Annotated in this window: 54 protein-coding genes (1 of these 54 only partly in view); all 54 read right to left on the bottom strand. The window is 47.3% G+C overall.

The features are described 5' to 3' along the window. Positions 1-1,741: the 5' portion of an IPT/TIG domain-containing protein gene (locus OHJ21_RS30425; RefSeq protein ID WP_165789775.1), read on the bottom strand. 1,415 nt of this gene lie to the left of the window's left edge; only the first 1,741 of its 3,156 coding nucleotides appear in the window; its start codon is at positions 1,739-1,741; its stop codon lies off the left edge, out of view. Positions 1,742-1,769: 28 nt separating this feature from the next. After that, positions 1,770-2,093, bottom strand: coding sequence for a hypothetical protein (locus tag OHJ21_RS30420; protein WP_100540923.1), 324 nt, complete (start codon positions 2,091-2,093; stop codon positions 1,770-1,772). Then, complete coding sequence (gene fliS, locus OHJ21_RS30415) at positions 2,090-2,476, bottom strand: flagellar export chaperone FliS (RefSeq protein ID WP_243390980.1); 387 nt, start codon at positions 2,474-2,476, stop codon at positions 2,090-2,092. Before fliS ends, OHJ21_RS30420 begins: the two co-directional genes overlap by 4 nt. A gap of 32 nt (positions 2,477-2,508) precedes the next feature. After that, on the bottom strand, positions 2,509-3,969 hold the full coding sequence (fliD, locus tag OHJ21_RS30410) for a flagellar filament capping protein FliD (RefSeq protein ID WP_100540924.1): 1,461 nt from the start codon (positions 3,967-3,969) through the stop codon (positions 2,509-2,511). Between the two features lie 14 nt (positions 3,970-3,983). Then, positions 3,984-4,331, bottom strand: coding sequence for a flagellar protein FlaG (locus OHJ21_RS30405; protein ID WP_165789776.1), 348 nt, complete (start codon positions 4,329-4,331; stop codon positions 3,984-3,986). A gap of 70 nt (positions 4,332-4,401) precedes the next feature. Beyond that, positions 4,402-5,244: a flagellin N-terminal helical domain-containing protein gene (locus OHJ21_RS30400; protein ID WP_100540926.1), complete on the bottom strand. Its 843-nt coding sequence runs from the start codon at positions 5,242-5,244 to the stop codon at positions 4,402-4,404. A 161-nt stretch (positions 5,245-5,405) separates the two neighbouring features. After that, complete coding sequence (csrA, locus tag OHJ21_RS30395; protein ID WP_100540927.1) at positions 5,406-5,642, bottom strand: carbon storage regulator CsrA; 237 nt, start codon at positions 5,640-5,642, stop codon at positions 5,406-5,408. After that, positions 5,620-6,084, bottom strand: coding sequence for a flagellar assembly protein FliW (gene fliW, locus OHJ21_RS30390; protein ID WP_100540928.1), 465 nt, complete (start codon positions 6,082-6,084; stop codon positions 5,620-5,622). Before fliW ends, csrA begins: the two co-directional genes overlap by 23 nt. Positions 6,085-6,153: 69 nt before the next feature. Then, the gene (locus OHJ21_RS30385; protein WP_100540929.1) at positions 6,154-6,726 is read right to left on the bottom strand and encodes a DUF6470 family protein; all 573 of its coding nucleotides are present in this window, start codon (positions 6,724-6,726) and stop codon (positions 6,154-6,156) included. A 14-nt stretch (positions 6,727-6,740) separates the two neighbouring features. Continuing rightward, positions 6,741-7,634, bottom strand: a complete 894-nt coding sequence (gene flgL, locus OHJ21_RS30380; protein ID WP_100540930.1) for a flagellar hook-associated protein FlgL — start codon at positions 7,632-7,634, stop codon at positions 6,741-6,743. A 13-nt stretch (positions 7,635-7,647) separates the two neighbouring features. Then, the gene (gene flgK, locus OHJ21_RS30375; RefSeq protein WP_100540931.1) at positions 7,648-9,222 is read right to left on the bottom strand and encodes a flagellar hook-associated protein FlgK; all 1,575 of its coding nucleotides are present in this window, start codon (positions 9,220-9,222) and stop codon (positions 7,648-7,650) included. Positions 9,223-9,240: 18 nt separating this feature from the next. Then, positions 9,241-9,741, bottom strand: a complete 501-nt coding sequence (locus tag OHJ21_RS30370) for a flagellar protein FlgN (protein WP_100540932.1) — start codon at positions 9,739-9,741, stop codon at positions 9,241-9,243. Further along, positions 9,738-10,034, bottom strand: coding sequence for a flagellar biosynthesis anti-sigma factor FlgM (flgM, locus tag OHJ21_RS30365; protein ID WP_006213058.1), 297 nt, complete (start codon positions 10,032-10,034; stop codon positions 9,738-9,740). Before flgM ends, OHJ21_RS30370 begins: the two co-directional genes overlap by 4 nt. Positions 10,035-10,121: 87 nt before the next feature. Next, positions 10,122-10,532, bottom strand: a complete 411-nt coding sequence (locus tag OHJ21_RS30360) for a TIGR03826 family flagellar region protein (protein ID WP_100540933.1) — start codon at positions 10,530-10,532, stop codon at positions 10,122-10,124. A gap of 113 nt (positions 10,533-10,645) precedes the next feature. Further along, positions 10,646-11,353, bottom strand: a complete 708-nt coding sequence (locus OHJ21_RS30355) for a ComF family protein (RefSeq protein ID WP_486022050.1) — start codon at positions 11,351-11,353, stop codon at positions 10,646-10,648. Positions 11,354-11,595: 242 nt separating this feature from the next. Beyond that, positions 11,596-13,491: an ATP-dependent helicase ComFA gene (locus OHJ21_RS30350; protein ID WP_100540935.1), complete on the bottom strand. Its 1,896-nt coding sequence runs from the start codon at positions 13,489-13,491 to the stop codon at positions 11,596-11,598. Between the two features lie 416 nt (positions 13,492-13,907). After that, positions 13,908-14,330 (bottom strand): hypothetical protein, encoded by a 423-nt coding sequence (locus OHJ21_RS30345; RefSeq protein ID WP_100540936.1) that lies wholly within the window; start codon positions 14,328-14,330, stop codon positions 13,908-13,910. Positions 14,331-14,734: 404 nt separating this feature from the next. Next, the gene (locus OHJ21_RS30340) at positions 14,735-15,457 is read right to left on the bottom strand and encodes a response regulator (RefSeq protein ID WP_071219809.1); all 723 of its coding nucleotides are present in this window, start codon (positions 15,455-15,457) and stop codon (positions 14,735-14,737) included. 4 nt (positions 15,458-15,461) lie between these two features. Then, positions 15,462-16,616: a sensor histidine kinase gene (locus OHJ21_RS30335; protein ID WP_009594214.1), complete on the bottom strand. Its 1,155-nt coding sequence runs from the start codon at positions 16,614-16,616 to the stop codon at positions 15,462-15,464. 45 nt (positions 16,617-16,661) lie between these two features. Further along, positions 16,662-19,364, bottom strand: a complete 2,703-nt coding sequence (locus tag OHJ21_RS30330) for a phosphodiester glycosidase family protein (protein ID WP_100540937.1) — start codon at positions 19,362-19,364, stop codon at positions 16,662-16,664. A 455-nt stretch (positions 19,365-19,819) separates the two neighbouring features. Next, the gene (metK, locus tag OHJ21_RS30325; RefSeq protein WP_100540938.1) at positions 19,820-21,025 is read right to left on the bottom strand and encodes a methionine adenosyltransferase; all 1,206 of its coding nucleotides are present in this window, start codon (positions 21,023-21,025) and stop codon (positions 19,820-19,822) included. Positions 21,026-21,249: 224 nt separating this feature from the next. Further along, positions 21,250-21,537: an alpha/beta-type small acid-soluble spore protein gene (locus OHJ21_RS30320; protein WP_100540939.1), complete on the bottom strand. Its 288-nt coding sequence runs from the start codon at positions 21,535-21,537 to the stop codon at positions 21,250-21,252. Between the two features lie 187 nt (positions 21,538-21,724). Beyond that, positions 21,725-22,210, bottom strand: a complete 486-nt coding sequence (locus OHJ21_RS30315) for a hypothetical protein (protein ID WP_100540940.1) — start codon at positions 22,208-22,210, stop codon at positions 21,725-21,727. Positions 22,211-22,288: 78 nt separating this feature from the next. Then, complete coding sequence (locus tag OHJ21_RS30310; protein WP_100540941.1) at positions 22,289-25,249, bottom strand: Ig-like domain-containing domain; 2,961 nt, start codon at positions 25,247-25,249, stop codon at positions 22,289-22,291. Between the two features lie 368 nt (positions 25,250-25,617). Then, positions 25,618-25,962 (bottom strand): hypothetical protein, encoded by a 345-nt coding sequence (locus tag OHJ21_RS30305; RefSeq protein ID WP_100540942.1) that lies wholly within the window; start codon positions 25,960-25,962, stop codon positions 25,618-25,620. A gap of 252 nt (positions 25,963-26,214) precedes the next feature. Beyond that, entirely contained in the window at positions 26,215-29,853 is a 3,639-nt protein-coding gene (locus OHJ21_RS30300; RefSeq protein WP_486022046.1) for an S-layer homology domain-containing protein, read from the bottom strand. A 217-nt stretch (positions 29,854-30,070) separates the two neighbouring features. Then, positions 30,071-31,195 (bottom strand): glycosyltransferase family 4 protein, encoded by a 1,125-nt coding sequence (locus OHJ21_RS30295; protein ID WP_071219817.1) that lies wholly within the window; start codon positions 31,193-31,195, stop codon positions 30,071-30,073. A gap of 113 nt (positions 31,196-31,308) precedes the next feature. Beyond that, positions 31,309-32,067, bottom strand: a complete 759-nt coding sequence (locus OHJ21_RS30290) for a WecB/TagA/CpsF family glycosyltransferase (protein ID WP_486022044.1) — start codon at positions 32,065-32,067, stop codon at positions 31,309-31,311. 5 nt (positions 32,068-32,072) lie between these two features. Continuing rightward, positions 32,073-33,317, bottom strand: a complete 1,245-nt coding sequence (csaB, locus tag OHJ21_RS30285) for a polysaccharide pyruvyl transferase CsaB (RefSeq protein WP_100540945.1) — start codon at positions 33,315-33,317, stop codon at positions 32,073-32,075. Further along, a complete protein-coding gene (locus OHJ21_RS30280) occupies positions 33,293-35,311 on the bottom strand; it encodes a DUF5693 family protein (protein WP_100540946.1) in 2,019 nt (672 codons plus the stop codon). Before OHJ21_RS30280 ends, csaB begins: the two co-directional genes overlap by 25 nt. A 124-nt stretch (positions 35,312-35,435) precedes the next feature. Next, positions 35,436-37,154, bottom strand: a complete 1,719-nt coding sequence (locus OHJ21_RS30275) for a phospho-sugar mutase (protein WP_100540947.1) — start codon at positions 37,152-37,154, stop codon at positions 35,436-35,438. Between the two features lie 45 nt (positions 37,155-37,199). Then, the gene (gene fabZ, locus OHJ21_RS30270) at positions 37,200-37,631 is read right to left on the bottom strand and encodes a 3-hydroxyacyl-ACP dehydratase FabZ (protein WP_007133270.1); all 432 of its coding nucleotides are present in this window, start codon (positions 37,629-37,631) and stop codon (positions 37,200-37,202) included. 503 nt (positions 37,632-38,134) lie between these two features. Beyond that, the gene (locus OHJ21_RS30265) at positions 38,135-38,335 is read right to left on the bottom strand and encodes a DNA-directed RNA polymerase subunit beta (protein ID WP_009594210.1); all 201 of its coding nucleotides are present in this window, start codon (positions 38,333-38,335) and stop codon (positions 38,135-38,137) included. A 9-nt stretch (positions 38,336-38,344) separates the two neighbouring features. Next, positions 38,345-39,169, bottom strand: coding sequence for a flagellar hook-basal body protein (locus OHJ21_RS30260; protein ID WP_100540948.1), 825 nt, complete (start codon positions 39,167-39,169; stop codon positions 38,345-38,347). 57 nt (positions 39,170-39,226) lie between these two features. Beyond that, positions 39,227-40,108 carry a flagellar hook-basal body protein gene (locus tag OHJ21_RS30255; protein ID WP_100540949.1) on the bottom strand — a complete coding sequence of 294 codons (882 nt, stop codon included), beginning with the start codon at positions 40,106-40,108 and terminating at the stop codon, positions 39,227-39,229. 270 nt (positions 40,109-40,378) lie between these two features. Continuing rightward, positions 40,379-41,377: a rod shape-determining protein gene (gene mreB, locus OHJ21_RS30250; RefSeq protein WP_100541351.1), complete on the bottom strand. Its 999-nt coding sequence runs from the start codon at positions 41,375-41,377 to the stop codon at positions 40,379-40,381. Between the two features lie 196 nt (positions 41,378-41,573). Continuing rightward, positions 41,574-41,858, bottom strand: coding sequence for a sporulation transcriptional regulator SpoIIID (gene spoIIID, locus OHJ21_RS30245; RefSeq protein WP_009594246.1), 285 nt, complete (start codon positions 41,856-41,858; stop codon positions 41,574-41,576). A 263-nt stretch (positions 41,859-42,121) separates the two neighbouring features. Then, complete coding sequence (locus OHJ21_RS30240; protein WP_100540950.1) at positions 42,122-42,859, bottom strand: M23 family metallopeptidase; 738 nt, start codon at positions 42,857-42,859, stop codon at positions 42,122-42,124. 60 nt (positions 42,860-42,919) lie between these two features. Then, positions 42,920-43,912, bottom strand: coding sequence for a stage II sporulation protein D (spoIID, locus tag OHJ21_RS30235; protein WP_207797552.1), 993 nt, complete (start codon positions 43,910-43,912; stop codon positions 42,920-42,922). 903 nt (positions 43,913-44,815) lie between these two features. Beyond that, on the bottom strand, positions 44,816-46,162 hold the full coding sequence (gene murA / locus OHJ21_RS30230; RefSeq protein ID WP_165789777.1) for a UDP-N-acetylglucosamine 1-carboxyvinyltransferase: 1,347 nt from the start codon (positions 46,160-46,162) through the stop codon (positions 44,816-44,818). A gap of 498 nt (positions 46,163-46,660) precedes the next feature. Then, on the bottom strand, positions 46,661-46,915 hold the full coding sequence (locus OHJ21_RS30225; RefSeq protein ID WP_100540952.1) for a DUF1146 family protein: 255 nt from the start codon (positions 46,913-46,915) through the stop codon (positions 46,661-46,663). 333 nt (positions 46,916-47,248) lie between these two features. Then, positions 47,249-47,533 carry a hypothetical protein gene (locus tag OHJ21_RS30220; RefSeq protein WP_100540953.1) on the bottom strand — a complete coding sequence of 95 codons (285 nt, stop codon included), beginning with the start codon at positions 47,531-47,533 and terminating at the stop codon, positions 47,249-47,251. Positions 47,534-47,898: 365 nt separating this feature from the next. After that, positions 47,899-48,303 (bottom strand): F0F1 ATP synthase subunit epsilon, encoded by a 405-nt coding sequence (locus tag OHJ21_RS30215; protein ID WP_100540954.1) that lies wholly within the window; start codon positions 48,301-48,303, stop codon positions 47,899-47,901. A 99-nt stretch (positions 48,304-48,402) separates the two neighbouring features. Beyond that, a complete protein-coding gene (gene atpD, locus OHJ21_RS30210) occupies positions 48,403-49,803 on the bottom strand; it encodes a F0F1 ATP synthase subunit beta (RefSeq protein ID WP_100540955.1) in 1,401 nt (466 codons plus the stop codon). A 118-nt stretch (positions 49,804-49,921) separates the two neighbouring features. Then, entirely contained in the window at positions 49,922-50,782 is an 861-nt protein-coding gene (gene atpG / locus OHJ21_RS30205) for an ATP synthase F1 subunit gamma (RefSeq protein WP_100540956.1), read from the bottom strand. Between the two features lie 186 nt (positions 50,783-50,968). Continuing rightward, positions 50,969-52,483: a F0F1 ATP synthase subunit alpha gene (atpA, locus tag OHJ21_RS30200; RefSeq protein ID WP_100540957.1), complete on the bottom strand. Its 1,515-nt coding sequence runs from the start codon at positions 52,481-52,483 to the stop codon at positions 50,969-50,971. An 18-nt stretch (positions 52,484-52,501) separates the two neighbouring features. Beyond that, positions 52,502-53,047, bottom strand: coding sequence for a F0F1 ATP synthase subunit delta (locus tag OHJ21_RS30195; RefSeq protein ID WP_100540958.1), 546 nt, complete (start codon positions 53,045-53,047; stop codon positions 52,502-52,504). Continuing rightward, on the bottom strand, positions 53,044-53,532 hold the full coding sequence (atpF, locus tag OHJ21_RS30190) for a F0F1 ATP synthase subunit B (protein WP_100540959.1): 489 nt from the start codon (positions 53,530-53,532) through the stop codon (positions 53,044-53,046). The genes OHJ21_RS30195 and atpF overlap by 4 nt, the downstream gene beginning before the upstream one ends. A 95-nt stretch (positions 53,533-53,627) precedes the next feature. Then, on the bottom strand, positions 53,628-53,840 hold the full coding sequence (atpE, locus tag OHJ21_RS30185; RefSeq protein WP_007128780.1) for a F0F1 ATP synthase subunit C: 213 nt from the start codon (positions 53,838-53,840) through the stop codon (positions 53,628-53,630). Between the two features lie 105 nt (positions 53,841-53,945). Beyond that, positions 53,946-54,707 carry a F0F1 ATP synthase subunit A gene (atpB, locus tag OHJ21_RS30180; RefSeq protein ID WP_100540960.1) on the bottom strand — a complete coding sequence of 254 codons (762 nt, stop codon included), beginning with the start codon at positions 54,705-54,707 and terminating at the stop codon, positions 53,946-53,948. Between the two features lie 35 nt (positions 54,708-54,742). Then, positions 54,743-55,120 (bottom strand): ATP synthase subunit I, encoded by a 378-nt coding sequence (locus OHJ21_RS30175; protein WP_100540961.1) that lies wholly within the window; start codon positions 55,118-55,120, stop codon positions 54,743-54,745. Further along, positions 55,117-55,347, bottom strand: a complete 231-nt coding sequence (locus tag OHJ21_RS30170; protein WP_076323976.1) for an AtpZ/AtpI family protein — start codon at positions 55,345-55,347, stop codon at positions 55,117-55,119. Before OHJ21_RS30170 ends, OHJ21_RS30175 begins: the two co-directional genes overlap by 4 nt. 175 nt (positions 55,348-55,522) lie before the next feature. Continuing rightward, positions 55,523-56,680 carry a non-hydrolyzing UDP-N-acetylglucosamine 2-epimerase gene (gene wecB, locus OHJ21_RS30165; RefSeq protein ID WP_100540962.1) on the bottom strand — a complete coding sequence of 386 codons (1,158 nt, stop codon included), beginning with the start codon at positions 56,678-56,680 and terminating at the stop codon, positions 55,523-55,525. A 64-nt stretch (positions 56,681-56,744) separates the two neighbouring features. Further along, positions 56,745-57,374, bottom strand: a complete 630-nt coding sequence (upp, locus tag OHJ21_RS30160; protein ID WP_006213103.1) for a uracil phosphoribosyltransferase — start codon at positions 57,372-57,374, stop codon at positions 56,745-56,747. Positions 57,375-57,671 lie beyond the last annotated feature (297 nt).

The following is a 57,671-nucleotide window of genomic DNA, read 5'->3' as shown; positions in this document are numbered from 1 at the left end:
CTGTTCGGGATGGCGCTGTAACTAACATCTTCACGATACTAGAATATTTATAATCAGATCCCTCAATGTCACCAAAGAAAACCTTTGTACCAGGTTGAATCAAGGTACCATTGACTGCTATCGTCTCTCCACCTTTTGTGGATCCTTGGTTTGGAGTAATAGAAGTAACCGTCATCTTTGGGGGTTCGTTGTAAGTAAATGACTGTGGTAAGCTAGCACTTCTCCCATCGGGATTTTCAACTATGACATCGACAATTCCAGGTTCAACCCCAGCCGGAGTCACTGCAGAGAGATACCCACTATGGTTAAACGTAACCATTGGAGAATAGCTTTCGCCAAATTTCACTTTAGCATCTTTTAAGAAAGAACTGCCCCTAATCTGAACAGTTGTGTTGCCATCAAGCGGTCCATTATTAGGTGAAATCAATGTGATCACTGGGTCATCATAATACGTATAACTATCAATAGCAGTCTGTCCATCAGTATTAATAAGTTTCAGTTCTGCGATACCTTGATATCCTGGAGGAACAATTGCTTTAACCTCGTTTGGACTGATGTACTGTACCTGGGAAGAATAGGTTCCTGCAAATGAAACTTTAGGGTTGTCTCTAAAATGTTCTCCTCTGATGGTAATCATATCCCCACCAGTTACCTTACCCTCACTAGGTTCAACAGAAGTAATAACCGGAGTTGGATATGTCACCGTAACATTGGGATTAGGTATGATCGTTCTCTTGGATGCGCCAGCATAATCCTTATATGTAATTTCGGAGCCTGTTGCATTAACAGGGAGTACACCCACGCTACTTCCAGTTTTGTGTCTGATTTTATAGGAGAAAGATAGTGTATCTAACTTTAGCTCTAAAAATCTCCAAGTTAAAGTGTTACCCTCAATAGTTGGCCGAGGTATGTTATGATTATAGGAGTCTGGGACAATTTCAAAATTACTTGAAATCGTATCCTTAACAACAACATCATATGCACTAGCAAGTCCAATTTCCCTTACGATAGCTGCATATATTTCAGATAAGCCCACGGAGCCCAGGACAAAATGATGATGGTGTGAAGTTGTAGCCATGTCCATTAGGAGCTTATTAGGTCCACTCGTATCTGGATTATCATTAGCTCCAAGTAGGGCAATGGTATAGAAAACAATTCCTGCTTCTTTTGCTTCATTGGCTTTATCTAATGCATATTGATACGGATTGGACGATGGGATTGTAGCATCCCCATCAGTAAGAAGGACAATTACTGGTTGCGCACCTTCACGATGGTTTTGCAATATCTCCTTAGCCTTAACAATTGCATCGCCTGTAGCTGTACCTCCTCTGGCATTAATAGTAGAGATGTAACTCTTGGCTGCGGCGGGGTCAGCAGTTAAATCAAACTGATTTGATGAATCACTGTAATCAACTATTCCTACTCGATGTTTAGTGAAATCCATCAAATCGATAAATCCTTTTGCAGCACTCTTGGCGTGCTCCATTTTTTCTGTCCCCATACTACCCGATCTATCAATGATAAGTACAACGTCATTAGGCAACACCACATTAACTGGGGGAGTTCCCGTAATATCCAGTTTTACTTCAACTTCTTCCCCTTCCAGTATCTTTGTAGGAGATACCGTTTTTGTTACTGTTACGTAATTATCAGCTGCATATGTTTGTAATGGTTGAACAGCAATCCCAGTTACAAAAATAATCATAACAAGCAAACTGATGAACCAGCGCTTATGATTCATATAAGCCCTCCTAATCATTTAAAATATTTCATCCTTTTTGATCGATATAAAAAGCATCATAGTTATATCTAGAAGAAGTATAATCTACATTTTTCGAACGATTCATCGCTATCTTTTTTCGAGAAACTATGTCAGTTAACTTGATATTCATTTCATATACCTGAGAGCAAAGAGCCTTCCATTCTTCTGAATTATGGATTTCATCCGAAATATCCAGATGAGTTAGCTTTTGAAAAAGCATCTCTATCTGTTCCATGTCATCCATATAAGAACTTACAGTAAAACCGTTGATATGTTTCTCGTACAACTCTTTCAAATTTCTTAAAATTTCAAACGCAGTTTTCTCCCTCATTGGGCTGTCTCACTTTTAACTATCTGTAAAGCCTGTTTCCAAGTACTGACCATGCCCTTTGAAAACTCAATTACTTCATCAATGACTTCTATTTCTCTACCTACTATAAAGTCATTCACTCTTCTCAGATAGTAATCGTATAACCGGTATAATTGATTAGATAAATCATACTCCATATTGAGGGTAACCATGAGTTCCAAGATAATTGCTCGAGAACGATGTAAATTCTCTCTGCATTGATCGAGATCGTTATTTACAAATTGATGTTTAGATAGGTTTAATCTACGATACAATTCCTCATATAAAATAAGAGTAAGCTCACCTGGACTTGCAGTTTCCACCTTTACTTTCTGATATTGAAGTTGATAATTCTGCTTGATCATTGTTATTCTCCTCAATATATAAGCTTAATCAATTATCCCAGTTGTTGAGATAACCACGAACCTTGGCTGTTTAGCTGTTGAATTGCCTTTTCCATTGCTGTGAACTGCTTATAATAGCGTGTTTCTATTCTCTCAAGCCTATCATCCATCGATAAAATTTTTGAATTTAGATCCTTTAACAGATTACCATAATAACTATTATCAACGGCTTCACTATTAGTTCCGTTACCAATTTTTTTAGAAATCTTGGAACTTTGGGTTTGTAGCGTCTGATATATCCGGTCTGCAAAACCAGTTTGAGCGAAACGCTCTTTAGGATTCGATTTATCTGCAGTAGGTACTTGTGTAAATAAATTAACTATCTCTTCAGGGTGATCAATAATCGCTTGTTCTAATTTAGATTCATCTATCTTCAATTTACCAAGCTCGGTAACCCCGCCATCCAAAAAAGATTTAAAATCAATGCCTATATCGCTTAGTGATTTAAATGAACCGGTAGATTCAAGCCCTTGCGCCAAAGCATTTCTAAGCGAATAAATTGTCTCTTCAATAATGCTATCATTTCTCAACAAACCACTTTTGGCTTTTGACTCCCATAGTTCGATTTGCTTTTCGGTCATTCCTGATTTCTCTTCATCTGTTAATGGCTTGTAGTCCCTAAACAATGTTTCCGATGTCTTACTACGAAGTTTATCTATAGTATCATTATAAAGGTTCACAAAGTCCATTATCGTATTCTTAACAGCAGAGATATCTTTTGACACATTGACAACAACTGGGCTTGAAGATATTCCCTTGAGTGAAAGTGAAACCCCATCTAGTTCCAAGTTGTTATTTGAAATCGATATAGATTGTCCATTAACGAGAACTTCTGCATTATTCCCTTTATTTACAACTCCACTAGCAAAGCCTAATGCAGCTGTATCACCTGTCAACTCGATCTCTGATTTTTCCCCCATAGTCTCCGATACTAGTGTTATCCTATTGTTCTTAGTATCATAGCTTGCACGGACGCCCAACCCTGAATTGTTAATCTCATTTAGAACCGATTTTATTGTCTTCGATCCTAATTGAATATCCTTGTCAGTAGTTCCATTTGAGATCGTTATGGTTCCATTGGCTAGAATGGTTTCATCAAATTTCGTACCAACTGGCAATTCATCGCCGATCAATGTTGCAGATGTAGCAAGTTTATTAACTTGAACACTATAAGACGCTGCTTTTGCCCCGGATTGAACAGTAGCACTCACAACTGACTCATTACTTGATGATGCACTTAATTTGGAAAAATTAGTCGAAAATCTCAATTTATCTGCAGAATTCATTAACTGAGATAGTGTTTTATTTACATTGCGATACTCATCTCTTGACCAAATCAAAGATTGTTTCTTTTGATACAGTTTTTGTGCAGGCAATTTTTCAGCTCTCATTAAATCCGTTACGATTTTATCGATGTCCATACCTGATGCCATTCCACTTATCCTGATTGTCATCTCTAATGCACCCCCTATATCTTATAGTCAGTAAAAATGCCCGCAAGTTCACAGAGATTGTAAACTAAATCCACTAACTTTTCAGGTGGAATCTCTTTAAGTATCTCATGAGTATCTGAATTGATAACCTTAATCATCATTTGGTTTGTCCCTTCATGAAAAGAGACTTTCAATTCAGTATTGTTATCCTTTAATACCTTATTGGCTTTTGTTATTAACTCCTCAAATCCCTTTTCACTCATATGAATCCGGGTACGATCTTGATGTATAGGTGTAAGCAACGCTACCGATTCTACTCCTGCTGGCACTGGTACTCGATCCTGAATGAAAGGAAGTACAGAAACGTCATTACCTACTTTCATCATTCAGCTCTCCTTAGGATAAATATAGAAAAACCGGCCGGATTATCCGGCCGGCCTCATACGACTAAAATTATCTAAGCAGTTGCAAGATACCTTGTGGCTGTTGGTTAGCCTGTGCCAACATCGCAGTCGCAGCTTGAGTAAGGATGTTGTTCTTAGTGAAATCACTCATCTCTTTAGCCATATCTACATCACGGATACGAGATTCTGCTGCTTGAAGGTTCTCGGCTGTTGTACCCAAATTGTTAACCGTATGCTCCAGACGGTTCTGAACAGCACCAAGACCTGAACGAATTTCAGAAACTTCATCGATAGTCTTTTGAACTTTAGTCAAGTTCACTTTTACTTCATCATTCAATGTATCTGCGTCAGTGATCGTTGTAAGATCTTTCAAATCTTTAATTGTTAGGTCAGCAACCTGCGCAGATTTCAGAGTAAGAGTTATAGTGTCACCTTCGTTAGCTCCGACCTGGAACTCCAGATCTTTAGCATCAACAGCTGTCGTCAACAATTCTCTACCATTGAACTTAGTTTGAGTAGCAATACTATCGATTTGTTCAGTCAATTGCCCAATCTCATCCTGGATTTTCTTAGCATCCGAAGTAGTCAATGTTTCATTTGCTGCTTGGGTATACAGTTCACCCATACGTTGCAACATGGAATGAGTTTCATTAAGTGCACCTTCTGCCACTTGGATCATAGAAATACCATCCAGTGCGTTGCGGCTTGCTTGCTCTAAACCACGAACTTGGTTACGCATTTTTTCGGAGATTGCCAATCCAGCAGCATCATCAGCAGCACGGTTAATACGGTAACCGGAAGAGAGCTTTTCCAAGTTCTTAGCAGAACTATTATTGTTGAAAGTCAACTGACGCTGAGTGTTGTAAGAACTGATATTGTGGTTAATACGCATAATATAATTCCTCCTTGGAATGTGTTGGTGATTAGCATCCTTGCTTCACCCTATTTGTGATCGAGACATAGCATGCGGCCGTCACTGCCATGCCTTTCGACCCATATTATAGTTATCGGCATGATACTATATTTGTTTATAGCAAACTGAAATTTTTATTATTATTTTTTCAGCGGTGATGTAATCTTTTGTAGAATTGAATGAACATCATCATTAATTTCTATGGCCTCTTTGTTTTGGCGTTGTATCGCATCATAGATTTCTTCTCTGTATATCATAACATTAGACGGCGCTTCTAAGCCTATTCTAACCTGATCACCGCTAACTTCGATTACAGAAAGAACAATATTATCGTTAATAATAATTTTCTGTCCTTTACTTCTCGATAGGATCAACATGTTCACTCTCTCCTTTCACCTCAACTGCTAGTGAGTGTCGAGTGGAATATCTCCCATTATCTAAAACGACCTGTGCTGCCAGTTTATTTTGTTCGTTCATTAATAGCGGAGCCTTAAGGTTACATGTTATATCGTTTGCAGATCTTACCGTAACAATAACTCTAATACTAACATCCTTTTCGTTTTCAATCCCTAGAACATCAATCCAATGAGAATCAAGTTGAAATTCATAATCCGAGAAAAATAAAAATGGATCTACTATAACAAATGTCAAATCTTCGTCTTCTATAGATTGAAGATATTCAAACGGTCCTGATTCTTCTTGGAATAGTACATACCTTGATAAGTTAGAGAAGCCTAATATCGGTCTTGTAAAAGTTATGATTTGTTTCTCATAATCTATTAGCTTTACTTGACCAAATCTTTTTGTATTTACGATCATTTTATTACCTCCTAGTTCAAAAATAGCAATAGCTATAATGAACTTAAAGTTCATTATAGCTATGAATCGCTACACAACTGCGTCAAGTTGCTGCCCTGAAACTGACAAAAATATAAAATTCTGACTAATTAAATATGGATTAACCTTACCAGGATAATAATCAATAACCGGTCTATGAACTTCTGGTTGGAATGTCACTCCCCCTGGAATGTAATGCATTTGGATTTGTCCAGGTGTATAGGTAATATCAACGTTATCATACCCCGGCTCTCCAGCAATCTCAATTGGCCGTTCTTTAAATGCATTCTGTCGAGCAAGATCAGAAAATACATTGCCATTTTCATGGATAGCCATCATCCGGTCTCCATTTTGTGCTATCTCGGCTATGTTTTGCATAGAAATCTGTAAGGAGGCTTGTGCAATTCGATCTGTAACCTCCTCGAATCTCGCTTTACCTAAAGCAGACCAGGCTTTACGAGAGTCGATCTCGAGTTTCCCCTTCACACTTTCAATCTCGATTGAAACATGCTTCTGACTCATATTTAATGAAGGTCTTGGTTGTTCTATGCTTTGCTGACCTCTTGTCGTTTGAAGACCCAACTTTGAATACCCTTGTTGGATTTGAATCTGAGGAAACTGCATTTATACCCCCCGTCTCATCTTAAAAAATCAAGAAGACTTGGTCGTATTATACGTGCCATCGTATCCAAGGAAGCTTGATATATACTTTCAGAGGTTTTTAGATCAATGATTACTTTCGAAATGTCTGCATCCTCCACTTTAGATTGAAGATCCATATAATTTATATTCAGATCTCCAAGCCTACTTAATGTGAATTCCAATCGATTTTGTTTACCACCTATCTCTGATTGGGCTGTAATAACAGTTTCCAAATTATTCTGGAGGGACGGTATAGCCTTCTGAATTTCTGTAGTATCGTTTGCTAACAGCGCCTTTTTGAAATTATCTACCACTGCATATATACCCGATGGATCACCATAAGCACCAAATACTTGCTCCCCTAGCGTGTTTACAGATACGGTTATCCCTGCACCAACCTGATACTTAACCTCACCTTGGTCCAAAGTATAGGCTGTTTGTGACGGATCATCTGGAAATGGTTTTTGGTCGATTCGATCCCCATTAAAAATATACTTCCCTTTAAATTGAGAGTTACCGAGTGAAACAAGCTGTTCATATAATTCTTCGACTTCCTCAGCAATATTTTTACGGGCATCAGCTGGCACGGTATCAGTCCCACCTTGGACCGCAAGATCAGCCAACCGCTGTATAATCTGTGTTGTCTCGGTTAGAACCGTATCGCCATACTTAAGCCACGAGTCTGCATCCTCCGCATTTTGCTCAAACTGCGTTGTTGCAGTGATTTGGCCACGGTATTGGAGCGCACTGGCTACACCCACCGGATCGTCGGAAGGACGATTAATCCGGCGCTGGGTCATCATTTGTTCCTGGTATTTATCCAGTCTGCGATAGTTGCCTTGCAGGCCGCTCATCATGGAGCTAGTCATCATAGATTGAGTAATGCGCATGATTTATACCTCCCTATCTTCCGACGATGCCGGTACCATTGATTAATTTGTCCAACATCTCATCAATGGTAGTGACCACACGTGAGGATGCGCTATAAGCATGTTGGAAGCGGATCAGATCCGACATTTCTTCATCAAGTGATACACTGCTAATCGATAGACGGAGTGTATCTGCATGCTCAACCAACAACGTGCCGTTCTCCACCATCTTATTGGCATTGCTGCTGTCCGTACCCAATTTGGAAATAACAGACTGCAGGTATCCTTCAAAGTTCGTGATGTCCGTTACTGAACCACTGTTGTTATTCGGATTGAAGTTAAACGTACGTTCTGACAGTTGCGCAATCAGAAGCGCCATGCCGCCGTTCCCTTTCAGAACCACCTCGGAGGTCGTACCATTCGTCGGATCAGTCTTCATTTCTGTCCGCAGGGAAGCCCCGATGTTCTTCAGATCGGATTGGATCGTCTGGCTTAGTCTCATATTCCCAGCGGTAATTGGCCCGCCGTTAGCAGATACAAAGAAGTCGCCACCGGTGGTGGCCGGCTCATTGAGGGTATAACCCAGCTTATGTAATCCGTTGAGGCCATCAACCGTATGCTTCACATCCTGAGCAAGCTTGCGAGGATTATTTGCATCCATAACGGCATTCGGAATGTTCACGCCTGGCGGAAGAATCGTTCCAGCCGGCAGGGTCACTTCCACTTTGCCTGTAGCCAGTGTGTTCGCCATAATGTTTAACTGGGCGATATATCCTTGAACATGCACATCACGAGAGGTCACATAACCGGCGATCTCCCCGCCGGTCAATGCGCCGGCAATCGCATTCGTAATTGGCGTAAACGCCATATCATCAACCACGACCTGATTGCCAAACGTCACTTGATAAACGTCACCGGTCTCCGTTACATTTACGTTCCCTAGCAATGATAACTGATCAACGAGTAAATCCCGCTTATCGCGCAAATCGTTTGCGTTATCGCCAAGCCCTTCGATCCGCTTAATACTCTGAGTCAACTCCGCTACTTGCTCAATATAGTTGTTAGCTTCCGCTACCTTAGTGTCGATGCGAGAAGTCAGGTTACTGCTGAGGGTATCCAATTGGGAGTAGATATGGTTAAACGTCTCCGTCAATGCGATTGCTTTCTGCTGAACCGCCATTCGGGCGGACAAGTCGGTGTCGCTTGGATTCTTGCTCAGCGTCTGCCAAGCTGTCCAGAATTCCGCAATACTTGCGCTCAAGCTGCTGTCCGAAGGCTCGTTAAAAATCCCCTCAATATTAGAAAGCGTCTCTTGCTGAACGCTCCATGTCGACAAATTCGTGTTCTGATTGCGGTATTCGATATCCAATAAAAAGTCCCGTACCCGCTGAATGCTCTCCGCTTCTACGCCCATCCCAAGCTGACCTGCAGCCTGGGATCGCTGCATTCCTGGAAAAGCAATCGGATTCGATGCAACCAGGCGGGTAGTCTGACGAGAATACCCCGGCGTATTGGCGTTCGTAACGTTATGACCAGCTGTATTAAGCGCAGCTTGCTGGGCGATCAAGCCCCTCTTTCCGATTTCGAGCAAATGAAATGTGGATCTCATCTACATTTTCCTTTCTGCTTATGCCCTGGTATCAAACATGCTTCGGCCTTTGCCCGCCGGATTCTGATGTTTCGGATGCTGATAGAGCAAATCATCCTCCGGACGACTGACTAACAAATTCAAACTGTAATCAATGAACGCTAGGGATTGCTCAATTAGCTCCCGGTTAATCGCATTCAGCTCTTTGAGTTCTATGAGCCTGTCCATTAATTGCTGCTGCACATCCTGCAGTTCTGTTTTTTCCTCAGGGTTAAATACAAGACGAGTCATTTCAGTAACCGTCAGCTGAAGCTGGGAGCGGATGCCCTTCTCACGCAAAAAATCATCTGCGGCACCTTGACGCAGCGCTTCCGTTTCCGCCACCTGCTTCAGCAGGCGGTTCTCCTTGGTCATGACCGCTGTAAGACGTTCCACATCATTATCCAAAATGGCTTGCCTTTTATCTTTCCCTGCCTCTATGAGCTGCTGATGCAGCTCATCCTGACGCTTCATATATTCGATTATAGACCTAGCACTCACTTGGACTCACCTGATTTATTGTAGGATTGAAAATACGGGAGTAATTTGTCTGCCAAACGGTCGACTGGTACTTCATAAGTACCATTAGCTACAGATTCCTTCAAACGCTGAATTTTCTCCGCGCGTTCCGGATCCTGTACTTTACTCTGTGCACTCAGTTCCATCGCCTCCGGGGAGATTGATACTTCATCCTTGCGGCGTTTCTTCTTATCGATATGCTGCATCTCCCGAGATTCAATATTCCGTTGATACGAATTGATGCCGTTCACACGTCCCGATTCGTTAATCTTCACGCCCTATTCACCTCACTTAAAATAAAAGACCGATAAGCTTTACTAAGTTTATCGGCCGGATATGAAACATTGTTAATAGTTCAAAAGTTAGTATTTGCGCAGTTTATCGACTGCACTATAAGTCTCTCTGTCTTTTCTGGACCCAGGCTGATTTTCCTGGTCGCCAGCAGTCGCCTGCCTTAGCTCCCTCGTTAATCGCGTTCGACAAGATTCGCACATATTGCTCTCGCGAATCAACGTTCCGCACACTTCGCAAGGATATGCCAGGTTTGGCGCGTTCGCAATCGAGATCCGGCCTTCCTTGATGAACTTCGTAATTTGCCGCACAGATACTTCCGTAGCCTCAGATACCTCATGAATCGTTGCACCTTTTTGCTCACGAAGAAAGGTTGCGCATTTCTCATATTCTTTCTCAATAACCTTCATGCATTCAGGACACAATTCCCGAATATTCACCGTATATAACTTGCCGCACCGAGGGCAATTCCCCAGATTCATGCTCAACAACCTCCATGCCACATAGAACCTTTGATACCCCTAGATTACATTATCTTAGGCCATACGTCTATCATTCGGTAACAGAATCCACACATTTTTCCTATTTTAATCATTTACGAACGAGCCCAGGTTAAACTATAGATCTCGATGTGCATTTCCACAATGGATTCATATCTCCGCAAAACCTGAGAACAAGCCTTAATCGTACTCCCGGTTGTGTAGATATCATCAATCAAAAGTATACGGAATGGTCCTTTAATTGGCGATGTCTCCACTTGGGAACGAGTATGCTCTGCGGCCTGCCTACTTATAGACCTCAGCACATCGGGTACAGCCTGCAACGCACCAAAAACACCATCCATATCCTTCAGCCGGTCCATCCGGCTCTTAAAACTCTGTTTATCCGTGTGACGGTTACGTTCCAGCAGCCGAACACAAGGCACCTTAATTCTATGCGCAAGCCCCTGTGCGAGCACCTCTGCTTGATTGAACCCCCTTTCCTGAAGTCTTTCCTCACTGACCGGAACCGAAGTGACGACATGTACACTCCATGGTGTGTTGCTAGAATTGTGCGACCCCTTATTGCGTAAATGGATGTTCGCTTCCCGATGAAGCATTGCGTATGCCCGTAGCATCATTTCTATCAAAAGTGGAGCATAACGCTCATTCCCCCTATATTTGTACTGGGCCAACCACTCTCTCATCTGCACATCATAGTTAACCGCACTCCGATTCAAAATAAAGCACCGCTCGTTCATGCCTGATCGAATACAGTCGGGACAGCCAATCCCCCGCCCGCATCGTAGACATTTGGGTTTCATGATCCATGGGATATTCCGATAACAGGCATGGCATATTCCCGGAAGTTCCCGGGTGAATGAACCTGTTTTTCCACAAGTGAGGCAGGTTTCGTCAATCGGTTTAAGCAAACGATGCATATGCCCGAGCAGATGGCTAAAGACCTTTGATATCAAATATGCTCCTTCCTTTCTCAGAGAGGTAGATTAAAGAACAACACTCAACCGGAAAATAAGACTACAAAACACTGTTATGTCATCACTATTCATTCAACAATTCCTGAACTGAGCCGTAAATACCCGCCTTTACGCGCGATTCTGTTCATCGCTTTGATTTGCCGGACTGCCGAGCTTTGGCTCCGAGTCCATTGAAGTGCAGCAAATACCACTCGTCCTGCCGGATCATCCTTGGATCGACCCGCGCGGCCAGCCATTTGAATTAATGCAGCTTCATCAAAAAGCTCACTGTCTGCATCCAAAATGAACACGTCACTCTTAGGAACCGTTACCCCGCGCTCGAGTATGGTCGTTGTCACGAGCAAGCGAATCTCACGGTTACGAAAGGACATCACTTTGCTTGCCCTTTCCGGATCGATGGATGAAGTCCCTTCAATCGGCATATTGGCAATGGCCTTGCGAAGCAGCTCCAGAATAGGATCAATATGCTTGATGCGGGAAACGAACAGGAACACTTGAGCACCACGGGAAAGAGATGTGCCTAGACTACGAACCAAGAGTGGGGGAAGCTTTTTTTCCTGTAGATAGCGGTTTACCGTCAAAATTTTCAGCTTTTGTGGTACGGGTAACGGATGACCATGGAAGCGTGCGGGGACTTTGGCATGTGGCAATCGGCCTGCAGCTGCCTCACGCTGTAACGGCGTTGGCGGAGTGGCTGACAGGTAGATATACTTACCTCCTATTTTGCAAGCGCCTTTGGCCGCGTAATCCAGCATCGGATCATTATGATAAGGGAATGCATCAATCTCGTCGATCACGACCAGGTCAAAAGCTCTCTTGAAACGCAGCAGCTGATGCGTTGTTGCCAATGTGATGGTCCCCCGCTTCCATCGATCCGGACTTCCCCCGTATAACGTGACCACCGTCTCCTCGGGAAAAGCTTTAGATAAACGTGGTGCCAGCTCCAGCACCACGTCCCGTCTTGGCGCGGCAACCAGCACGCGCCCACCCGCATCCAGAATAGACTGCAGCAGCGGAAAGATCATTTCGGTCTTTCCGGCACCGGTCACCGCCCAGATGAGAAACCGGGCGGGCCCCGCGGAGCCCCCTGCGGGCGGCTCCGCCAAAAACCGCAGCGCAGCGCCAGCGGCGGCGCTCTGCGCTGCGCTAAGCCCCCACCGGCCCAAGGCCTCGGTGGGGGAACCCCCGGCCGTGCCCCGCACGGCCGATCCTGCTGCGCCATGCAGCAGCAGGGCACAGGCGCGGCTGCGCCCCATCGCGAGGCAGGCCTCGCAATAGACGCAAGCCGCCGAGCCGCACGCGGCGCATGCCGTGCGGCTTCGGGCCTCGCTGCCGCATCGTCGGCAGCGAGGGGCCATGGCCCGGCGGCGGAGCCAGCCGGGCGCACCCCGCGGGGCAGGCTTTGCCAGCCCCGCTTCCAATCGCAGGCGGCCCAGCAGGACGCCAAGCTGAGCCGCAGAGCGCCAGTCGCCGGTGTCCCCGGCGACCTCCGCCAACAAGGCCTCGACCTCGCCGGCAAGCAGGGCTCGTCCTGCCATGCACTGAATCAGCAGCTCTGCCTGCTGCATCGACAAAGCCCAACCCTCTACCACGTTCCTCTTTTCGATAAAGGAATTTATATACGATCCGTCCAACAGCTGAATCTCCGTCAACAAAACACTCCATTGCGATCTGCTTCCTTCAGGCTCTTCGAGTAAAAACGGACTTAAGCTCTGGTACAAATACTTTTGCCAATCCGATTTCCCCCACTGATCCATGTCATGGTTGGATCGGAATCTCTCTTGAATGACTACGGCCCATCCTAGGGGAACCTGTGTTGATAACAGCACCAATGAGCAAGCGCGCTCGTTCTCATCCGTCCATCTGTTCACTCCACACCACCATTGAAAATCCACCTGCATTTCCAGCGAGAGACAACACTTCCATTTCTCTAATGTTCGAATGGCATATATGGCAATCCGCATGACATCAACTCCAATTTCGAGACATATAAGCTGTGGTACGTTATTAGGCACATGTTCCAAGATTTTATATCTACAACTTACCAACTCCATGCTGAGACCACTACACTACGAAATAGATCCTTCTCACGGAGTCCTATGTTGAAACCTGTCATAACCACTCTTGCTGGCTTATTCCCACATCAACTGGGCGGGTACAAGTACCACTGCAAAAGATGGGGAATTAGACGGAACCAAGCTCGGAGTCGACTGTAGGTGGTTCAGCTGTAGACAAAACAAGAACAAACACATTTGGATATTGGAAAGCTGCCCTACTCCCCAGAAATGCAAAAAACACACCCCTCGCTTACGCTAGGAGTGTGCCTCACACCTTTAACAATATGAATACGATCCTGGTAACCAAAACAACTTGCAGATGTTTATCCCTGTACATATGGAATCCGAACAGCCTCCATCGGGTTTCTTAGATCGATCCGTATCACTTCTTCTTCATTCTGATCTGCATCCTTTTCCCGTGATGCCGAATCATCGAACTTCCAAGTCCCATATACCAATTCAATTCCAGACAAATGAGTCAATCTCTGGACAATTTTCAGTGTATCATCGTACGACTGATCATCAAGGACGGTGACACGCACGCGCGTCCCGCTTAGCAGGGCATACCATGAAAGGGCTCTCAAATGCCATTCCACCTGCCGCTCATGGTTGGACGTGATCAGCACGTAATGCCTGCGCCGCCCCGTACCTTCACCGGCTCTTCTGAGATGACGGGCATGCACGATATGAACCAGAATAACAGCAATCCCGTACACCGCGAGTATCCACAGCAATTGGGCAACCATGAGACTCACCTCCTTCTCTTATCAACAATATATGCTGATCGGGAGGGGACGGTGACAGTGATGTAACCAGGGCCCACACGGAACTTAATGGGAACGGCTCAAACACCATAAGAAGAACATCTATCGGGGCGTACCTTCACAAAAGACTGATCGCCTTTTGAAATATGTTTTATTGCGACATGGATAAAACCCACTTCGTAGTTTATACGTGCTGATATCTTAAGAAGAGCATCATCGGTTTCCTTTCACGAAAGACAGACAGCGTTTCGAATTATGTTTTCTTGCGATTATGGAGTTTGTTCAGCTTCGCTGAAAATTTATAAACTCTATAATCATAACAAAAAGGAACCGCCCTTGGCAGTTCCCTCCCTATGTAAGACGCGTCCGTGCATTCGGATCGGCGATTACAACGTCACCCAGCCATATTTGATCGAGTTGATAACCGCTTGCGTACGGTCGTCCACTTCCATCTTCTGCAAAATGCTGCTGACGTGGTTTTTTACAGTTTTTTCACTAATGAACAGGTACTCCCCTATCATCTTGTTGCTCTTGCCTTCAGCCATTAGTCTAAGCACTTCCGCTTCGCGCCTTGTCAATGGGTTATTCTCGCCTGCCACAAACTTGACTCCAGCCTCACGCGAACCGCTCTCAGCCATAGCGCCTGCTTCGTTTACATAAGTCATCCGGCGGAGCTGTTGAATGAGCTTACCCGTAACTTTCGGATGGATAAATGCATATCCCTCATGTACCGAACGAATCGCATTAATCAGTGACTCGGCTTCCATATCCTTCAGGAGGTAACCGTTCGCTCCCTTACGGAGCGTTTCAAACACATAACTTTCATCGTCATGAATCGACAGAATGATAACTTTGATTTCAGGAAACATTTCACGTAGTTTCTCAGTTGCTTGAACGCCATTTTCGGTAGGCATGTTGATATCCATCAGCACGATATCCGGCTTCACTTCATTACAGAACTCAAGTACTTGAATTCCATCGCCGCATTCACCGATTACGTCAATGTCGTCCTCCATATTCAGTATACGCTTCAGACCCTCCCTAAACAGCTGGTGGTCATCCGCTAATAATACTTTTATAATCGTGTTCTCTTTTTCCAAATGTTCCATCCGATTACTCCTTTCTCTTTTCTACGTTCGTCGGGATATGAATCACGATCTTGGTTCCTTGATTCTCAGCGGAATCGATCTCCATTCTCCCTTCGAGCAGCTCAACCCTCTCCCGCATGCCAATTAACCCAAAGTGGTCCTTGCTTTTCTGCTCCAGCAAATCGACATTGAATCCCAGGCCATTGTCCTGTACAACGATTTTGACCAATTGCGCCTGGTACGTGATTTCAACAAGCACATAAGTCGGGTAAGCATGTTTTGCAGCATTCGAAAGTGCTTCCTGCACCAACCGGTAGATGGCAGCCTCCATCGCAGAAGAGAGACGATGCTCTTTTCCCCGTGTCTCGAAGATCGTGCGGATTTTCGATTTCTCTTCATAATCATGCACGTATTTACGCAGTGTGGGGATTAATCCTAGATCATCGAGTGCCATTGGACGCAGATTAAAAATGACTTTTCGCATTTCCTCCAAGCTCGATCGAACCTGGCCCTTCAAATCTACTATTTCGTCCTGCACCATCTTAAATTCCTGCTTTGCGAGCATTCTTTCTACAATTTCCGTCCTAAGAACCAGATTCGCCAGCAATTGTGCAGGTCCATCATGAATCTCTCTGGAAATGCGTTTCCGTTCCTCTTCTTGCGCCAAAATAATTTTGAGACCAATGACCTGTCTGTTTTTCGCAGATTCGATGATTCGGGATACCTGCCCCAGCTCTCCGGACAAGTATTCCAATACCACGCCCATCTGAGATCCGATCGATTCTGCACGCTCCACGGAGTTCTCGACATTACGAACCCGCTTCTGCAGCTCATCTCGTCTTGCCTTCAGATACATTTCCTTCTCCCGGTAGATCATGAGGTCAAGCTGAAGCTGCGTCGCTTTCTCATACGCCTGCTTGATGTCCTCTTCCTTGTACCGGACAAAATCCCGGCTGACCTCGGTCAGCCGGATCCGGGAACGGCGGTAGTTCAGCTCTAGCTGGTCTACCTTCTCTAAGGTTTCCGTCGTTTCTTTTAATGTCCGCTGCAGTTCATGATTGAGAGACGCGAGCTCCTGCCGCGACGCCTCCAATATTTCGAACATTTGGTATTTGCTGTCCTCCATCACTTTGATGGCATTTTTTATGACACGGTCGATGGCATCGGCTTGATAATCCACGCACTCTACTCCATTTCTAACGTTTCATATACATATCATACCATATCATGATTCGATCGTAACGGTCTTCGTGTTCTTGTCCCATTTTACTTTAAGGCCTAATTGCTCGGAAACGAGACGAAGAGGGACCAAAGTCCTACCACCTTGAACCATAGGTGCTACAGCCGCCGAACTGCGCTTACCGTTTAGAATGAATTCTTTCTTGCCAACCGTCAGTTCCATGAGCATACCGCCCCTCAGGACGCCTACCCGCTGAGCGGATTGGTTCCAGGTTGCTTGCCCGCCGAACGCGTCGAGCACGTGCTTAATCGGAACGTAGGTCGTTCCATTTTTCAAGATTGGCGCCGAATCGATTGCCACTTTCGAACCATTCAGCATCAGCGATTTTTGCCCAATGGTCATGACCGCTTTGCCTGTTGGAAGTCCTTCATTCCCTGATAGAGACGGCATTGTGAAACGGATATCATCAAAAGATACAGCTCCTGTCAATGCACGCTCGTCCTGGCCTTCTTCCACGTTTACCACATACAGCCGCTTCATCTGTGCCGGGAATGCAATGTTATATCCGCTGAGATCGATGCTCAGTGTTTTCCAACCGCTCCAATCCATTGCTTTTGCCAAGTCGACGTAAACGGTTTTCCCGTTATTGTCTTGGAGTTCAGCGCGCAGCCAGTTCAGGCTGTTATCTCCCTCCACATCAATCGTCATGGCCGTAGCCTGCGCAGGAATCGTTTTACCTGTCGTGCCATTCAACTCGGCGTAAGCGTACATTTTTTGCCCTAATCCGCCTGTCATATCATAGGTCAAGTTCAAGACTTTAGATGATGCTTTTGCTCCGCTGCCATTTTTGATCGCTGCAGTCCCGGTAACTGCCGGCACATTGGTCGTGAACTTCACCGGGTAATTCACATTCTCGAAGTTCTCCCACGTGCTCTCGCCCGCTGCCGATAAAATAACGACCGTGCTAAAGCCGTCATAGCGCGCGATGGCATAACCGACTTTCGAATTGCTGTTCACGGAGGATACGGTCAATCGGCCGTCTTTCACGCTGCCTTTAAATCCGATAAACTCCCATTTCAGCGCACTGCTCGGAACCTCCAAACTCTGGCCGCTGCCCGTTACGGCCGTCACCGGCACGGAAACGCTCGTTCCAGCCTGCAGCGGTGCACTTGATACGCCGGTAGTCAAAGCAACAAGATCATCCGCGCCCAGCACCTTGACTTGCATCGTAGCTTTTGTACTGCCGCTTACTGCCGTCAGTGTTGAGGTGCCCGGCTTCGTCGCTTTAATGCTTTGTCCGTTGACCGCTAGGTTGCCATTGCTGGACTTCCAAGTCGGTTTAATCGAACCAGCTTCCATTGGATTATAGTAGGTATCGTAGCCCTTCAGTTCATACGTGCCGATTTGCCCGATCAGAAGCGTGTTGCTGCCGCTTACTTTCAAGCCCTTCAAGCTGCCCTGAGGTGCTGTGGAGAACACGCCGAGTGCGTTAACAATGCTGCGCTGCGTGGTACCGTACTCCGTGTTGAAGGTCAGCTGGGTATTCATCTCGGCTAACGGACGGTTGACCATCGTTGTTGATCCGCCGCCGTCGAGGTTCATTCCCTTCCATACTCCAATCTTCGTCATGAAATCCTGAAGCTGCTGCAGTGTCATGCCTTTGCTGTTATCGTTGCTCTCCGTAGCGATCAGGTACGCGTAACGTCCGTCTTTGGAGTAGCCTACGGCTGTACGTGCCCTGCTCCCTCCAATCGAATTCACGTTTCGAGAGAATGACGCCGCCTTGCCGTTATCCACCAGAATGGTATGGCCTCCAATCATCATTTGGAGTGTAGATGGGTCCAGTTCTTTACCTGATTTTTTGGACACCAAAGCATAATCGGCTTCCAGCCTCTGTCCAACTGCCAGATTTTGTTTCACGAACTCTGCCGCAGCACCATGGGTTCGTAAGATGTAGCTTCCCTCCGGTATCGCTGTTGGCAATCCTGCCATTACTGAAATATCGGTTATGACGCCATCCGTTACCATAACCTCCGTTGGCGTTGTCGAGCTGTTCTTAGGACGCTCAACAGCCTTCCATGCGCTTGTGTAAATATAAGCTGCATTCGCATGGCTATACGTTGATCCGGTGCCCTCTGGCGCATAGGATGTTTTGTTCATACCCGCGAGCGGGAATGAGGCCCCATTCTCAGCTGTAATGCTCCCCGAGAAAGCAAACTCATCCAGAATTGGCGTTCCATCGTTCGTTACTCCAAAAGCATACATGCCTTTAAGTTCCGAGGGGGTTGACATCAGCTGACCGTTTGATATCTGAGCACCCATCGGAGCCCCTTCGCTGCCGGTATTAAAAAAGTCACCATTAATAGCAGCTACCGCGCCGTTCTCCTTCGCCATTCCGCCCGTGCTTTGTCTCGTTGTAAATTGATTTCCTTGGCCAGTCATGACGTCCAATTTCACATATTTGTTGTTCAGATCCACCCGAATGACATTCGCCAGCGATTTTGCGCCAGCACTGTTGATATACTGATATTTCATCAAAACCGCACCGGAAGTAATGATTTCCTCACCGAGCTTCTTAGCCGATGTTGATGCCGCATAAGCTACCGAGGATGTTGATAGATTCCCTATCACTGGTATTCCGCTGCTCAGCACAGGACCCACCCAGATGACTCCTGCCAATGTAATAATCAACCATTTCTTGCCTACACCAGATGTTGTAGACTTCAGTGTTTTCCCCTGACTAACCATGTAATCGTAACTCTCCCATCTCTCGTTCGACACAGATGCCGAACATATAAAGTCTCTAATTAATAGACTTCATTTTTTAGGAAAAGTTACGATTTTGTTATAAAAAAACGCTTTTGCGTATCGTACACTAAGTCTTGTACAATTTGTACCGGCATTTTTTGAGAGTCTATGTAATTCAATCCTATGTTACTATATTATCGTGTAAAAGTAACTAGTTTGTCATAAAGTTTATTCCTATATTACCATTTATTCATTAAGAAAGCTGATACCTATTGTGGATGCCAGCTTTTTAAATTATTTCATTTTTGTCATATTCTCAGGTTCAATTGAGTTACATCTCTACTCATAATTAGAAAGAGAGAAACAGAAAAAAGGCATGCACCGATTTTTTTCAGAAGAAAAATTAAATCAGCACATGCCTAAATTTTATATCTGCAACATATCTTAAAATTACCTTAGTTTACGCCAGCTTGTTCTTTCAACGCTTCCGCTTTGTCTACGCGCTCCCAAGGAAGATCGAGATCTGTACGACCAAAATGTCCGTAAGCAGCGGTTTGTTTGTAGATCGGACGACGAAGATCCAGCATGCGAATGATTCCAGCCGGACGCAGGTCGAAGTTGTTACGCACAAGCTCAACCAGCTTCTCTTCGCTCACTTTACCTGTTCCGTAAGTATCTACACTAATCGACACTGGGTTAGCGACACCAATAGCGTAAGCCAATTGAATTTCGCACTTGTCCGCAAGTCCTGCAGCAACCAGGTTTTTAGCCACGTAGCGAGCCGCGTAAGCAGCGGAACGGTCAACCTTTGTAGGATCCTTACCGGAAAATGCACCGCCGCCATGACGAGCGTAGCCGCCATAGGTGTCCACGATGATTTTGCGGCCTGTCAGACCAGCGTCCCCTTGAGGACCACCGATTACGAAACGGCCGGTAGGGTTAATGAAATATTTAGTTTCCGCGTCCAGCAATTCAGCCGGTACGACAGGAAGAATAACTTGTTCTTTAATATCCTTCTGGATTTGCTCCAGCGTTGCTTCTTCGGCATGTTGAGTCGATACTACGATCGTATCCACGCGAACTGGCGTATTGCCATCATACTCAACCGTTACCTGGGTTTTACCGTCCGGACGCAGGTATTCCAGCGTACCATCTTTACGAACCTCGGACAACCGACGAGCGATACGGTGAGACAATGCAATCGGAAGAGGCATCAGTTCAGGGGTCTCATTGGTTGCAAAACCAAACATCAGACCTTGGTCCCCAGCACCGATGTTCTCAGTTTCCTTGTCCACTTGGGAAGGATCACGATTCTCCAGTGCAGCGTTTACCCCCTGTGCAATATCGGCAGATTGCTCATTCAGCGATGTCAACACCGCACATGTATTAGAATCAAAACCGTATTTTGCACGGGTATACCCGATTTCCTTCACGGTATTGCGTACGATGGATGGAATATCCACGTATTCAGATTTAGTGCTAATTTCACCAATGACCAAAACAAGACCAGTCGCCACGGAAACTTCACAAGCTACGCGTGCGTTCGGATCGTTAGCCAAAAAAGCATCGAGTACCGCATCAGAAATCTGGTCACAGATTTTATCCGGATGTCCTTCAGTTACAGACTCAGATGTAAATAAACGTCGCCCTGTTAAAGACATGAGATCAACCTCCCATATGAATAGTATGTGATATATCAAGAGGTCCTACACAAAAAATGAACCTTTTCCGACAGGAAAAGGTTTGAAATGTACAATCCTCAACATGCATATTAACTTATTTGTTACCAGGTGTCAATCCAGTAAGTAAGCTGTTTTTCAAGGATTTTCTTGGGTTTTTCAATCATTTTAATCAAGAATAAGTTCCACTTGTAACTGAAAAACGACTACAGTCTACCGAAGAGACTTTGTTCAGCGTTTCGAACCAACCGTTTAGTGATCTCTCCACCAACAGATCCGTTCTCACGGGATGTTAGATGTCCCCATCCAGGACGACGGCTGGAAGACCCACCTCCGATGGTTCCTAACTCGGAACCAAATTCCGTATCGGCTCCATTGGAACCGCTACCATAACCTACAGGTAATCCAAACTCTGCTGCAATTTCGTATTTCATTTGCTTCAGCATTTCACGACTCTCCGGTACAACTTGACGGTTACGACTGCTGCGTGCCATGAACATACACCTCCTGTATTGGTTTTTACAGAAGTATTATTTGTCGATTTCAAAGCACTCACACGTATAAAACGTTGTCACAACTGGCAATAATTATAAGAGGAATAAGCCGGGCAAAAGTCCTCGCCAGACCACTCTAGGATGAAGCGGTATCAGCAAATGTCTAACGCACCCTAGTTGCCGATCATTACTTAATGGTGTAGCCGCCGCGCACCATGACAATCAAATTACTTGTCTGTCCTTCTTTCACCTGGATGCCGCGACCTTCACGTGGGAAGGAAAGCAGATGGTTCTTAGGCGCTGTTTCGCCGTTTAACAGGTCTTTACCGTCCGTCAGATCTGCAACGCCGCTAGCGACTTCTGTGTAGATCACAGCGTTTCCGGAACGCACGATGAACTCCGTTCCTGCATCGGCAATCAGAATCTTGCCTGGCTTCAGCGCAACGTTCTTGACTTCTTCAGCACCTTGGGATGGCTGCGTAGGATTCGTTGGGTTGGTAGTCCCTAGTGCTTGCTGGATTTGTTGGTCTACGTAGCTTTTGGTGACGACTGGATCGTCGGTGGTGCCTGGGGTGGTGCCGGCGCCGGTTACTTGGAAATTTAGAAACGAACCAACAAGAATACTGCTTCCTACAATTAATACACCGAGTCCCATTTTGTAAGAGCTTTTCATGATATTCATTTCTCCTTTAACGTATGTAATAAAAAACTGCCCGGAAATGATTCCGGACAGTTCTTTTGAACAAATAAATTACTTCTTGATAATTTCTTTGTAAATAGCGTCTGCAGCGTTATTGTTTGTATCGACGATATATTTACCTTTTGCAACGGAAACTTGACCGCCAACAGTAGGGTTGTATGGTTTTTCAAGTTGTACACGAACAACTTTCGCGCTAACTTTTGTAGCACCTGTTACAGTAACTGAGTCGCCGTCAACATACACTTTAAACGCATCTGGAGTGTAGTATACAGCAACTTCTTCATTGAATTCAATGTCTACATAAGTTGCACCTGTAACCGTAGTAGCTTCAACTGCTTCTGGTGCGATACCGTCTTCGATTGCTTTATTGCTTGCAACTGTGAGCGCCTCGATTTTGTGACCGAGATTATCAGAAGTTTGAGGTTTCTCAACAGTTGTCAAGAGACCCAGATTTGTTGCATTCAATTTGCTATCCAAAGTGAATTCAACAGTTGTCACACCGTTATCAAACTTAGGCTCACCTGCAGTACCTTTGATGTTACCAGCGAAAGTGAAGTCGCTCGAAACAACCGAAGTAATGTTACCGTTAAATTCAACTTTCACTTTATCAAGTGCAGTTGCTTTAACAGATTTCACAGGGATTTGTACGCCTTGACCAATTGCAATTGTCGAATCTGTCAAATAGTTACCGTTAAGATCTGCAACGTTGACTACGCGCAAGTCTGCTTTATCCAATTCAGTAGCCCAGTTCGCGAAGTCTTTCTTAGGAATAGTCAAACGAACTGTTTCAGCATTTCTCAATGATGGTTTTGGAGCGTTTTTAGTAGGGAATGCTTTGTAAACATTACCTGTAACATATCCGTATTTGTTGATTTCCAATGCATCGCCGTTTCCATCAACTGCAACAGCTCTGTTAAATTGAACATCAATGTACAGATCGTCATTGTCGGAATCAGAATCAACCCACGCTCTCACAAGTTTAAGTGCAGATGTGTTAGTTACATCAACAGAGAGAGTTTGTGGCAACATTGTATTTCCGATGGAAGCAGTATCGCGAATGTTAGCAACATCCAAAGTGTACTTGCCTGCTGCAAGAGTACCAATGGACTTAACAACTACACGATTTTTGTATGTTTTACCGTTTTTGGTTTCGAATGTTGGTACAGTAACAGGTTTACCGCTATTGAAACCTTTCTCAGTCACAACTTCACCTTTAGAATTTTTCAGGACGAAGTTGTCACGGTTTTGGATATCAGTCAAGTTTACATCTTCGGAGAACTCCAAAGTGAAGATTGTAGTGTTGTTTTCAACATCTACTTTTACATCGGAAACAGTTGGACGCTCAGTATCAAGTACTGGTGTAACTTTAGCTTCACGGTTTGCAGAGTTGTCGCTGTAATCTCTTACGCCTTCAAGGTAAATAGTGTTTTCACCCAGGCTCAGTTTTTTGCTGTCAGTGCTGAAAGTCAAAACAACAACGTTGTCTTTAATTTCTACTTTGTCAGCAGTTTTGCCAGCGGATGTATGGTAAGCCTTGTCAACCGATTTCACGGACTCGTTGAATTCAACTTCAACTTTAGTCAGATCTTTCGTTTTAACGGATACCACTTCTGGAGCTGTTTTATCTTCAGCTACTGTGAACTTAACATCTGTTGGGCTAACTTTGAATTTAGCAAAGTCAGTTACGCCTTGAACGTTCAAAGTATGCTCGCCTACAGCAAGATCAGTAGTGATGAAGGCAATGTTAGGGTAAGTGAATTTCACCCAACCGGATACTGCCTTACCGTCGATTTTGTAGTTGGAGATGTTAGAAGCAGTTGTAGATTGAACAGGCTCGGAGAACACTACTTTGAATGCTTTTGTTCCGAGACCTACAACTTCAGTTACTTCTGGAAGTTGAGTATCAACCGCTCTTAATGTTACAGTTTCTTTAAAAGTTTTGGAACCGTCAGAGTTTTTAACGCCATTAATTTCAAACTTAGCGTCTTTTTGCTCTGGAAGGTTAGCCGACTCTTGAGCAACCAACAAAGATACACTGCGCTTGTCTGCGGACAATTTAGCAGATTCGAAAGTCACACCAGTAACTTTGTAGTTATCTTCGTTCTCTGCAGTTTTAGCTTCAACTTCACCATCGAATTTAACTGTAACTTCTTTGTAGTTGGAAGCAGATACAGATTCGATCTTAGTAGCTGCAGTTACAACCCAAGTTACACTTTCAGTGTACTCGTAGTTGTTATGTGTAAATTTAACTTCTGTAGCTGTGTTTGCTTTCAAAGCAGTTTCCAAAGTTACTTTAACAACTTCGTTGTTAGCAAGTTTGAATTCAACTACTTTGCCATCTTCTTTCACTTCGTAAGAAACCACTTTTGGTTTTTGTTGAGAAAGGTAGATGGAGTAAGCAACGTCAACCAGTTGGGAACGGGAAGCGTTCGCTTTAGGGTTAGCTTTAGCGTCTACCAAACCAGCGTTGATTGCCGCTTGAACATAACCTTTAGCCCAGTCAGAAGCGTTGTTGTTAGTTTCTGTTGGAATTTCGAGTTTTTGTGCAGTAACGAGAACCTTCGCCATTTCTTGAACGGTGATTTTACCGTTGAAGTCGAAGATCATTTTCGTTGTGTTTTTACCTTCCATCAGACCAGCAGCGTAAACTGCTTCTACATAAGGAGCTGGCCATTTGCTAGCCTTGTAGTTTTTGTCTTTGAAAGATGCTTTGCCTTGGATTGGCTCGAGACCCATGATGCCAACCAGAACTTTTGCAAACTCAGCACGAGTCATGTCTTTTTCAAGACCAGCAGTTCCGTCTGGGTAACCAGTGAAGATCCCTTTTTCTTTCAGTACATCAAATTTCTGTTGTGTGTTAAGCGCATCGTCACCGAATGCAACAGAAGCAAACATGGAGAATGCCATTGCTGTAGACAGTGCTACGGATAAAATTTTCTTCATAACCTTTTTTTCTCCTCCTTGAATCATCACTTGATTGTTTTCTTTAATTTGGTAGCTCTTATCACTCATTTGTCCTGCACCTCCTTTCTCGAGTTGAGCATAAATCATAAATGATGTCTGTGACGATATCACAGAATCTTGTTAACGAGAGAACACTACAAACTAGAATAGATTCCTAATCCTACCTAGGTATTATACAACGAGTCCCCAACACCGTAAAGAACATTTTTCTAATTAATAGACAATCTTCTTGCATCGGATAATCTTGGTTACCTCGTTGGGCTCTACATTATAAACGTTTGATTTTCCAAAAAGTTGCGGTAGTTGCAAAGTTTTTTTAAAAAAAATTTTAGAAGTTAACTCGTATCCTATAACAACCCCTCTTTTACATATTACGACAACAAAAAAAGACGCCCTCTGGGCGCCTTTGTAGAATACTAGCGAATCTTCATAGCAAGCTGGATAATTCGCGCACGCATCTCTGGATTGCTGTGCAGCGTGCTGTACATCTGATCGATCTCCGTTTTATTCGTACGATATGTCTTATCATGTTTAATTGTAGTATGTGACCATTGGATCAACGCATTCTCAGCCGCTGTCATTTCGTTAAATGAATCATGAAAGCCTGTCTCAACAACGAGTCCCTCCATGACTTCCTGAGTTATCTCATCATGAGCGGCACGAGCCAGCTCAATCTTCTTCTCCATCACTTTGGCTTTTTCCTCGAACTTGGTCTTCGCCTTCATGTAGTCGAGCTGCGCTTTTGATAATATCGGCTTCATAAATTCATCTTCACCCTCTAAAAATAGTATGTGCTTCCGCTATTGTAGCGTATTCTACATGAAATTACAAAACAATAGATATTGGTAAACGGTTTCCTGGCCTCTGATAATACCCATAAGATCTTGCTAATTATGCCATTAATAACCTTATTCATTATAAACCGCGCATGAAAAAACGAGAGCACTGCCATTAGAAATTGGGCATCTGCTCTCGTTCCTTTTGTCATGCAAGTCCTTGCTTATTCATGTTTCTTACAGCATTTTGAGCTTGCTCATCATGCGTTTAACGACAGTTGCTGTATCTGCACGATTCAGCACTGCATCCGGGTTAAAGTTGTAGGTTGGTTTTTTCTCTCCTTCTTTCAAGCTGTTCGCTACACCGGTTAGAATACCGGCTTTGCTTACCGCAAGAATGGCTGGATAAGAGTAATTCGACTTGATATTGCCTACATCTTCAAACTGCTTCTGAAGCGCTGCTTTATCTTTTTCGATTTCCCCCATCTTCAGGTTCAGTGCGCGTGCAATCATGTTGGCCGCTTCTTCGCGAGTCAGTTCCATATTAGGAGCAAAGCTCCGTGGCGCAATGCCACGAATAATTCCTTTTCTGGCAGCCGTCTCGATGTAACGGTAATCCCACTGCATGCTGTTGACTACACTTTCCTGATAAATGTCATCAAAAGTGAGCTTGTTTTTATCCGTATCGTAATCCAACGGAATATCCAGCAGCTTCACTATAATAGTAGCTAATTCACCGCGAGTCATTGGATCATACACGCCGAATGCATCTGTCTTGGATGCCTTCATATATCCTCTGGCCAGCATCAATTCAATATCGTTGCGGGCCGTCTTATGCGAAATCGCATCAGAGTAGCTATAACGTAAGGATTTAACTGCGTAATAACCAAACCCCTTGAATGGAGCCGTAACAGTTTTCTTCTTGGCGTCTACTTTCCCGCCGATGTTGGTCCAAGTTCCTTGGGACGGGTTATACCACCAAATGCCCAAGTTGCTTGAAGCCGAATTCACCAGTGCTGAATCATATTCCAAGGTAATTGTACCCTTTTGAGACAGCTCCATCCAATTCTGCGGAATCAACCGTTGATGAAATTCGTTGCCTTTCGCGTAAGGATGCGCTGCTGCCTTTACATTAAAGTCCTCTATGTTGCTGCTGTAGGCATTAAGCGAACCTGCATCCAGCCAGTAGAGTGGTGATGAATATCCGAAATGGGCAGCCGGGGTGAACCGGAACGCATTGTTATTATCCCCTGGAATCAGGGACAGGCGTCCGTCCATTTCCACGCCGTTCTCGATTTCACCGATCCGGTTATAGGCTTTAATGGTCCGTCCATCGATCTGGTTGGCAATGCCGAACAGAATGTCATGCTCGCCAAGAAGGTTGATCGTAGGTACTTCTGCGGTAGGACTTGATTTAGCCTGTTGAAGTACGGTACCTTTCGGCAAGGACAGCGATACGCCGCCTTTAAATACGGACACTTTGCCTGACTTCGAAATATTGGTTTTAAACTGAGATCCTTCTGTAGCATCATCTGTGTAAGTTACAACGAATTGCCCGCTTGTCTTTTTGGTGCCTTGTTCGATCGTGAACTTGATTGTGTTTTTACCGTTTTTCAGGTTCTTGACTTCAAGGCGGAAAATATCGCTGATTTCAGATTTCACCATTGGCGTTTTGCCAATCAGAATGGAGTCAGCTCCTTCAGCCTTGATGCTTACCTCTACAAAGTTCTGTTTCAGCACGCCTTCGTTCGGCAGTTTCGGAGACAGCACTTGGTAAGGTGCACGTTCGCGCGTGATTTCGATAGTATCGGTTGTTGTAACCGACTGATAACGCGAACCGATGCTGATGGCCTGCAAACCAACCTCTGGTAGTGCGAGCTCTTTGAACACCACGCGAGCCGAGCTGGAGTTTGCGCCATTGACAATGGTAAAGTACCGGTCGTACTCTGCCGGATTAATGGGATCCAATTGGGTCTTCAGGGCACCACCCGAGAGAGTCCAGGTTCCTGCGTTGTTTTTGGTAAAGACTGCAAAGATGGTTGGCGTCGGATGACTGAGGTTCACCGTAATCTCATCCGTGTATTCCACTTCAAAGCGCAGACCCAAAGCTTTTTCATATGTGTTATAAGCATTCTCAGCCGTTTCTCTGAACAATCCGTCCGGATCGGATTCCGTTGCGGAGCCAACCGGGAATGGGATCATGTTTTTGATAACTGAACGGGTATCGCTAAAATAAAGCAGGGTCAGCTTCGTCGAGATTTTCCCGCTCTTGTCGGCGACCACCAACGTATTCGGACCTGGAATCAGCTGCAAGAACGTCGTATCCGTAAAGCTGAATTCCCCGTTACCGTTCACGTTCAGATCGCGAGTGTTACCGTTCAGGGAAATCGTAAGTCCTGTAGTCCCTGTGTAGTTGACAATGCGTCCTGTCACTTGGTTGAATTCTGAGCTGTTCTTAAATACCTGGTTGTTGTACAAATTGAAAATATCAATATAAGAAGAAGACAAGAACGTCACCGGGATGACTTTGGTATCGGAAACGCCCGATCCATTGCTGACCTTGATGATCAGATTTTGCTGACCTGTCGGCAGGTTCGTGATTTTGAAAACCGTGTGGCCGTTGTAGGTAAACTTCTGGGCGATCGTGCCGCCGCCCTTGCTGGATTCAATCTCCACATTGCCTGCGTTGACTTGATCGACCATTAGATAGATCGGCAGTTCATTCAGGACGGTATCATTACCGCTTGGGAAAATGGATTGGGAGGTAGCCGATACCGTTCCCCCGCTCTCCGTTACGCCGTACAATTGGTACACCTGCTTAATGGTAGGCGCACTGACATCGCGGTAAGTAAAAGAATTCTTCACATCAAAGCCCGTAGTAGCATCCTTAGTGAGTACAAAATAATCCCCACTCTGAGTGATGCTGGTAGCGCCGGTCGTTGTAAAAGGATACATCAAGGTATTGCCCAGCAAGCTTGCCGCACCTACGGTTGCCGGCGAGGTCGTGATCGGATTAGTGGATCCTACCGGAAATACGGATACTTCAAGAATCGGGGGAACCGCTGGGGTACCAGCCGGAGGAGCATCCACGATCACATAACCGGAGATGACGCCGTTAACCGTACCGGTTACAACCGCCTGTCCATCAATATTTGTGCCGCCAATCTTCAGTTGATTGACAGTTATGGAACCTGTCGGATGATAAACGACCTGTCTATTGATGGTCTGGGATTTCGATTCGGAGTTCACGACGATCACCAGATCGTTGACACCCTTCTGCAGCAGGATCCCTGCGGAGTAATACGTATCGCCGCCGCCGGCATACATATTCTGCCCATTGACGGTAACACCCTTGGATCCATTCGTCGCTTTGACGGAAATGCTGATGGTCTGCGTAGTAACGACAACCGGCTTGGAGGCATTCTCTTCCAGAACGCGTCCATCACTGAGCGCTACTTCATAAACAGCCGGTACATCGGAAAACTTCACATAAGCCGTGGCACTCATCTGCTGACCTTGCGTGCTCATACCGGACACGATGATTTTGTTTACACCCTGGTTCAGCTGCACATTCAGAAATTGGAACGTATTCGCTGCTTCGTCCAGGATCGGCTTGACGCCAGTGCCGCCCGTGGTCGTGTCATCGAAGCGTTTAATCTCATACGAGATGGTATTCGGGTTAATGCCATTGTAGGTACCCGAAACCGTAATGGAGCTCCGGTTCTCCGGCGTTGGAGAATTCGGATCCGTACTTAGATTGGAAAAGTGAAAAAACAAGGCTCCATTTGCAGCTGAAGCCGGTAATGCCGGAATAAGGGAAAAGAACATAGCAATGGCCAATAACAGGCTTGCTATTGTACGGAAATTTTTCTTCAACGGTTGTGCCTCCTTGATCATTCGGACGTTGGCGTCCGTTTTGGGTGTTACGTCGTTCACTGGGTCCCCTCACTTTCACTGACAGATTGGTTCTAGCGCATAGTTCATATATCGGTCCCAGACATTCAATTATTTAGAAAAAATCACAAAAAAGCCTCACCCTTTTTGGGTGAGGCTGGCATGTCCGATCCGGACACATGATGAAAAAGAATAAGTTCTATTTGGTGCGGCTTTCGGGATTTGCCTTCATTCGCATCCGGTTGATTAGACCCAGAATCGGCCGTTTGGTCTTGCCGACCAGTCCGATGATTTCCGCACCGATCTGCATAAAACACATCATGACGCAGATGACGACAAAGGTTACCCAGTTCGCTTCATACATGGCAGCCGAAGATTGAATGACGGCCAGTACGCCGAAAAACGCGGCAATGACATAAATGATCAACACCGTCTGACGGTGACTGAATCCAAGCTCGCGCAGACAGTGATGCAGATGCCCCTTGTCCGGAGCAAAAATCGGTTTCTTCTGGATTTTGCGGCGAATGATTGCGAAAAACGTATCAGACAGCGGAACGCCGATAATGATCAGCGGCGTAATAAAGGATACAATCGCAATCTGTTTAAATCCAAGCAGAGACAGCATGGCCAAACAGAATCCAAGGAATAGCGAGCCCGTATCCCCCATAAAAATCTTGGCCGGATGGAAGTTGAAGAACAGGAACCCGATAATGCTGCCGAGCAGCAGCAGACATAGCAAGGCAACGGTGGTGTTGCCCATCAAGACGGCCATGACCAGAATCGTGCCGATTGCAATGCCCGATACACCAGCTGCAAGTCCATCGAGTCCGTCAATGAGATTAATCGCGTTGGTTACGCCGACAATCCAGAAGATTGTCAGTGGAATCGATACCCAGCTCTCCAGCATGGAGTATCGGTCCTGGAACGGTATATTTACAAAGTCCACGGTAATATTAAATCCGAATACAACTACGCAAGCAGCTGCAATTTGCGCCAAAAACTTCACTTTGGCCGAAAGTTCAAAACGATCATCCAAGGCTCCGATCAATACGATCATGGAACCGCCGATCAGAAATGCCTTCATAAAGTTGGCATCGCGAGGCGACAGGCTATCCGGAAGAAAAGGAAGAACTGCAATCAGTCCAAGAATAAAAGCCAGATAGATGCCGAGTCCCCCGAGTCGGGGCATGATCCGGGTATGAACCTTGCGGGCATTTGGAACGTCAACGGCACCAATCTTAACGGCAAACTTCTTCACAAGCGGCGTTAAGAGCAGGGCGAGCGTCAGCGATACGATAAACCCGATGATGTATATCATTAACATGTAATCATTCGACCCCCAATATTATCTACCGGTTGAATTATACTCCCTTCGGGTCCAAAAACCAATACCAATTTCCGGTGAAATCCCGGATTTCCCTCACAGAAATGAGCCATTTAGCTCGATTTCGTTACGTTTTCTTTCTCGCGCAGCACTTTCACTACGAATTTCGGCAGCGCAAGCATTCTTTTGTAACGGGTGGGCTCCTTCAGAAGGCGGTAAAACCACTCGAGACGCAGCTTTTGGAATACTTTCGGTGCCCGCTTCAGTTTGCCAGAGATAATATCGAAAGATCCCCCGACTCCCATAACAACCGGAACTTGAAGGGCTTGTTTATGCTGCGCAATCCAAGGCTCTTGGTTGTCCGCACCACGGGCGACAAACAAAATATCCGGTGAAGCTGCCCGAATCTGCTCGATCACGTCGGCATCTTCATCAGGTCCAAAAAAACCGTCCCGGTAGCCGCATATAATCGCAGCCGGATATTGCATTTGTAACCTTTCGGCAGCTTCCTGAATCACTTCGGCAGTGGTTCCCAGCAGAAAGAACTTCCATCTATAGGTTTCCCCGACCTTCAACAATTCATGTAACAGCTCAAAGCCGGTAACACGCCCCTCCAGCGGTTCGCCGCCCACACTGGCAGCCCAGACGATCCCCGTCCCATCCGGAACGATAATTTCGGCACTTTGCATCATCTGTTTATATTCCGGATGGTTGACGGCCGTCATCACCATGATCGGATTCGCCGTTATGACATGGTGGGGCTGCCTTGACTGAACAGCCTCTGTCAGGAATCTCACCGTATCTTTCATACTAAGCTTGGAAAAAGGAATCTCGAACACCGATACGGTAGGAAATGGATAGGTCTGTTTCATGTTTATCATCCTCTATGGCGTAAATATTGGGCAATGTGGCGTGCAGGCATAGCAGCCTCTTGTTTCAATACGGTAATCTGCTCGCCGTGCTCCGCCTTCCATGCCGCTGCATCGTCCAGCAGCTTCAGCATTTGATCCTTTAACGTATCTGCGTCAAGGGATTCACTGCTTCCTACAGGTTCGCTGCCAAGCCGCTTCAAAAAGTGATTGATTTTCGGATCATAGGAAATTCCGAGCAACGGCACGCGCTGATTCGCAGCATAGATCAGGCTATGCAGACGCATGCCCAATATCATATCACAACGGCTAACCTCTCGCAGCATGTCCTGCGGCTGCTTCTCATCACGATAAAAACTGACTTTAGAACCATTTTTGGAAATATCGCCAATGCCACTAGCAATAAACTGCGAAGCCTCAAGATCATCCGGCTGATGAAAAGGGAGAAAACGAAGATGTACCGGACGTTGTGCGGCCAATGCCTTTAAACCTTCCGCAACAGCTTTCAACTCTTTGCGTTCCGAATGCCAATATCGAACCGAAATCCCAATGACCGGCAGAGAACCTTCCCCTTCTGTCTCGCGTTTGGATAACGAAGACCCAGCTAAAGGTTCTTCGGATGATTCACGATGATCTTCTATAGAAGAAACTGATGCAACATCGTTCTCTTCAAGCGCCGATCCCGGGTTAGAATCAATATGAACATCCCCGCCTTCCGGCAGCGGCAAGCCCATCACCGGATCCGGCACAACGTGAATGGCTTCCTCTGATATCCCCATCGATTGGAGCAGTTCGCCTGATTGAATGTCACGCACCGAGATGTAGGTGCATTTACGGAAGATCGAGCGAATCATTGGATAAAACAGCTTACGGTTGACCGGACCTACGCCCTGCGCATAAATAAAGGTCGGTTTACCAAGCCACTGCGCGATCTTGAGAACGCCCAGGTAATACGGGATCGTCTTCGGGCTGGTGGCATCCTGCAGCAGGCTTCCTCCGCCGCTGATCAAGCCGTCGCTGTCCTTGATTGCCTGACGAACCTCCCCCAGCTTCATCCGGTGTACAGACTTTACCCCATAAACCGCTGAGGTCCATTCGGGATCAATGGAAAGAACAACGGGATTGATCACAATCCCCGTTGCCTTGCTTTCTTGCTCCAGCGCGGTCAGAATCGATTTTAGGACCGCTTCGTCACCGCTATTTTTAAATCCGTAATATCCGGAAATGACTATTGTCTTAGAAGTGGAGACCATCGTTTCCAGATCCTTTCTGCCACTTGCCATACCAATATCGCGATCAATCCAATAATCAGGCCGAGTCCAAGACCCAGTACGACGCGAATGGCCGAAATATAGAGTGGCGTGTGAATATGCGTGAATGTTCCGACCATCGACAGCTGCCCCATAACCCCGATAATAAGCAGATAAACGGCATGACGGTATTTAAATGACAGGAACACGCCGAGTACCATCATCGGATGGGCTAGCAAAATTTCTTTGTTGCGCGGACGTACGCCAAACGTATTTTCCAGGAATGTACGGAATGTCATTTCGATCGAAGACACAGAACCTGCATTACCTGTACGGGTGAGATAGTACCAACCGACGATAGCCACAATACCGGCTGCGATAACCCATGTCAGTGAGATCGGTGCTTTAAGCAATTTCAGGATTGAGCTATAAGTCGATCCACCGCGGTACAGAACCACGTAGATCGCAATAAGCCCGATCGGAGCCGCTGCCAGCAAGCTTACGCCTCGGAACTGATCCAGAACGAGCATGTACGTCACATTGTTCAATAACGCGACAACGATCGGTACAGCCGCAAGCGACAGAATCGAGGTTTTGATCAGCAATACGATCGAATGGGTCACTCTTCTGCCAGAACTCATGTCCGGTATGCTTTGCTGCGTTTCATTGACTTTGCGGATGGCCAATATGACGGCAACCGTTGGAGCACTGATCGCGGCAAATAAAGCCAAGGCCTGTTCAAGCAATGTCGGCTTCAGGACATACAATCCCGCACTGCCCAAAAGCCCAATCAGGAAAGCGGCAATTGTAAGGAACGGAATGTAATAGGAGATCATGAGCGAAATCAGAGCTACAGCTCCCACGACAGCCCCAAGCTTGAAGTAACGCTGCAAGGAAGAGTCGGTCACCTTAAACGGCTCTGCAGGACCCATGGTGAAACCATTGTCCTCGATCTGTTTAATGGCCTGACCGGAACCTGTCAAACTGTCAATCAGATTATCCAGCGGGTGGGTAACGGACGCTTTGGTCATATCCCGGCTCGGCTCCGCGTTTAAATAGAACATTCGAATGTTACGGTCTTTGGAAGCCAGAGCAAAACGCTCCCCAATAACCTCAGGTTCCAGATTAGCATCCCGCTCGCTTAAGGAATAAATACGGGTTACATTGTAATCTGTTAGATAGGCAAGCTTCGTAAATCCTTTTTGCGGACGCTTGATATTCTCAATCGCCACAAGGCCGATACCATGCTGGTTCAAAAGCTCGCCAAAGGAATCCAAGCTTTTCATGTCTGCATCATCGTTGAAGCCTCTTGCGGAGTCACCTTCAAACAGAATTCGTTTTACGCCGTTGTCCGCGAAGTACGCCATCAGCTTCTCCATATAGGCCTGGTCATACGGAAGACTGTCCGACAGACGCGGCACAATATTAAAGCCCTTCTCTCGCAGCATGCTTATGGTAATAGGATCTGGAGACAGCGGCTTAATCACCGCGTTGGAACGCGGAGTTTCCAGCACCAACCCATCCACTCCACGATCGAACTGCCAGGAACTTACCGGAATACCCAATCTCGTGTAGGTTTCTTCGATAATGGGTTTAATTAAAGTCGCGCTTTCCTCGTTCAGGAATGAAACATACGTAAAATTCTCGTTCGGGGAGACCGTCGTGCCTGTCAGATCGGCGACCTGCTGCCCGTCATATACCGATATTCGCCGCGATTTCACCAGCTCGTCCAGCGTGCTTTCATAAAGCGCCATACTGATTACGCCGGCTTCTTTCAGGCGATCCAGCTGCTCGGATAAAAAATCCTGCGGCTTGGATTGATACGCCGCGACATCCAACAAATCCCGATAATCAAACACCAGCTCTACATTCTTTGATGTTGATTCTGTTTGCAGTCGGTCATAACCTACCGGCAGGGCCGCTGCAACGCCAAGAACAACCAGAATCCACAGCCACTTGCGGGCTGCTGTGTTCCAGCGTTTCCAATTCTGAACCACGAAAGTACCTCCTCATCGAACCTATGGAAATTTACGATGGAGGGCAACAGCCCTATTGAGTTGAGCCTTGCAGCAACCATCGTAAATTCCCTTCGTTCTCTTCTCTCATTAAATGTATCTATGTTTAAGCGTCTACCCGGGCCATGACTTGATCCGAGAGCGATTGAATTTTGGCCTTTGCATCGGCGAGAGATTCACCGCGTACGGCAAAATACACTTTGATCTTCGGTTCGGTACCGGAAGGTCTCAGGCAGAACCAAGATCCGTCTTCAAGCAAATACTTCAACACATTTTCCTTTGGCAATCCGTCCAGGCCTTCCGCATAATCAAGCACCTGCTTAACCGACACGCCTCCGACTTCCCCAGGTGGATTGTCGCGCCAATCGGACATCTTCGCTTGAATCTGGGCGACGCCATCCTTGCCCTTGAGCGTCCGGGACTCCAGCGTCTCGAGGAAATAACCGAACTGCTCGTACAGCTCTTGCAGCACATCGTACAGCGTCTTGCCTTGTCCTTTATAATAGGCGGCGGCTTCGCATATCAGCATCGAGGCAAGCACGGCATCCTTATCGCGCGCATAATTGCCTGCCAAATAGCCGTAGCTCTCCTCATAACCAAACAGATACGTATGGCTGCCGGACTCCTCGAACTGGGTCATTTTCTCACCAATGTACTTGAAGCCAGTCAATGTATTCAACACGGTGGCACCATAATGCTCGGCAATCGCCGCCCCCATCTCGCTTGTGACGATTGTCTTGATGACAGCACCGTTATTAGGCAGCTTGCCCGCTTCCTTCAATTGACCCAGCAAATAGTGGATCATAATCGCGCCGGATTGATTGCCTGTCAGCACGACGTATTCGCCCTGGCTGTTCTTCACAACAGCCCCCATGCGATCCGCATCGGGATCCGTCCCGATCAAAATGTCAGCCCCTACTTCCTCACCAAGCTTCATCGCGAGCGTGAAAGCTTCACGCTCCTCCGGATTGGGAGATTTGACGGTGGAGAAGTTTCCATCCGGCTCTGCTTGCTCCGGAACGATATGAATATGCTTAAAACCGATGCTCTTAAGCACGCGCTCTACGGGTTCTTGTCCTGTCCCATGGAGAGGCGTAAATACGATTTGGATATCCTCGCCAAGCTTGGATGCGATAAGATTCCGATTCACGCTGACATTCGCCACTGTATCCGCAAAAGCCTGGTCTTCCGCTTCGCCCAGCCACACCAGCAGGCCTTGAGCCTCTGCGTCTGCCTGAGACAGCCTCTTGACCGCGGAGAAGGAATCCACCTCCTGAATCCGGGCAATTACATTCTCTGCTTCGTCCGGTACCAACTGGCCGCCTTCACGGTTGTACACCTTATAACCGTTATATTCCGGCGGATTATGGCTTGCCGTGATGACAATCCCTCCGGTAGCACCCAAGTGACGAACGCTGAATGACAATTGCGGCGTTGAACGCAAGGAAGGATAAAGCTTCGCTACAATCCCGTTTCCGGCCAAAACCAAAGCTGCCTCTAACGCAAATTCCGGCGAGAAATGCCGGGAATCATGGGCAATAACGACAGAAGGCTTCCCCTCTGCGGTGCCATGAGCCTCCAGAATATATTGTGCAAAGCCTTGCGTTGCGCGGCCTACCGTATATTTATTAATCCGGTTGCTGCCTGCACCAATAACGCCGCGCAGACCACCCGTTCCAAATTCCAGATCACGATAAAACCGTTCCTCCAGCTCTTTGGTGTCGTGCTCGAGTGAACGCAGTTCCTGTTTCGTCTCCTCATCTACATAAGGATCATTCAACCAACGTTGTACCGTATCGATTGTTCTCTGACTCATCTCTGACATGAAAAAAAGTCTCCCTTCCTCATCCAAACAAGAATAGTCTGATCATTACTCCTTATCCGCGAGAGCAAACATAATCTCTCCCTCGGCAACAACACGTCCATCCACAGTTGCGGTTGCTTTCCCTTTTCCAATCATGCCCTTCAAGCGAATGATCTCGACTTCCAGCCGCAGCGTATCTCCCGGTACCACTTGCCCACGGAAACGGAAACCGTCAATGCCCGCCAAAAAGCCGAGCTTTCCCCGGTTGCTCTCTACATTAAGAATCGCGACAGCACCGACTTGCGCCAAAGCTTCTACAATCAGGACTCCCGGCATAACGGCATATTCAGGGAAATGGCCGACAAAAAAAGGTTCATTGATCGTCACGTTCTTGATGCCGACCGCTCGTTTGCCGTCCTCAATCTCCACAATCTTATCGACCAGCAAAAACGGGGGACGATGGGGAATAATTTCTTGAATCTGTTTGATGTTCAACATAGTATTAAAATCCTCCTTATGTACGTACCCGCCAAGCACAGCGTTTGAAAAGGGGTGTTCATTCCATTTGCTGCCGCTGTGCCGCTTTCTCAAGCCGCGGGAGGTATTATTTACGGCTGTATCATGCTTTCTCTTGAGGTTTTCTTAACGAATTTCAGATCCTATGCATAAAAAGAAGGATCTGCGGAAAAAATGATGGATATCCTTCACCGCTGCAGAAGTGAAGGTTTTAGATAAGGGGCTTTCTCCTACCGGACACTTGTGTACGAGGAGAGGGCCCTTTTACAAGTTTTTTGGGGTCCCCGCAAAGTATTTGGAATAAGCATCGCAGCATAGGCTCCACTTTGTGGGGTTATTTTACATAAATCCGTCCATTGTCATGAAATGACAAAGTTAATACGCAAGTCCCATCCCATTATACCGTTTAACCCCAAAAAAAGAAAACTCCCTTAAAGGGAGTTTGGCATCTTATCACAAGACATTGTGTTCACCCTGACCTCTCGTCACGGTGCGAAAATCAAATCAAAAACATGCTTCCATGTGCCCCATTCAAACACTTCACTGAGCTCCTGATCGCCGAGGACAACATATCCGAAGACCATGCCTCCGAATAATGCCAATACGAGCAATACAGGAATCATGATACGGACAGCGATTTTCCATCCGGATGTCTTGGAACGTTTCTTGGCGTTTGATTCACTCATGATGCCCACCTACCCTCGCATTGTGTTGGCAAGGTTCATCATGGTATCGCTTGAACTAAGCGCACGTGCCGTCAGCTGGTAGGCCCGCTGTACTTCCATCATTTTGGTCATTTCATCGGTCAAATTGACATTCGATTGTTCCACAAATCCGGAAAGCACCTTCGATTTAAGAGGCTCGCCCGGAGCCGCCGGTGCCAAATCGAACACATCGCCTTCCGTCAAGCCGTTTCCTACGACAAACAGGTTATCGCCGACAGCGACCAAGCCCTCCGGACGCTCAAGCTCGACCAGCTTCAAAGTTGCATAAGGAGCCGTACGACCCGTGGGGGTCTCCACGATAATCTGCCCCTTCTCGTTAATGGCAACTTTCCCTTTGGCCGGAAGCGAGATTGGATTATTGTTCACGTCAAGTACTGGATAGCCTTGTGAATTGACCAGCAGCAGGTTGTCTGGATTACGGGCATCCGGAGATACATGAAATCCGCCTTCGCGGGTATATCCAATCGCGCCATCTCCCTGAACGGCAAACATGGCTTCTCCATCAATCATCAGATCGAGTGGATTTCCGGTTTCCTTCATGGCTCCCTGCTCCATGTTCTGCACAACGGAGGATAGTCTCATGCCATACCCGAGTGTATAGCCAAGCGGTGTCGCACGGCCCGTCCGGTCGAAGTCCTTGTGATGCTGCTGAACCTGCGTCAGCACATCTTCAAAGGAAGCCTCCTTTTTTTTATAACCAGCCGTATTGGCGTTTGCTATATTGTCCGCAATGACATCCAACCGCTGCTGGAGGGCATTCATCGACACCATGGCGCTAATCATCGAGTTGTTCATCACTTACCTCCCGTGGGCTCACATTTTCATCAGCTGCTACCTACTTACTTACACAGCTTAGACTCGGCCAATCTCATTGACCGCCTTCTCCAGCGTTCTGTCGTAATACTGAACGATTTTTTGGTTCGTTTCATACGCGCGCAGCGCAGCGGTCAATTCCACCATCGATTGCGTTGGATCCACGTTGGACCCCTCAATAAATCCCTGACGGATGACTCCGTTATCACCGGGTGCCATAAACCGCACTTCCCCGTCCGGATCAGCCATACGGAACACGCCATGACCTTCACGAATCAGTCCATGAGGCTGGCTCACGATGCTGACTCCAAGGATGATGCCTGTCCCTCTGCCAGCTGCGTCCATGATTTCTCCTTGCTCATTCACTGTAAAGTCACTCGCCGGACCTGTCAATACAATCGGTCTGTTATTGTTATCCAGAACCTGATAGCCGCTCTCGCTCAACAGGTTGCCTTCGGGGCTAACCCGGAAGCTGCCGTTACGGGTGTACCGAACATCCCCATTCTCATTCTGAACGGTGAAAAATCCTTCCGGCCGGTAAATCACCTCGCCGTTCTCATCCACGTACCTGCCGGATGCATCAAACGGATAAGGTTGGCCCGTTGCCGGATTCTGTACCGTAAAAGAGGATACCAGCGCAAAGTCCGTTGTTTTGCCCGTTTCCCGGAGCGCGCCTTCGGTATAAAGCGATATACTCTCCTCAGCGTAAACGCCGGTGTTGAACTTGCCCAGCTTCCGTCCCGCATTCGTCGAATCATTGCCGCCGATCATGGAGACAAGCACTTCGGGGAACGAACGCTGTACGCTGTTCGTTGCCTTATAGCCTGTCGTGTTGACGTTAGCAATGTTCTGCGTCACCGTATTATGTCGCTGCTCCTGGGTCATCATCCCTGAAGCCGCTGTATATAGACCTCTTAACAATGAAGGCACTTCCCTTCCAAAATAGATCCGTGAATGGCCGCTTCGCTGACGGATTGTATTTCCAATCGCTGTTGTTTTCGGATTTCTCGTTAGAACTTCTCAAAATGTTGAAATCCGAAATCAAAGGCGACCACTCCGTTTTTCCAATACAATTCCGTCCTCTTCGCTGCTGTTCAGCCTGACCATTGTATACTGCAGACTTATGTAGCTGCATCGTATGGATACAGATTTAAAATCAAATATCACGTTCCTATCATCTATATCGGAAGGTTAGAACTTTTTCTTTACGACCTTGTCCAAATTATCCAGCATAATTCCCGTTCCCTTAACCACACAGTGCATCGGATCCTCCGCAACAAGCACCGGCACCCGCAGCTCGTCCGTCAACAGCTCGTCCAAACCATGAAGCAGTGCGCCGCCGCCTGTCAAGATGACGCCGCGATCGATAATGTCCGCCGACAGCTCCGGTGGCGTCCGCTCCAATACGGATTTGGCTGCGAGTACGATCGATGACACCGGATCCCATAGAGCTTCCTGTACTTCTGCGGAAGACACCGTTACGGTAAACGGCAGTCCCGATACCATATCACGTCCGCGAATATCCATCTCAGCTTGTCTACCACCTGGACGAACCGTTCCGATCGCCATCTTCAAATCTTCTGCCGTCCGTTCCCCGATCAGTAATTTATATTTTTGCTTCACGTACTTTGTAATCGCTTCGTCGAACTTGTCCCCTGCCATTTTAATCGAAGAAGCGGTGACAACATCGCCCATGGACAGGACGGCCACATCCGTGGTGCCGCCCCCGATGTCCACAACCATGTTACCGCTCGGTTGGAAAATATCCATCCCTGCGCCAATTGCCGCTGCCTTCGGTTCTTCTTCCAGGAACACATCCCTTGCGCCGCTGCGCTCAGCCGCTTCCCGGATCGCCTTCTGCTCTACCGAAGTAATGTTCGTCGGTGCACAGATGAGGATTCGGGGCCGGCTGTGCCAACTGCGCGCGCCCACGCGATCAATAAAGTACTTCAGCATGGCTTCCGTAATTTCGAAGTCGGCGATGACCCCGTCCCTCAGCGGGCGGATCGCCGTAATGTTGCCGGGAGTACGCCCGACCATGCGCCGTGCTTCCTCACCGACGGCAAGGACTCGTTTGGTGTCGGTCTCAATAGTGACAACGGAAGGTTCGTCTAACACTACCCCCTTCCCCTTTACGTGAATGAGCACGTTCGCCGTTCCGAGATCGATTCCAATATCCTTGCTCAACATCATGAAAAGCCCCCAAAGTGTTATTTTATGGTAAAAGAGTCTGTTCGCTGTACCGAACCATTCTTCGACATAATCTAGCAATCGATGATGATCTTCGGCAAAACAGGTCCCATATTTCGATCCTATACCAGCTTTTAACATATCATACTTTAGGGGAGGGATTCAATGTCAATCTAGCGACCAAAGCCCTAAAAAATCAGGATTTCGCCGTGGCCACCGGTTCGCGGTTGCTGCCGGTTTTTTTGTACTTGATCTTGGTAGCTTCCCCGCCTCTCAGATGGCGGATGGATTTGTGGTATTCGAGAATGTGCTTCACCTGATCCGCCAGGTCCGGGTTGATCTCCGGCAGACGTTCGGTTAAGTCCTTATGCACCGTGCTCTTCGACACGCCAAATTCTTTGGCTATAGTTCGAACCGTATGCCTCGTTTCCACGATACAGCGTCCGATCTTAATGGTCCGCTCTTTGATGTAATCGTGCACGCTCCCGCCTCCCTACTGTGTGGATAGTTTGGTACATTATATGAGGAGCGTGACGGGATATTCGCGGTTTCAAGGGCTGACAAGCTTACTTGGACCCATTTATTTTCTGGACATGCCGGTGAGGGATATGTGTAAAATGTCCAAAAAACAAGGCGCAGCAAGGGTTGGACTTGCCGTCCAAACCCGCAATAAAAAAAAGACAGGATCATAAGATCCTGCCCTCTTCAAGTGCGCGGTGGGCGCATGACTACGAAGAAATGAAATTATTTTTGCGGAAGCACGCTCACAGGGTTGACCAGTTTCCCGCCCTCGTACACTTCGAAGTGCACGTGGTTGCCGAGATCCTTCTCAAGCTCACTGCGTCCTGCAGTCGCGATGGAATCGCCCTGCTTCACTTCAGCGCCTTCCTTCACTTTCACTTCGTTCAAGCTTTGGTACACGGTTTTCGTGTCACCCGATGTAATTTCCACAACGTTGCCGTTAACCGGATGATTCTCGACACGGGTCACTTTACCTGTCAGTGCGGCACGAACTTCAAACATCGTGTCATCCGCAGCGGCCAAGTCGATTCCCAAATTCGGCGTAAAGGTGTCGTTATATTGCACCATCGCCTCTTGATGCGTTTCCGGGTTCGTCTCGTCAAAGTAAGGTTTGACGATGCTCACTGCCACGTCGTCCGCCACCGGCCAGATCATCGATTGCGCATTGGCCGTCACTTCTACAGCCTCTCCGTCATTGCCTTCGGTTGCAGCAGGCTTCTCAGAGCCTTGAACCGATTCCGATACCGTTGTTTCCCCTTGTGGCTCCAGCGTTTTTTGGCTGGCGTCCTGGTAGACCCACACGAGGGTTAGTATAATTGCCGCTGCTGCTAAGTATGCTGCCGGGAACACCCACCGTTTGGATAATGCTTTCTTCCACGAAGATGACGTTACCGCCGAATCTCCTTGCACAGTTTTAGGAGTTTCTTCGTGGGGTTTACTATTTTTGTTCTGTTCATTCATTTGCAATCACCTCAGTAACCATTGTTACCGGGGTCAACTCTTTTATACGTTATCTCACTATTATTTTTTTGAAGAGAGAAGATTTGAAGTTTTGTCAAAAGAAATATTCGTATAATAGTGCTCCAAAATCTCTTTCGCTTCATATCCTTCGCGGGCCATGCCTTCTGCTCCGTATTGGCTCATGCCCACGCCGTGGCCGTTGCCGTAGGTCGTTATCTCAATCTCGCCGTCTTTCATATGAAGGGTGAATTGGCTGGATCGAAGCCCCAGCTTCTCTCTCACCTCGCGACCGGTAAACTTCTTGCCGCCGACCCGTACGCTCTCAATGCGATGGCCTTGGGTATACGAGAGTACTTTCAAAAAAGAGGCCCCCCCATCCCCGCCTGCCGATACCGGTACGGCTCCATCCGCCAGCGCCAGTTTTCCTATGAACTCCGAACGGGGCATCGTGATCGTTGTCTTGTACTTTGGTGAAATTTGTTTATCCCATGGACTCTCCACACTGCGCAGGTAGGGAATCTCGTTCCTCCAATAATCCTCTGAATTTTCGGTATACCCGTTACTGGTGGAGAAAAAAGAAGCCGTAATCGGCTTACCCTCATACGTCATTACCAAACCTGCCGTTTCCTTTACCGCCCGCTGAAGCTTCGCCAGCTCGGCTTCCTTCCCCAGCCGCTGCCATTCCTTCGTCAGTTCGTCTTGGGCGATATATGCCTGGTGACTGACCGTGTCGGTCACCACGGCCTTGCCGTCCGGCACGCCGCTGCGGTCCCCGGACGCGAGCCGCTGCACGATATAGGTCCGTGCCGCAATGGCCTGGGCCTTGAGCGCCTCCAGCTGGAACTCGGCCGGCATCTCGGCGGCCAGGACGCCGACGAGGTATTGTTCCAGTGGCAGCTCCTCCACGGTGTCCGTCTTGGTTACATAGACGGACACCGTGGGCTCTTCCGCCGCCTGCGGCTCGGCGGAAGGCAGCGGGGCCGGCCCGGGCGGCAGCGGCTCCGGTGCGTTGTTGCCGGGGGCAACCACCAGCAGAGGCAGCGCGAGCGCCAAGGCCAGCAGCACCGCCACCGCCCAGACGGCGGGGTGCACCCGCACCCGCCGCCTGCCGGCGGCCGGGCGCCGCGCGGCAAAGCCGCGGCGCCCCCAGCGCGCAGGCCGCACACGGAACGTGCGGCCGCCGCGCGGCACGCGGCCCGTTGCCGCTTGCGCGAAGCGCTGCGGCTCGGCCGCGGGATGCGGGCCCTGCGGCATCGCCGCTGGCCCGCCGGGGGCTGGCGCGGCGCCATGCACAGGCGCGCCAGCAGGGCGTTCGGGCGGTGGCGTATGCGCCGCCCGCGGGCCGTGGCCGGACTCGCCGAAGGCGTCCGGCGCCCTCCCCGGGCCGCGGTGCCCGCGCGGCCCTTCCTGAATATCCTTTTTATCCGATTTCGAATCATGGTTATGTTCTTCAGTCGATCCGACTTTCTTCTCAAGTTCACCGGGAAAATCCCACTTCAATACGGGAGCGCCCGATCCTTCGGATGGCACCTGGTATGATTGAGTATTTCCCTCATTCAGAACATCTTTTGCATCGACCGCTCGTTTTTTCCCTGCAGTACTCACATTCACCCGAACCTTTGAATCTTTCATTGCATTTCCCTCCTGTGCCTTTTCCCCTGGTATATGCCTCTTGTTCATGCTCCATCACGCTCTACTTATACTTATGAGATACGGGCTTTTGATAGAACTATTCTAAGAGAAAGGAAAAAGTCACATGGATGAAGAAACGCTGACGCTGAATGCAAGCAAGCTAGCAAAGAGTCTCCTAGTCATCCGGAATCTCAACGTGAGAGAATGAGGGATAGCCGCCATGATGATGACATACAAAAAAAGGAGCTTCGCCCTTATCGGCAAAGCCCCTTCCTCTACATTCTATTGTGGTCTATCCTGAATCATCATGATTCATCGTGCTGTTTACACCCAGGTAGGTTGAACTTTGAAAACTTTTGCGTCTTCTGTTTCGCTTACCGCTTTTTTCGAAGCCTTCTCCGAACTCTGGTCCTCCGTTGAAATACGCCAGATATCCGCGCCCAGTCCAGATAGCTTTTCCGCTAAATGAACATAGCCGCGATCAATATGCTGTACGCCGCCCACTTCGGTAGTCCCCTCGGATACGAGACCGGCTAATATCAAGGCTGCACCTGCACGCAGATCCGTTGCCGTTACTTTGGCGCCTTTAAGCTTAGCTCCGCCCGTAACGATAGCAGAACGTCCCTCAACTTTGATCTCCGCATTCATGAGCTGGAATTCATCTACATGCATAAAGCGGTTTTCAAATACCGTTTCGGTAACAACACTTGTACCTTCGGAAACCAGCAAAAGCGCCATCATTTGAGACTGCATATCGGTTGGGAATCCAGGATAAGGCAAAGTTTTCACATCAACCGACTTTAATGGTTTGTCAGCGATAACGCGAATCCCATTCTCGTCCGGTTCAATGGTAATCCCCATCTCTTCCATCTTGGAAATAACCGGTCCAAGGTGATCTGCAATGGCTCCTTCCACATACACATCCCCACCCGTGATCGCAGCCGCAGCCATAAAGGTGCCTGCTTCAATCCGGTCAGGTATCACGTTATGCTTGACGCCATGCATCTGCTCAACGCCCTCGATACGAATCACACCCGTGCCCGCACCGCGAACTTTGGCACCCATCGCATTCAGGTAATTCGCTAAATCGACAATTTCCGGCTCTTTCGCCGCATTTTCGATTACCGTAATCCCTTCAGCCAAAGTAGCAGCCATCATAATATTTTCAGTAGCACCTACGCTGGCAACGTCCAAATAGACCTTCGCCCCACGCAATCTGCCATTGCTTTTAGCTTCAATATATCCTTGTCCGAGGCTAATCTCAGCCCCAAGAGCTTCAAATCCTTTTAGGTGTTGATCAATGGGTCTTGTGCCGATAGCACATCCTCCGGGAAGCGAAATCCGGGTTCGTCCACAACGTGCCAATAAAGGTCCCATGACCAGAAAAGACGCCCGCATCTTCCGCACCCATTCATAAGGCGCTTCACATGTCGTTATGTGCTCTGCATTCACACGTATCACTTCATCTTGATATGTAATGCCTGCACCAAGCGACTCCAATACTTTACTGATTGTAATTACATCGTCAAGAGGAGGCGCATCAATAATAACACTTTCCCCAACTTCCCCTAGTAGAGAGGCAGCGATGATCGGAAGAACTGAATTTTTTGCTCCGCTGACTTTGACGCTTCCGGTCAGTCTTTTGCCACCGCGGACGATAAATTTGCTCATCATGGTTTCCCTCCGCGTCCATAATTTTCCTGATTGCGTGTGTTAGTGATTAGTTGTTGCTAATTCCCTAACTTTCATCTTAACATTAGTGATTTCCGCTCAACAAGCGATTTTCGAACTATTTATGACATCTGATTCGGTGTCTACATCAGGTATCAGAAATCCATGATGCCACCTTAGGAAGCATCTGTTATCCGCAGTATGGACCTACGAAAGGTACCATGACCGACCAGCACTTGTCAATGCATAACAATTACCGGGTGAACATTATAGTCCGGAAGTCATACCGTCCGCCCGATCAAATTCTTATTTTAAGTGTTAACATAATAAAATGCGTTTATTCGACATCTTCTTCTGAAGCAACCTAACAGAGATATAACCATTCATGCTGCAATTAAAACAGACGAGTAAAATATCGCCAAGCACATAACCATCATGCAACAAATGTTTTATTACTAGCTGCAGCACCGTGTGTTATGTATGACGCTCATTCCCGCGTTAAAACATATATCGGATCATTTGACTCCATGTAATATAGTCAATTAGGAATTCAGCCACGAATCGTCCAAGCACCACCGCCAGCAGCAAATGCAACAGCTTTCCCTGCGGCCCTTTTGGATGACGGACAACCAAATCCAGCTTTACTTGTTGTAATGCCCACCAAGCCAGTGCGATACAGATCAGCGAAACGACAATGGACAACAATCCGTTAACACCGACGGCACTGATTGAATTAGATAAATCCTGGTTCATACTCCCTCCTCCTTCATAAATTATCCTGTCCTGTTCAGGACCGACTCTTCTATAATACTTGGCTGGAGGCAAAGAATCCAGCACTTTCTATACGACATTTCCTCGGAAATAATAAAATTTATCGACATCGCTCGAAAATGATTAATAATACGCCATTAGCAGAAGTCTAAATTGCCGTTCCTAGCACAATTATGAACCAATAAAAAGCCAGGAATGGTTATAGTTTCATTCCCATGCTCCTATTATACTTATTATATTACAAAAAATTACCGGACCCTAAGTTAGGGTCCGGGTAAAGCTTTGAACATATTCAGGTCGTTATAACCCCTCATTTTAGAAGTCCGAGGTTACTATTTGAATCGTTCCAAAAACCGGCAATGCACCCGACAGGAGAGCAGCAACCAACAAACGCTCCACAGACAGCGTAAGACTGTTTTCCGCTGGAATGAGATAAGTTACGACAGGTGCATTCACACGGGTAATAACCAAGGATACAGGCGCATTCGAGAGGTTATTAACGGTAACGGACGCATTCACGCCGCCAGCCAGATTCTCGTAATACGATTTACCGACATCCGGTGCCAGCGTGAAGATTTGTTCCGGGAGTAGAATAGCCATAGGGATGACCTCCCTTCTCTCTTAGATGCTATATGTTATGCTGCGAATCTATTAAAGTTCTAGTTAGATGATATACGATAAACGTACATTTAATAGAGTAGCGACCTGCTAAAATGCTTCGTAGACCTCAATGTAGAGAGCTATCACAGAGAGAAGATTCTACCATTCTGACCCTAAAACGAGATGAAAGAATCATAATAATTAACACAATTTACCGGAAAACAGAACACGTTTATGTATTTATAGGAAGTTTTTCTTCCAATTGAGCAGCAAAATGGTTCAGTTTTGCAGAAATCCCCGTATGCTCTAAACGAAAAAAGACAGCTTGGCTGCAAGATTGCAGCAAGCTGTCTTGGTTCAAACGATTAGTTCCGCGTCACTTTAATCCGGTTCATCGCTCTTTGCAGAGCCATTTCCGCGCGACGATGGTCAACTTCATCTTGTCTTCCCTTCGCATTGAGGCGAGTTTCAGCTCTTTCCTTCGCGGCTTCCGCACGCTCCAGATCGATTTCTTCCGCTTTCTCTGCGCTTTCCGCCAGGATGACAATTTTATCTTTGCGGACTTCGACGAAACCGCCTTGTACCGCAAACGGGGTTCTCTGGTTGCCGATCTTCACATAAACTGGCGCTATCTGAAGCGGCGTAACAAAGGAAATATGACCAGGCAAAATGCCCAGTTCTCCCTCGACCCCACGCACTGTAACACTGTTCACCTGCTCTGAATAGACCAGGCGGTCCGGCGTCACGATTTCCAACAAAATGGTGCTCACTTCCATCCCTCCTCACCGTTTTCCGCAGAAAACTCGCGCAGCAGACCTCACAGTTTCACACAGTGTACTGTGCCGGTCTGCCGATCACGGAGCGTCAGCTTACAATGTTTTTGCTTTTTCAACTGCCTCTTCAATCGTACCTACGAACAGGAAAGCCGCTTCCGGAAGGTGGTCGTGCTTGCCTTCCAAAATCTCTTTAAAGCTGCGTACGGTTTCTTTAACCGGTACATATTTACCCGGGATGCCGTTGAACTGCTCAGCAACGTGGAAAGCTTGGGAAAGGAAACGTTGAACACGACGGGCACGTCCAACAATCGCTTTATCTTCCTCGCTCAGCTCATCCATACCGAGAATCGCAATGATATCTTGAAGCTCGTTATAACGAGCCAAAATTTTCTTAACGCCTTGAGCAACATTATAGTGCTCTTCACCAACGATTTCCGGAGCCAAGATACGGGAACTGGATGCCAGCGGATCTACCGCAGGATAGATACCCATCTCGGAAATTTTACGCTCCAGGTTCGTCGTTGCATCCAAGTGAGCAAACGTTGTAGCCGGAGCCGGATCCGTATAGTCATCCGCCGGTACATAGATAGCCTGGATGGATGTAACAGAACCTTTTTTGGTAGAGGTAATCCGCTCTTGCAAGCGTCCCATTTCGGATGCCAGCGTTGGCTGGTAACCTACCGCGGAAGGCATACGGCCCAGAAGGGCGGATACTTCGGAACCCGCTTGAGTAAAGCGGAAGATGTTATCGATAAAGAGAAGAACGTCTTTGCCTTCTTGATCGCGGAAATACTCCGCCATCGTCAAACCGGTCAACGCTACGCGAAGACGGGCACCCGGAGGCTCGTTCATTTGACCGAATACCATTGCGGTTTTGTTGATAACACCGGAATCGCTCATCTCGTGGTAAAGGTCATTACCTTCACGAGTACGCTCACCTACGCCGGCGAATACGGAAATACCACCGTGTTCTTGGGCAATGTTGTTGATCAATTCCTGGATCGCAACGGTTTTACCTACGCCGGCACCACCAAAGAGACCGATCTTACCGCCTTTTTGGTATGGAGCAAGCAAGTCGATGACTTTAATACCCGTTTCAAGCATTTCTGCTTGTGTGGAAAGCTCATCGTATGCAGGAGCTTCACGATGGATCGGGTTATTAATTTCGGATACTACGGCACCTGCATTATCGATCGGCTCACCCAATACGTTAAATACGCGGCCGAGTGTAGCGGAACCTACAGGAACCGTGATCGGTCTGCCCAAATCCACAGCTTCGATACCGCGAATGAGACCGTCCGTGGACGACATTGCGATACAACGAACCAGATTATCACCCAAATGATTGGATACTTCCAAAGTCAAATCAACCGAGCGGCCGCCTTCCAGCGTTGCTTCAATCTTGACAGCATTAAAAATCTCGGGAAGATGACCGCGCTCAAATTCAATGTCAACTACAGCACCTGTAATGCTGACAACGCGTCCTTTTTTCATTGATTCGTTTTCCCTCCTACCCGCTCACCTCTAGCGGTGAACGATGATCGTAAAAGCGGCTATTCATGACATGGCCGCATATCCGTTAAAATACTAAGTTAAGAATTCGAAGCGTGCATTATTGCTGAGCGTTTGCTCCGCCCACAATCTCGGAAATTTCCTGCGTAATGGCAGCCTGACGAGCACGGTTGTAAGTAAGGTTCAACTCGTTGATCATCTTGCTTGCATTCTTCGTTGCAGCTCCCATTGCAGTCATCTTCGCACCCAGTTCACTTGCCTTCGCATTCAGCATCGCACTGAAAATCAATGTTTCCGCATATTTCGGAAGCAAAACCTCAAGCACGCCTTCAGGAGACGGTTCATACTCATAACCCGTCAGGTTCTCGGCGCTACCAATGTTCTCCATCGGCAGAAGCTTGGAGATCTCCTGGAGCTGAGTCAAGGCATTCACGAATTGGTTATAGCACACGTATAACTCATCAATCTGACCCAGCTCATATTGATGAACCGCCGCGTTAGCGATGGTCTTAATATCTGCATAGGTCGGACTATCGGATAAATCGGTGAGCTCCTCAACAACCGGAAGTCCACGACGGCGGAAATAATCCCGACCTTTACGTCCGATCACAAACAGGCAATACTCGTCCTTGGACTGATGGCGTTCTGCGATAAAATTCGATACTTTTCGCAAAATATTGGAGTTTGATGCACCAGCAAGACCGCGGTCTGAAGTGATCACCAGATAACCGGTTTTCTTCACTTCACGCTTCTCCAGCATCGGGTGGCTGATTCCCTTGGTTCCAGCAGCAATGCTGCCAACCACTTCTTTCAGCTTCTCGGAGTATGGAAGCGCGGAGGTTGCCTTCTCTTGAGCTCTTCTCAGCTTGGCGGCAGCAACCATTTCCATCGCCTTGGTGATCTGCCTCGTGTTCTGAACACTCTTGATCTGCCGCTTAATATCACGTAATCCTCTTGCCATGTTTTCACCACCTTAAAGCTTTGGCGAAGCCAAAGCCAACTTCGTACGCGTAGACTAAGCTTTGGCTAGGACCAAAGCCGTACCTTTTGTAAAAACCACTTTGGTCACAGCCAAAGCTACATTCCATATGATGAAAGAGGATGCCGGGCTTACCCCGGCTCCCCTCCTATTACTTACCTGAGGAGCTTAAACCGAAGCGGCAAAGCCCTTCTTAAATTGATCGATTGCCGCTTTCAATGCGTTTTCGTTGTCGGACGTCAAATCCTTCGTATCCGTAATGGATTGAAGAATTTCCGGTTTATTGCTTTCAATAAACGTGAGGAACTCGCTCTCGAAACGACGCACGTCAGCAACCTCGATATCATCGATATATCCTTTAACGGCTGCGTACAAGCTAACCACTTGTTGTTCAACGGACAACGGCTGGTTTACACCCTGTTTCAGGATTTCCATCAATCTTGCACCACGGTTCAAACGAGCCAAGGTTGATTTGTCCAGATCGGATCCGAACTGGGAGAACGCCTGGAGCTCACGATATTGCGCAAGATCCAGCTTCATGCCGCCCGCAACCTTCTTCATCGCTTTAATCTGCGCGGAACCACCGACACGGGATACCGAAATACCGACGTTAATCGCTGGACGTTGACCGGAGTAGAACAACTCAGACTCCAGGAAGATCTGTCCATCCGTAATCGAAATTACGTTGGTTGGAATGTATGCAGAGACGTCAGAAGCCTGTGTTTCAATAAATGGCAGCGCGGTTAATGATCCACCACCAAGCTCATCGTTGAGCTTCGCTGCACGTTCCAGCAAACGGGAGTGCAGGTAGAATACGTCACCCGGATATGCTTCCCGACCCGGAGGACGACGGAGGAGCAAGGACAACTCACGGTATGCTGCCGCTTGTTTCGACAAGTCATCATAGATGATGAGTGCATGCTCGCCTTTGTACATGAAGTACTCACCCATTGCGCAGCCTGCGTATGGAGCGATGTACTGCAGTGGAGCCGGCTCAGAAGCCGAAGCCGTAACAACAATCGTATACTCCAGTGCGCCATGACGGCGAAGCGTTTCAACAACCTGTGCTACAGTGGATTGCTTTTGGCCAATGGCTACATAGATACATTTAACGCCGCTGCCCTTTTGGTTCAGGATCGTATCGATCGCAACGGTGGTTTTACCCGTTTGGCGGTCACCGATGATCAACTCGCGCTGTCCGCGGCCGATAGGTACCATCGCGTCAATCGCTTTAATACCTGTCTGCATAGGCTCATGAACGGATTTACGGTCGATAACGCCTGGTGCGCTGCTCTCAACCGGACGATAGGCTGTCGCTTCGATCGGGCCTTTTCCGTCAAGCGGTTGACCCAGCGGATTGACAACGCGTCCAAGCAGAGCTTCACCTACAGGAACCTCCATGATACGTCCTGTACGCTTAACCTGATCGCCTTCCTTGATTTCGGAGTAAGGTCCCAGGATAACGACACCGACATTGCTCTCCTCAAGGTTCAGCGCCAGACCGAACACGCCGTTCTGGAACTCCAAAAGTTCCCCGGACATCGCGTTCTCCAGGCCGTACACGCGAGCAATACCGTCACTTACTTGAATTACCGTACCTACTTCAGAGACAGTGATATCGGATTTATATTCTTCAATTTGACTTTTGATTAAAGTACTGATTTCTTCAGGTCTGATACTCAACGTTTTCACCCCTATCTACTATGCTCGTCTATTAAAAGACTTTTCAAGACGTTCCAGCTTCCCGGCAAGGCTTCCGTCATAAAGCTTGTCGCCAATGACGACTTTCAGGCCGCCGAGCAAACTCTCGTCCACAACATTGGTCACTCGGATCTTCTGATGGGCTAACTGCCCGAATTCCGAAGCTACCTGTTCTTTTTCCTGATCGCTAAGCGGGTAGGTGGAGTACACAGTGGCGTCCGCCAATCCTAAGCTCGCACCTTGTATCTTCACATAACTGTTCAGCAGTTCAGCGAACATTTCTGCACGCCCTCTGTCGAGAAGCAATTCGATCGTGTTCAATACAGGCTGCGATACCTTCCCTGCCAACGCCTGGCTGATTACGTTCATCTTCACGGACTGGGGAACATTCGGCGTGGAGATGAATTTCTGAATGTCGGCATCGCCTTCAATGGCATGCACAACAGCGCGCAATTCCTCTTCCACTTCCAGACCCTTCTGCTGCTGAGCCGCCACTTCGAACAGCGCCCGCGCATACCGCTTGGCTGCTACTGTATTTTGGCTCATGGTCTGCCTCCTACCTCTTTAAGGTATTGATCCACCAGTTCTTCTTGAGCTTTATCATTCTTTACTTCCCGTTCAATCAGCTTGGTAGCGATTTTCACGGAAACACTGCCGATTTCGTTGCGAAGCTCTTCGACAGCTTTCTTCTTCTCATTCTCGATATCACGAACCGCCTCGGATTTCAGGCGAACCGCCTCTTCCTTAGCTTGTTCCATAATTTGCTCTGCTTGTTTGTTGCTAGTTTGTCTGGAACGCTCGATGATTTCGTGAGCATCTTGACGCGCTTGCTCCAGTGCCTTCTTCTGCTCTTCTACATAAGCAGTTGCCTGCTGACGGGTCTGTGCCGCTTCGTTCATCTGGCTCATCACCAGCTCACGACGCTGCTCCATGATGCCGAACAATTTGCTGAACGCAAACTTCTGAAGCAAAAAGTAAAGAATAAGAAACGCAAGAATAGTAATTACCATATTTTCCCATAGAATTGTCATTGAGGTCACTCCTTTCCATCAACACGAAGTGCGGTGCCTAACAAAACGAAGGCGCGGATGGCATCGGCCCTCCCCGCCAAACCGTTGTATTGTTATTAAGAGAACATGATCAAGAACGCGATAACAGTAGCCGCCAAAGGAATAACCTCTACGATACCAACACCGATAAACATCGTTGTTTGCAATTGACCACGTGCTTCTGGTTGACGAGCGATAGACTCAACTGTTCTGCTTACGATCATACCGTTACCCAAACCTGCGCCAAGGGCGCCCAGACCTACTGCAATAGCTGCTGCCAAAAATTCCATTGTTAAATATCCTCCTTAAATTGTTTCAAAATTGAAATTTGGTGAAACTATAGAAAATATCTCTTTCGAAAAACACCGCTGTTACGGCGGATTCGTCCGAGTTGATCAATGCTCTTCGTGAATCGTCGTTTGCGAGATGTATACCATTGTCAAAATCGTAAAGATAAACGCCTGCAATGCACCAATGAAGATACTGAAACCTTGCCATGCGGCCATAAATGGAATGCCCCAGAAGCCGGTTTTCAGAATCACCGTGATCAGTACCTCACCGGCAAAAATGTTGGCATAAAGCCGGATTGCCAGAGCGATAGGTTTTGCCAGGTTCTCAATGATATTGAGCGGCAAGAAGATCGGGAACGGTTCGATGTAATGCTTCAGGTAATGCTTGCGATTCAGCTTCAAGCCCAGGTAGTTCATGAGCACGAACACAACGATCGCAAGACCGGCCGTAACGGAAATGTCCGCTGTTGGCGACTTCCACCACAATACGTGAGCATAGTGGCCATGTTCAAGTCCGAGCGTAGCCAGGATTGGCTGGCCAAAGACTTCGAAGTTCTCCGGTAAGTCGGTGATAATTGAGAACGGCAGGCCCAGCAAGTTCGCTACAAAGATGAACAGGATCAGAGTAAGCCCCAATGATATGTAAGCTTTCCCTTTCTTCAGATCCATCGCACTCGCTACGACGCCTTGCACAAATTCCACTACCCATTCCATGAAGTTTTGCAGTTTGGAAGGGTTTTCGACAGATAGATTACGTACCGCCAGTCGACATAATACGAACACCACCACACAGGTGACAAGAAGCATTAATATCGCTGAAAGATCAATATTCAATCCGCCAAGTTTGATAATCGGTGAATCATGCATAAAATTGTTTTCACCCCTTTCCAAGTTAGCGCTGATCAATGATTGTTTCTCAAACTGAACACAATGCTGACAGGAATGGTCAACAATTGGGGTATGAACAGACCGGCGATTGCACCGCCGAAGGATACCTGCTCGAGTTTTACGGCGAAGATAGCAATCAGAAGCCCGATGCACAATCTCGTAATGAAGCCGAAGTTGTACTTTTTCGGTTCCGGATCGACAGCCAATTGCGCCAGCTGCTGCACTTTCATGGAGAGGAAGCGTACATTAAACAATCCCGCCGCCATGCCCATGATCAACCCCATAAAAACCGGGCGGAATTCCGGATAGAGAGCCCATCCGAGAAACAAGGCAGACAATAAGAGTAAGGATACTCTAAATACAGCGTTCACAATGGAAGTCAAATCATTCACGCCTGCGCCCCCAAAAACTTTTTAATGAGAAGAGCGATATTCAAAATCCCTACAAAGAGCCCCGAAAGCGTACCAATGGCAAGCCACACTCTGGGCCCGTCCAAATGATTCATGAGCCATCGCCCGGTAAAAAAACCGATGAGAATGTAAGCGGCTAGCAAACCGCCAGCCCCGCTAATGTATAGCGCTATCAACCAAGGGTTATCTTGACTTTTCGGATTTTTCATATGAACCTCTAATCCCAACTCATTTTACTGAATATAACAAGAGTTTGTCAATGAATCGATTTGATGGATTTACCGTGTAAAATCGGCGTTTTGAGCAGTCTAAATTGCGCAAAACGCCGCGGTAACCGTACAGTTCAACTGTATGCTGTCTCCTTGCCCATCAGAATACGGTAAACTATACCTTTGTGAACATTCTGTGAAATTCTTCAGGACGCTCTTTTCGGATGCCGAAATGGTGCAAAATCGCATTGACAATTCGCTGTGAGGCTTGTCCATCGCCATACGGATTAGCAGCTTTGCTCATCTTTTCGTAGAGCTCCTGATCGGTCAGCAGAACCTTAATGCGTTCATACACGTTCTCCTCCTGGGTGCCTACCAGCTCCAGGGTACCGGCCTCAATGCCCTCCGGACGTTCCGTCGTATCCCGAAGCACCAGCGTCGGCACACCGAACGACGGAGCTTCCTCTTGCATGCCGCCGGAATCCGTAATGATGAAATGCGTATGGGTGTAGATATTGTTCATGTCCACGACATCCAGCGGATCAATCAGCTTGATGCGCGGGTGATCTCCCAAAATGCGATGAGCCGGCTCTTTAACGGCAGGGCTCGGATGCACAGGATACACAATGGCGATATCCTCAAATTCATCGGCAATGCGCTTTACCGCTTCAAATATTTGACGATGCGGCTCCCCTTGGGATTCGCGGCGGTGTGCCGTCATCAGGATCAAGCGTTTGCCCTGCGCCCAATCCAGAACCGGATGGGTATAACCTTCACGCACCGTGTACTGGAACACGTCCGTAGCCGTATTACCCGTTACATAAATGCGGGATTCCGGCTTGTTCTCCTTGCGGAGATTCTCGGCGGACCAGTTCGTCGGCGCAAAGTGAAGATCAGCAAGCACGCCGGTCAGCTGACGGTTCATCTCCTCCGGATAAGGGTTCAGCTTGTTCCATGTCCGCAGACCCGCCTCTACATGGCCGACCTGAATCTGCTGCAGAAAGGCTGCATAGCTGGCCAGGAACGTTGTCAGCGTGTCGCCGTGCACCAATACGATATCCGGCTTGGCTTCACGCAGAACAGGCTCAAGACCCTCCAGAACGCGGACGGTGATCTCGTTGAGCGTCTGACGGTCCTTCATGACATCCAGGTCATAGTCCGGAACAATCTTGAATACATCCAGCACCTGATCCAGCATTTGCCGATGCTGCGCAGTAACACAAACGACCGACTCAATATGCTCGGGGTGACGTTGAAGCTCCAGAATAAGCGGCGCCATCTTGATCGCTTCGGGGCGGACCCCAAATATAGTCATCACTTTCACTTTTGACATGTTTGAAAATACCCCTCTTTGCTTGTTTTCAAATATTCAAGACGTACGAATGACTGGCTTGGCTCTATTTCGTGCCGTACAACCGATCCCCTGCATCACCAAGGCCCGGTACGATGTAACCATGGTCGTTAAGACCCTCATCGAGAGCAGCAACATAGATGTCCACGTCAGGATGGGCATCATGGACAGCCTTCACACCTTCCGGTGCAGCCACGAGGTTCATCATCTTGATCTGGGTACAGCCGCGTTTCTTCAGCACGTCGATCGCAGCGATGGCGGACCCGCCTGTCGCGAGCATCGGATCGATGACGATCAATTCCCGTTCCGTAACATCGGTTGGAAGCTTTGTATAATATTCAACAGGCTGAAGCGTTTCGGGGTCACGAAACAATCCGACATGCCCTACTTTTGCAGCAGGAAGCAACTTAACAACTCCGTCCAGCATGCCTAGACCGGCGCGCAGGATCGGTACCAAGCCGAGCATGCGGCCGGAAATGACTTTTCCTTGGGTTTCAGCTACCGGCGTCTGCACGGATATCGATTCAAGAGGAACCTCCCGCGTAATTTCATAAGCCATCAAAGTCGCGACTTCGTCTACCAATTCGCGAAAGTCTTTTGTGTTAGTCCGCATATCGCGGATAAATGTAAGTTTGTGTTGAATCAACGGGTGATCACAAATCACCAATTTTCCCATGTCTGGTCCCTCCGGTTTGAGTACAAATGTTATTTCAATATGGGCGTAAATATTTGTGAGCTCCATAAATCCTGTCTATTATATCATTCCCTCTAGTCAATTGACACCTGCACGGGTCATGTTTTATTCCATGAGTTTTTGACCTTATAATCGAACCGGATCTTCTTCTGCCCTGAACCTAGGTTTTCCATTCTCGCCTATATTGATGCTAACCGGGAAGCAACCTGACTGGGAAAATGAGAGCATAGCAATCTGGCCAGAATGTTTATAGCTCCTAAAAGGACCCCACCTGCATCA

It is taken from the genome of Virgibacillus sp. LDC1 (assembly GCF_025792345.1).
Lineage (GTDB): Bacteria > Bacillota > Bacilli > Paenibacillales > Paenibacillaceae > Paenibacillus_AQ > Paenibacillus_AQ lautus.
Note: the sequence above shows the minus strand (reverse complement) of the source record. Positions and strands in the feature narration are given on the sequence as shown.

Excerpts from the sequence above, each read along its gene's own strand:
- OHJ21_RS30420 (WP_100540923.1), bottom strand. The coding sequence starts at position 2,093 with ATGAGGGAGAAAACTGCGTTTGAAATTTTAAGAAATTTGAAAGAGTTG.
- fliS (WP_243390980.1), bottom strand. The coding sequence starts at position 2,476 with ATGATCAAGCAGAATTATCAACTTCAATATCAGAAAGTAAAGGTGGAA.
- fliD (WP_100540924.1), bottom strand. The coding sequence starts at position 3,969 with ATGACAATCAGGATAAGTGGAATGGCATCAGGTATGGACATCGATAAA.
- OHJ21_RS30405 (WP_165789776.1), bottom strand. The coding sequence starts at position 4,331 with ATGAAAGTAGGTAATGACGTTTCTGTACTTCCTTTCATTCAGGATCGA.
- OHJ21_RS30400 (WP_100540926.1), bottom strand. The coding sequence starts at position 5,244 with ATGCGTATTAACCACAATATCAGTTCTTACAACACTCAGCGTCAGTTG.
- csrA (WP_100540927.1), bottom strand. The coding sequence starts at position 5,642 with ATGTTGATCCTATCGAGAAGTAAAGGACAGAAAATTATTATTAACGAT.
- fliW (WP_100540928.1), bottom strand. The coding sequence starts at position 6,084 with ATGATCGTAAATACAAAAAGATTTGGTCAAGTAAAGCTAATAGATTAT.
- OHJ21_RS30385 (WP_100540929.1), bottom strand. The coding sequence starts at position 6,726 with ATGCAGTTTCCTCAGATTCAAATCCAACAAGGGTATTCAAAGTTGGGT.
- flgL (WP_100540930.1), bottom strand. The coding sequence starts at position 7,634 with ATGCGCATTACTCAATCTATGATGACTAGCTCCATGATGAGCGGCCTG.
- flgK (WP_100540931.1), bottom strand. The coding sequence starts at position 9,222 with ATGAGATCCACATTTCATTTGCTCGAAATCGGAAAGAGGGGCTTGATC.
- OHJ21_RS30360 (WP_100540933.1), bottom strand. The coding sequence starts at position 10,532 with ATGAATCTGGGGAATTGCCCTCGGTGCGGCAAGTTATATACGGTGAAT.
- OHJ21_RS30355 (WP_486022050.1), bottom strand. The coding sequence starts at position 11,353 with ATGAAACCCAAATGTCTACGATGCGGGCGGGGGATTGGCTGTCCCGAC.
- OHJ21_RS30350 (WP_100540935.1), bottom strand. The coding sequence starts at position 13,491 with ATGCGGATTGCCATATATGCCATTCGAACATTAGAGAAATGGAAGTGT.
- OHJ21_RS30345 (WP_100540936.1), bottom strand. The coding sequence starts at position 14,330 with ATGGTTGCCCAATTGCTGTGGATACTCGCGGTGTACGGGATTGCTGTT.
- OHJ21_RS30340 (WP_071219809.1), bottom strand. The coding sequence starts at position 15,457 with ATGGAACATTTGGAAAAAGAGAACACGATTATAAAAGTATTATTAGCG.
- OHJ21_RS30330 (WP_100540937.1), bottom strand. The coding sequence starts at position 19,364 with ATGGTTAGTCAGGGGAAAACACTGAAGTCTACAACATCTGGTGTAGGC.
- metK (WP_100540938.1), bottom strand. The coding sequence starts at position 21,025 with ATGTCTTTAACAGGGCGACGTTTATTTACATCTGAGTCTGTAACTGAA.
- OHJ21_RS30320 (WP_100540939.1), bottom strand. The coding sequence starts at position 21,537 with ATGGCACGCAGCAGTCGTAACCGTCAAGTTGTACCGGAGAGTCGTGAA.
- OHJ21_RS30315 (WP_100540940.1), bottom strand. The coding sequence starts at position 22,210 with ATGAAAAGCTCTTACAAAATGGGACTCGGTGTATTAATTGTAGGAAGC.
- OHJ21_RS30310 (WP_100540941.1), bottom strand. The coding sequence starts at position 25,249 with ATGAGTGATAAGAGCTACCAAATTAAAGAAAACAATCAAGTGATGATT.
- OHJ21_RS30305 (WP_100540942.1), bottom strand. The coding sequence starts at position 25,962 with ATGAAGCCGATATTATCAAAAGCGCAGCTCGACTACATGAAGGCGAAG.
- OHJ21_RS30295 (WP_071219817.1), bottom strand. The coding sequence starts at position 31,195 with ATGTTAATGATATACATCATCGGGTTTATCGTATCGCTGACGCTCGCC.
- OHJ21_RS30290 (WP_486022044.1), bottom strand. The coding sequence starts at position 32,067 with ATGAAACAGACCTATCCATTTCCTACCGTATCGGTGTTCGAGATTCCT.
- csaB (WP_100540945.1), bottom strand. The coding sequence starts at position 33,317 with ATGGTCTCCACTTCTAAGACAATAGTCATTTCCGGATATTACGGATTT.
- OHJ21_RS30275 (WP_100540947.1), bottom strand. The coding sequence starts at position 37,154 with ATGTCAGAGATGAGTCAGAGAACAATCGATACGGTACAACGTTGGTTG.
- fabZ (WP_007133270.1), bottom strand. The coding sequence starts at position 37,631 with ATGTTGAACATCAAACAGATTCAAGAAATTATTCCCCATCGTCCCCCG.
- OHJ21_RS30265 (WP_009594210.1), bottom strand. The coding sequence starts at position 38,335 with ATGAGTGAATCAAACGCCAAGAAACGTTCCAAGACATCCGGATGGAAA.
- OHJ21_RS30260 (WP_100540948.1), bottom strand. The coding sequence starts at position 39,169 with ATGAACAACTCGATGATTAGCGCCATGGTGTCGATGAATGCCCTCCAG.
- mreB (WP_100541351.1), bottom strand. The coding sequence starts at position 41,377 with ATGTTGAGCAAGGATATTGGAATCGATCTCGGAACGGCGAACGTGCTC.
- OHJ21_RS30240 (WP_100540950.1), bottom strand. The coding sequence starts at position 42,859 with ATGAATGAACAGAACAAAAATAGTAAACCCCACGAAGAAACTCCTAAA.
- murA (WP_165789777.1), bottom strand. The coding sequence starts at position 46,162 with ATGAGCAAATTTATCGTCCGCGGTGGCAAAAGACTGACCGGAAGCGTC.
- OHJ21_RS30225 (WP_100540952.1), bottom strand. The coding sequence starts at position 46,915 with ATGAACCAGGATTTATCTAATTCAATCAGTGCCGTCGGTGTTAACGGA.
- OHJ21_RS30220 (WP_100540953.1), bottom strand. The coding sequence starts at position 47,533 with ATGGCTATTCTACTCCCGGAACAAATCTTCACGCTGGCACCGGATGTC.
- atpD (WP_100540955.1), bottom strand. The coding sequence starts at position 49,803 with ATGAAAAAAGGACGCGTTGTCAGCATTACAGGTGCTGTAGTTGACATT.
- atpG (WP_100540956.1), bottom strand. The coding sequence starts at position 50,782 with ATGGCAAGAGGATTACGTGATATTAAGCGGCAGATCAAGAGTGTTCAG.
- OHJ21_RS30195 (WP_100540958.1), bottom strand. The coding sequence starts at position 53,047 with ATGAGCCAAAATACAGTAGCAGCCAAGCGGTATGCGCGGGCGCTGTTC.
- atpF (WP_100540959.1), bottom strand. The coding sequence starts at position 53,532 with ATGACAATTCTATGGGAAAATATGGTAATTACTATTCTTGCGTTTCTT.
- atpE (WP_007128780.1), bottom strand. The coding sequence starts at position 53,840 with ATGGAATTTTTGGCAGCAGCTATTGCAGTAGGTCTGGGCGCCCTTGGC.
- atpB (WP_100540960.1), bottom strand. The coding sequence starts at position 54,707 with ATGCATGATTCACCGATTATCAAACTTGGCGGATTGAATATTGATCTT.
- OHJ21_RS30170 (WP_076323976.1), bottom strand. The coding sequence starts at position 55,347 with ATGAAAAATCCGAAAAGTCAAGATAACCCTTGGTTGATAGCGCTATAC.
- wecB (WP_100540962.1), bottom strand. The coding sequence starts at position 56,680 with ATGTCAAAAGTGAAAGTGATGACTATATTTGGGGTCCGCCCCGAAGCG.
- upp (WP_006213103.1), bottom strand. The coding sequence starts at position 57,374 with ATGGGAAAATTGGTGATTTGTGATCACCCGTTGATTCAACACAAACTT.